We start from the raw sequence: 45,873 nt of genomic DNA on the forward strand, positions 1-45,873 counted from the left end.
CCGGTGTCACGTGTGGCGACAGTGAGACCGTGTGCTACGGCCGTCGCCGCGATATAACCGTCGGCGTTGCCGATCGCCTTGCCTGCGGCACGCGCCTGTACCATGAGGTCGGCATAGGCGCGCGACGCGTCGAGGTCGAACGGCAGAATGCGGCCTCCAAACAACGGCAACGCGTTCTGCTCAAGACGATCATGCAGGGTCGTGCGGCGCTTGCCGGAAGGCATGGCCGCGATCCCGAAACGCAACTCAGCCACGGTGACGGCCGAAAGATATAGGGTTTCGACGGCCTGGGCGTCGATCCACGCGATGACGCGAGGATCGGGTGCAGGTCTCCATGGCTCAGACATGACGCAGGTGTCGATGAGGATCATTCGAACCGCACCGGCTCGCCCGGTGTTTTGTCGCGGAGCTGCTGCAAGGTATCGACATCCTCTTGCGACAATCCGGCCTCGCGGCCGATGGCGGCGAGCAGCGAGCCGAGCTTGACCCGATTGGCCGGCCGCACGGCCGTTTCCAGGATTTCACGCATCTCGGCTTCAGTGCTGCGGCCGTGATGCGCAGCCCGCACCTTCAAGGCGCGGAGCGTTTCCTCTGGCAAATTGCGGATCGTGACGGCGCTCATCGATATCATTCCAATCTGCAATGATGTCACTGCTATCAACATAGCAAATCTGCTATCAGATGCAACCAGTACGCATCGATATTAGTCTGCGCGCGCGAAATGCCACTCGATCAGCGGCTTCATGTGCGGCGACAGGCCGTCCGGCAGGTCGCCGGCATGGCGGATGATCACCGGCCCCTCGATCTCCGGGTCGGCTTCGGTGGCGACGAAGGCCGAGATTCGGCGCGCGATCTCATCGGCGGGCGCGTCGACGTGATAGCGGCGGAAGATGACGGTGCCGCTTGCCGTCGACAGAGCGTGCCAGCGCACACCACGCCTGGCATCCGACAGGTCGATACCGGTCTCCTCGCGCACCTCGCGCATCATGTTGAAATCGACATCGACGAGACCGTCGCGGAAATCGATCGGCTCGAACGAACCGGCGGCGAAATAGACCCAGCCGGCACTGACGGTCCGCGGTCCCATGCGGATCGCCACCAGAGCGTTGTCCCCGGCCACCAGCACGGCATGGGCATAGGCGTGTTCGGCGCCGGAATTCTCGCGCCGCTTCCGCCACAGCATGAAGGTCGAGTAATTGACCGCATGGCAGCGGCCGATAAGGCTGCGGTCGCGATAGGCAAGCTCGGAAAGCAGCACCACAATGCCGTCGAACAGCGCCGGATTGGCCTCGATCTCGCCCCGCCAGTTCTCGGCAATCACCGCGGCATTCTCCACCGCGAAGGGATGCGGGCCGGGATCGAGACGGACATCGATGGCATCGACCGGCAGGATGACATTGCGCGGAAGATCAAAACTCATGTCGGCTCAGGCCATGTCCAGCGTGATCGCCACCGGGCAATGGTCCGAGGCCTTTGGCCGGTCCCAGCCGGCGCGCGGGAAGCGCTCGACTTCCTGGCCCGCGGGAAAGATCGTGCGCCAGGGCTGGCCATTGCGGATGATGTCGGGAACTGCGGTGGCGTTCTTCGCCGCCAGCCCCTTCGACAGCAGGATATAGTCGAGCTGGCACAGATGCCGCTCTTGCGGCCCGCGTGTGTGATAGAAGGTCCAGCGGTTCATTTCCGGCCGCCGCTCGACCACATTTTCACAGAAGCCGCCCGCCGTCAGCACATTGATGCAGGATAGGTTCTCGTCGACCACCTCGAAACGGTAGCCGTCGACTTCATCGCCGGCGATCTTCACCCGCTGGCGGTAATCGTTCATGTCGCCGCAGATCGCCCAGCGCTTGTCGGCCGCGTGCTCCGCCCCGAAACGCTCCTCGATGATGCGCCGCACGGCTTGCGCCTCCGCGATGCGCACCGGCATCGTCGCCTCGCGTCCGTCGAGCCCGTTGCGGGGAGAGCCCATGGACTTGAAGTGCACGAGATAGAGCGTCATCGGCGCGCCGCCCACCTTGATGTCGACCTCCAGGCAGTCGCGCCGGAAGATGCGTTCATTGGGCTGGTTGCCGAGGGCCGCCAGCTCGGGCGTATGCAATCCGAACTGCTCGTAGGTGACATAGGCGTGGCTGGTCATGCGCACGAATTCGATCGGCTGTCCCTGCGCGGTCTCGTTGCGCATCATCACCGCGACATCGATGCCGCGCGAATCATTGCCCGACGTGGTGTATTTCTGGCGGTAGCCCTGCCCCACCATCTTGAACAGATAGCCGTACTCGAAGGCCTTCAAGGCCTCGATGTTGTCGACCTCCTGCATGCAAATGATGTCGGCACGGGCGGCTGCAATCGCCAACGCCGTCAGCTGGCGCGTGTCGTCGGATTGCGCGATGGCGCGCGCCTGTTCCAGCATCTTGTATTCGGCCTCGCTCTGGATATCGAAGAGCGCCAACGTGCGATCCTCATTGAGCTGGTTGCGAAAGCCGGAAAAATCGAACCTGTTCATCAGGTTCTCGACATTGAAGGTGGCAAGGCGCAGCGACATGCGCTGACCTTTGCCTGCAAGAGCGGCGGAAAACAAGATCGCAGGACCACAAGCAGGGATCCCTTGGTCCCGGTGGCTTTCGCGCCATGGTTGACGGAACCTTTCCGTTCATCCGCCGTTCAGACGCAAAGGTCCACGGTAAGCCCATTCCCAGGGTAGGCGTGGGGCCTGTTCTCTTGGAGAAGTGCAATGAACGCGCTCTTTTCTTCCACTGTCAAATCCGGGCTGATAGCGCTCGGTATTGTCTCCGGCATCACGGCGCCATCCGCTGCCGCGCCGATTCTGCAGCCGGATGTGTCGATCCCGGCCAGCACCGCCGCGCCGACGGTCATCCCGGTCCGCGAGGGCTGGGCTGGCGGAAACAACGGCGGCGATTGGAGATGGCGCCGGTCAGGCAATTGGAACGGCCGCCACTGGAATGGCGGAGGCAACTGGAGCGGCCGCCACTGGAACGGTGGCGGCAACTGGAACCGCGGCGACAACTGGCGCTGGCGCCATGGCCGTCATTATTATCGTGGCGGACGCTACTACGATGATGGCGCTGCGGCGGTCCTCGGTCTCGGCCTGGGGCTCGGCCTCGGCAGCATGTACAACAACTACAACAACTACGATTACTATGCGCCGGCGCCGCGCCGCTATTATCGCGCCGGCCGGTTGTCGAACGCGCATGTGCAATGGTGCTATAACCGCTACCGCTCGTATCGCGCCTACGACAACACGTTCCAACCCTATAACGGCCCGCGCCAGCAGTGCTGGTCGCCCTATAGTTGAGCTGCCTGCGGCTGATACCAGAAATGAAAACGGCGCCACGTGGCGCCGTTTTCGTTATTGATCGCGAAGCGTGGTTCGCTCAGTTCTTGGCCTTGTCGACCAGCTTGTTCTTGGAAATCCATGGCATCATGGCGCGCAGCTTGGCGCCGACTTCCTCGATCTGGTGGCTGTCGTTGTTGCGGCGGATGCCCTTGAAGCGCGACATGCCGGCGCGGTATTCCTGCATCCATTCCGAGGTGAACTTTCCGGTCTGGATGTCCTTCAGCACGCGCTTCATCTCGGCCTTGGTCTCGGCGGTGATGATGCGCGGACCCGAGACATATTCGCCCCACTCGGCGGTGTTCGAGATCGAGTAGTTCATGTTGGCGATGCCGCCTTCATAGATCAGGTCGACGATCAGCTTGACCTCGTGCAGGCACTCGAAATAGGCCATTTCGGGCGCGTAACCGGCTTCCACCAGCGTCTCGAAGCCGGCGCGGATCAGTTCGACCAGACCGCCGCACAGCACGACCTGCTCGCCGAACAGGTCGGTCTCGCATTCCTCGCGGAAATTGGTCTCGATGATGCCCGAACGGCCGCCGCCGACGCCGCAGGCGTAGGAGAGCGCGAGATCGAGCGCGTTGCCCGAGGCGTCCTGGTTGACGGCGACCAGGCACGGCACGCCGCCGCCCTTCTGGTATTCGCCGCGCACCGTGTGGCCCGGGCCCTTTGGCGCGATCATGACGACGTCGACGGTCGACTTCGGCTCGATGAGGCCGAAATGCACGTTGAGACCGTGCGCGAAGGCGATCGCGGCACCGTCGCGGATGTTCGGCGCGATTTCGTTCTTGTAGATGTCGGCCTGCAATTCGTCGGGCGTCGCCATCATCATCAGATCGGCCCATTTGGCGGCGTCGGCGACGCTCATCACCTTGAGCCCGTCGGCCTCGACCTTCTTGGCGGTCGCCGAGCCGGCCTTGAGACCGATCGCGATCTCCTTGGCGCCGGAATCCTTGAGGTTGAGCGCATGCGCCCTGCCCTGGCTGCCATAGCCGATGATGGCGACCTTCTTGCCCTTGATCAGGTTCAGATCGGCATCACGATCGTAATAGACACGCATTTTACTTCCTTCCCGTTTTTGAAGATCAGAGGCCCTGAGGCCCGTTTTTTGCTCCGAAAAGAGCGAGAAACTGCTGCGTCGCGCGGACGGCATCGCCGCCGATCGTCGCTTCAGTCAATTCCAGCCGGTCGCCGAGCAGCAGGCGGATCTGCACGTCCCGGCCAACCAGCCCGAAAAAGGTACGGAACGCCGTCTCGGCATCCGTAAATTCAAGGAGGCCGGTCTGCCGGCCGGCTTCCAGCACCGGCTTCAGCCGCTTGGCCAGCGCAAAGCGCCCATTCTCCAGCACGACGGCGCCGAGATTGTCCTTCCCCGAACCGGCATGGCCGACCGCCACCCTATTGAGGGCGATCGACGTATCGCTGGAGATCACCTTCAACCAGTCGGAGGCAAAGCGCTCCAGGCTCGCCGTAAGCGAGGCAAGGTCAAGCCCCTTGCCGTCGACCGAAGCCACCCGCACTTTCGAGGCCTGCCACTGCACGGTCGCCGTCAGCAGCCCGTCGCGATCGCCGAACCATTTGTAGAGTGTTTCCTTCGAGCAGCTCGCGCGACGCGCCACGGCGGTCATGGTCAGGTGATCGCCCTCCTCGACCAGCAGCCGCAAAGCCGCGTCCAGGACGGCCTGCTGCCGCTCCGTCAGCGCCTCGCTGTTGTCGATATCGGGCACGCTGTGCAACACGCTCTTCCCTCGGCAGGACAAGGCAGGGCGTGAATTCGACCTGCCGTACCGTACGTTACGGTTCGGCATATTGCGCAATCCGGTGAGCGGCGCAAGGGCAAAGAAGAAAAAATCCGCTGATGTCCGCGCAGCCGCGCAGTCCGCATGCTCAGTCCCCGGTAGGCGGATGACGCAGGCGGCCCAGCAGTGCCGAGACCATGCTCAGCTCATCCGGCGAGAGTTTGGCGCCAACCAATTCCTCGATCGACCTGCCATAGATCGCCCACATGCGGCGGCGCGTCTCCCGTCCCTTGGCCGTGACGCGGACGGTCTGGCCGCGGCCATCGTCGGCCACCGGCAGTTTCTCGACCAGCCCGTCGGCCTCGAGCCGAGCCAATAGCCGCGAGATGTTGTACTGCGCGAACAGGGTGCGTTCGATCAGTTGAAACGGCCGCAAGCCGCCCTCGCCCGCCTCGGCAAGCTCGTGCAGCACATCGTACCAGGCGAGCGGCGGCAGGCCGCCCTCCTTCAGCGCGTCTTCGGCCCGTTCCATCAGTTGGCGCGAAACCCGCATCAGGCGAGCCCAGGCCTTGATGGCTTCGGGCGAAGGCTTGGCTTTTTCGATCATGGCCCACCCTAGGCGATAGATGCAGATGCATCAAGCTTGACGCTCAATGCACATGCATCTACATAAATGCAATTGCATCGACATTGAAAGGCACATTCCTATGAAACCCGCCGACACCCTCGTTCTCGTCAGCCATCCGCTCTGCCCCTATGTCCAGCGCGCCGCGATCTCGTTGGCAGAAAAAGGCGTGCCCTTCGAGCGGATCGACATCGACCTTGCCGACAAACCGGACTGGTTCAAGGCAATCTCGCCGCTCGGCAAGGTGCCATTGCTGCGCGTACGGCAAAATGGCGACGAGACGACAATCTTCGAATCCGCGGTCATCCTCGAATTCCTCGAGGAAACGCAGGCCAATCCCCTCCATCCCGCCGACCCCTATGCACGCGCCCGGCACCGTGCCTGGATCGAGTATGGCTCAGCCATCCTCAACACCATCGGCCGGTTCTATTCAGCGCCGAGCGAGGCCGGCTTCCTCGCCGAAGCCAGCGCGCTATCGGCAATGTTCGACCGTGTTGAGGCTGAACTGCCGGGCGGCGCCGGGCGGAGCGGGCCATGGTTCGCTGGCAGCCGCTTTTCCCTCGTCGATGCCGTTTACGGTCCGGTCTTCCGCTACCTGGACGCGTTCGATCGGATCGGCGATTTCGGCATTCTTGACGGCAAGCCGCTTGTCCAGGCCTGGCGCAGTGCGTCGAGTGACCGTCCGTCGATCAGGCAGGCCGTGGCGCCGGACTATCCGCAGCGCCTGCATGCCTTCCTGCAGGCGAAGGGATCGTTTCTATCGAGCCTCATTCGGCAAGGCGATCCGGCCATAGAGCTTCGGCAAGCCCAGCCCGCCTGAACGGATCGATCACCGTGCCGGCGACCATGGAGGCCAGGAACCGCGGCGCCGGCGGGATCTTGGCGATCGTCGCCACCAGCCTGTCGCGGATGAAGGGCAGCGCCACCGAATCCGACTGGTAGAAGGGCGTGAACGCCAGCGACAGTGCCTGAAAGACCCTGACATGCCGGCGCCGCGCTCGCGCATAGACTTCCAGCGCTGTCTCCACGCCGTCCGCTCGCGCCAGCGCATAGCTAAGTGCCGCGGCGTCGAGTAGCGCCATGTTGGCGCCCTGGCCAAGCTGCGGGCTGGTCGAATGGGCGGCGTCGCCGATCACCGCCAGCCGCCGGCAAACCGGAAACTTCATCGTGTGATGGCCGTAGCGGGCCAGCGAGAGCTGGTCGAAACTGTCGATCTGGCTGGTGAACGCCTCGGCCTGCGGCCACAGCCGCACCACCCGCTCCTTCCAGGCATCGATGCCGAGGCTGCGGACTACATCGGCATCCGCCGGTTTCAGGCTCCAGAAGAAGGCCGCCATCCTTTCGGCACCCGGTTCCGGCCGGCCGATCGGCAGCACGCCGATCATCACGCTGGCCTTGTCGTAGCGCTGCAAGAGCGCGTGCTCGTCAAAGCCCTCGCCGCGCCAGCCGAGCGATGCCCAGAACGCGCCATAGGTGAGTGGCCGTGGCGCTTCGGCACTACCGGCGCACCGCCGCAGCTTCGAGCGCGCGCCGCTGGCGTCGACAATTAGATCGAACGGCCCTTCCCTTCGGCCATGACCTCGGATCAGCGTGACCCGCTCGCCGGTCTCCAGGGCCTCGATTTCGACGCCGGTCTCGATGGGGATCGCCTCGCGCCGGGCAGCGCGAAAGAGTACGCCGAACAGGGCGGCCCTGTGTACCGCCAGGCCGAAACGGTTGCCGCGCTGGGCATCGTAGCGGACATCGAGCACGGTGCGGCCGCTCGACGCATCGACCCCATGCAGTCGATCGATCCTGCTGCCTAGCGCCATTATATCGTCGAGCAGGCCGAGATCGGCGAGGACCGTCAGCCCAGTCGGCTGCAGGATCAGCCCGGAGCCGACCGGCCTCGGTTCCTCGAAGCGCTCGAAGATGGTGACGCAGTGGCCGGCGCGCTTGAGATAAAGCGCCGCGGCGAGCCCGGCCGGACCAGCGCCGGCGATTGCGATATCGTAGGAAATGCCGCTGCCCCCAAGCCGAAGTGGCCGGGACAATCCTTCAGCCGCCGGATGAAATCAAGTCGCGACGCCGGGCGCTACCCGGTGGGTCAAGCCTGCGTCGAATCGAAGGCAGTGCGCGCGCCACGCACTGCGTCATGGTTGTTTTCGGCCCACTGCAGCAGACACTGCAAAGCGTCGAACATCGATCGCCCAAGGTCGGTCAGGCTGTATTCGACGCTGGGCGGCTTGGTCGGAAACACCTCGCGGCGCACATAGCCGTCGCGCTGCAGATCGTAGAGCGTCTGGGTCAACATGCGCTGCGAGATATCGGGAACCAGCCGCCGCAGCTCGCCGAAGCGATAAGGCTGCTCGGCCAGCGCCGCCGTCAGCAGCGAACTCCATTTGCCATTGAGTCCCTGGATGACATCGCGGACCGGGCAATCGGCAATGTTTCCGCCGTCGGTCATCGCTTTGTAGACTTCGAGTTTGGATTTCAGATTGACGGTCCGGCTGTCCATGGCTGGTTCCCTGCGTGTGCCTACCTCCCCAAAAACTGCCTTCTTTACGGCACCGGGTCAATTCCTATTTTAGTGCTGGTCTCTTTTTGAGACCACCACCCGAACCGCCCTTCCGGCGCAATGTCAGGATCCCCCATGACCGCAACTCTTCTCGTCACCGGCGCGTCCGGCCAGCTCGGCCGCAGCGTCATCAACCATCTGCTGGACACGTTCGAGGTGCCGGCGGCCCGCATCATCGCCACGACCCGCACGCCCGCCAATCTTGCCGACCTGTCGGCGCGCGGCGTCACCGTTCGCGAGGCTGATTTCGACGATCGGGCCTCGCTTGCCCAAGCCTTCGCGGGCGCCGACCGGGCGCTCATCATTTCGACCAACGAGCTGGCGATCCAGGGAAAGCGGCGCGAGCAGCAGCTTGCCGCCGTCGCGGCGGCCAGGCAGGCTGGCGTCGGCCACCTGCTCTACACCTCGTTGCCCAACACCGAACCCGGTTCCGCCGTGCTCTTTGCCCCCGATCACTACGACACCGAGCAGGCGATCAAGGCCAGCGGCATTCCCTACACGATCTTCCGCAACGGCTGGTACGACGAGAACCTGTTCATGGCGATGCCGCAAATCCTCGCATCGGGCCAATGGTATACGTCGGCGGCCGACGGCGCGATTTCCTATGGCGCGCGTGACGACCTCGCCGCGGCCATAGCCGCGGGGCTGGCTTCGGATAACACCGAAAGCACGACTTACACGCTGACTGGCCCCAAGGCCTATACATCAGCCGAAGTCGCCGTGCTCGTCACCGAAGTCACAGGCAAGCCGATCCAGGTCGTCCAGCTCTCCGATGAAGCGCTGACCGAAGGCATGAAGGCAGCCGGGCTTCCCGAGCCGATCGCCAGGCTCCTGGTGTCCTTCGACGCCGCCACGCGCGCCGGCGACCTTGGCATGGTAACGGATTCGGTCGAGACACTTTCCGGTCGGAAATCGGTACCGCTGAAGCAGTTCCTCGAGGCCAACAAGGCCGCCTTGGCGGGTTGATGTCAGCGCGGCGGGAAGTCTTTCTCCCGCCGCGCTATTTCGGGGTCTTGACCAGCCCGAGCCGGACCAGGCTTTCGGCGGTGGCGGCCAGCGCGTCCTCGCGCGAGCGCGGCGCCCAGCCGAGCATGCGCACCGCCTTGGCGTTGGTGGCGTTCTTGACCTTGCCGAGTTCCGTCACGAGTTGCGCGGCTTCCGCGTTGAACAGCCCCACCACCCGCACCAACCAATCGGGAAGCTCCCGGGTCGTGACCCGCGAGGCGGCCGCGCCGAGCCGCGTTTTCACCGTCTGGGCGATCTCCCGCACGGTCATGAAATCGCCAGCAACGGCCAGGAAGCGCTCGCCACTGGCGGCGGGATTGGTCATTGCGCGCACATGCAGGTCCGCCACGTCGCGCGCGTCGACCACGCCGAACGACAGGCGCGGCAACCCAGGCATCGCACCGTTCATCATGCGCTGAACAAATTCGGTGGAGGTCGAATGGTCGGACCCGAGCACCGGTCCGAAAATGCCGACCGGATTGACGACGGCCAACTCCAGCTTGCCACCCTCGGCGGCGATGAAATCCCAAGCCGCGCGCTCAGCGAGCGTCTTCGATTTCACATAGGCGCTGACCTTGGCCGTCGGATCGGTCCAACTCTCCTCGGTGAAAGGCCGGCCGCCGGGCGGCATCTTGCCATAGCCGATGGCGGCGAAGGACGAGGTCAGCACGACGCGTTTGACGCCAGCGTCTCGCGCCGCCCTGAGCACGCGCAACGCGCCTTCGCGAGCCGGGATGATTAGGTCGTCCTCATGCTTCGGCGCGCCGGGCGGAAATGGTGACGCGACATGCAGGACATAGTCGCAGCCGGCGACAGCGTCGGGCCAGCCGGCATCGCTCATGAGGTCGGCGATGGCAAAGGAAAGCCTGTCGCCCGGCTCGCCGCCGCCGGCCTCGAGCATGGCGATAACGTCGGCTTCACGCCTGGCGGAGCGCACCGTCGTGCGCACGCGATAGCCCGCCTTCAACAGGGCAAGAATACAGTGCGCGCCGAGGAAACCCGATCCGCCGGTGACAAGCACCAATTCGCCGCCCATGGCCACCTCTCCGTCAGGCCGAGGCGATCGACCTCGTCAGATCGCCACCTGCGTGCCGATTTCTACCACACGCCCGGTCGGGATCTGGAAATATTCGGTCGCGTCGGCCGCCGTGCGCGCCAGGCCGATGAACAGCCTGTCCTGCCACACCGGCATGCCTGAATTGGGCGAGGCTTTCAGCGACCGCCGCGACAGGAAGAACGACGTCGTCATGATGTCGAATTTCCAGCCCTGCTTGCGGCAGATCGCCAGCGCGCGCGGGATGTTGGGCTGTTCCATGTAGCCGAAGGTCAGCGTCACCCGCATGAACAACTCGTTGACCGTCTCCATCTTGACGCGTTCGCTGTCGGGCACGACCGGCTGCGGCGCGGTCACCACCGAAAGGATGACGTTCTGCTCGTGCAGCACCTTGTAGTGCTTGAGGCTGTGCATCAGGGCGGTCGGCGCGCTCAAGGGATCGCTGGTCAGGAACACCGCGGTGCCGGACACCAGCTGCGGCTTCTTCTTCAGCAGATTGCCGGCGAGGAAATCGAGCGGGATTTCGTTGCGGCGGGTCTTGTCGAAGAGATAGCGGCTGCCACGCACCCAGGTCCACATGCCCAGCACGATGGTGAAGGCCACCACCAGCGACGCCCAGCCGCCTTCGAACACCTTGACGATGTTGGAGGCGAAGAAGCCGATATCGATGAAAGCGAACAGCACGGTCAGCGGGACCGCCACCGACAGCTTCCACTTCCAGATACGGGTCATAACCACATAAAGCAGCACCGTCGTCACCAGCATGTTGCCGGTCACCGAGATGCCGTAGGCGGAGGCCAGCTTGCTGGACTCGCCGAAGCCGACCACCAGCATCATCACCACCAGCGCCAGCAGCAGGTTGACGCGCGGCATGTAGATCTGGCCGGACTGCTTTTCCGACGTGTGCAGGATTTGGAGCCTGGGCAGCATGTTGAGCTGCACCGCCTGGCGGGTCAGCGAAAAAGCCCCTGAAATGACCGCCTGGCTGGCGATGACGGTCGCCGCCGTCGCCAGCACCACCATCGGGATCAGTGCCCAACCCTCGTTCATTTCGAAGAACGGATGGCCGACCACGCCGTTCTTCGCCAGCACGAAGGCGCCCTGCCCGGCATAATTCAACAGCAGGCAGGGGAACACGATCGAGAGCCAGGCGAGCACGATGGGTTTGCGGCCGAAATGGCCGAGATCGGCGTAAAGCGCTTCCGCGCCGGTGACGGCAAGGAAGATGGCGCCGATGGTGACGAAAGCCACATCGGGCGAATGGATCAGGAAAGCGACGATATAGTGCGGGCTGACCGCCCACAGGATCTCCGGATCGGCGATGATGTGCTTGAGACCGGAAAGGCCGATGGCCAGGAACCAGATCGCGGTGACCGGGCCGAAGACCAGCCCAACGCCACCGGTGCCGAAACGCTGAACCGCGAACACCATGGCGAGGATGACCAGCGTCAGTGGCACGACGTAAGGTTGGAAGGTGGGGGTGACGACATTCATGCCCTCGACCGCCGACAGCACCGAAATCGCCGGCGTGATGACGGCGTCGCCGAAAAACAGCGAGGCGCCGACGATGCCGATGCCGAGCATCAGCGCCGAACGCTTTGGAAAACTGCCGCGCGCCAGCGCCATCAGCGACAGCACGCCGCCCTCGCCGCGATTGTCGGCACGCAGCACGAACATGATGTATTTGATGGTGACGATGATCGTCAGCGACCAGATGATCAGCGACAAAACGCCAAGAATGTCGCCACGGTCGGCAACTTGCCCGCCCGACGACGCGACCAGCGCCTCGCGAAACGCATAGATCGGGCTGGTGCCGATATCGCCATAGACCACGCCGAGCGCGCCCAGCATCAACACCTTGGTGCTGTGCTGTTCGATTTCGGGATGGCTCGATTGGTCGACGGGTTCTGCCTCATTACCAGCACTGGCAAGGGCCATGTACGACACTCCGATAAACGCGCGGTGCTCTACGCTTGCTGCACTGCAATATCAAGTGCCGTAACGTTATGGCACTCATGTTGGCAGCGCGCGGCTTCTTGTGGGCGACTTCGAGCGAATGCCGGTCAATGCGGCATTCGCGGGCTCATGTCCGGACCCATGGCAAAACCTGCGGGCCGGCGAGCACGTCTGTTAAATGGCGACCTGCGTGCCGATTTCAACGACGCGGCCGGTCGGGATCTGGAAATACTCCGTCGCGTCGGCCGCCGAGCGCGCCAGTCCGATGAACAGCCGGTCCTGCCACACCGGCATGCCTGAATTGGGCGAGGCTTTCAGCGACCGCCGCGACAGGAAGAACGACGTCGTCATGATGTCGAATTTCCAGCCCTGCTTGCGGCAGATCGCCAGCGCGCGCGGGATGTTGGGCTGTTCCATGTAGCCGAAGGTCAGCGTCACCCGCATGAACAACTCGTTGACCGTCTCCATCTTGACGCGTTCGCTGTCGGGCACGACGGGCTGCGGCGCGGTCACCACCGAAAGGATGACGTTCTGCTCGTGCAGCACCTTGTAGTGCTTGAGGCTGTGCATCAGGGCGGTCGGCGCGCTCAAGGGATCGCTGGTCAGGAACACCGCGGTGCCGGACACCAGCTGCGGCTTCTTCTTCAGCAGATTGCCGGCGAGGAAATCGAGCGGGATTTCGTTGCGGCGGGTCTTGTCGAAGAGATAGCGGGTGCCGCGTATCCACGTCCACATGATCAGTCCCATCAGGCAGGCAACGGTGATCGAGACCCAGCCGCCTTCCACGATCTTCACGACATTGGCCAGGAAGAAGCCGCTGTCGATGACGCCGAACAGCAAGGTCAGCGCCAGGGCGAGCGCCAGCTTCCATTTCCACATCTTGCGCATCACCACGAACAGCAGGATCGTCGTCATCAGCATTTCGCCGGTCACCGAGATGCCGTAGGCGGACGCCAGCGAACTCGAACTGCCGAAACCGACCACCAGCAGCATCACACCCATTGCTATGAGCAGGTTGACGCGCGGCATGTAGATCTGCCCGGACTGCATTTCCGAGGTATGCTGCACCTCGATGCGCGGCAGAAGATTGAGCTGCACCGCCTGGCGGGTCAGCGAAAAAGCTCCTGAAATGACCGCCTGGCTGGCAATGACCGTCGCGGCCGTTGCAAGTCCCACCATCGGCATCAGTGCCCAGTCAGGCAGCATCTGGAAGAACGGATTGGTCGGTTTTCCGTCATTGGCGAGCACAAAGGCGCCCTGCCCGAAATAGTTGAGCAGCAGGCAGGGGAAAACCACGGAAAACCATGCCAGCACGATCGGCTTGCGTCCGAAATGGCCGAGATCGACATAAAGCGCCTCAGCCCCGGTTACCGCCAGGAACACGGCGCCGACGGTGACAAAGGCGGCGGTCGGTGTGCTGGCCAGATAAATGACCGCGTAATAGGGATTGATGGCAAGCAGGATCGATGGATCGTCCATCAAGTGATAGATGCCGGCAACGCCGATGGCCAGGAACCACAGCGCCGTCACCGGCCCGAACACCGCCGCCACCTTTCCCGTGCCGAAGCGTTGCACGGAGAACAGGATGGCAAGGATGACCAGCGTGATCGGCACGACATAGGCGTCGAGCGTTGGGGTGACCACGGTGAGGCCTTCGACCGCCGACAGCACCGAGATGGCCGGCGTTATGATCGAATCGCCGAAAAACAGCGCCGCGCCGCAAAGACCGATCACCAGAATCAGTCGAGCGCCTTTGGGATAGGCGCTGCGTGCCAATGACATCAGCGACAGCGTGCCGCCTTCGCCCTTGTTGTCGGCACGAAGCACGAAGGCAACGTATTTGACGGTCACGATGATCGTCAGCGCCCAAACGATCAGCGACAGCACGCCAAGCACGTGAACGCGCGTATCGATGCCGGGCGAAGCGTGAAGCGCCTCGCGAAAGGCGTAGATCGGACTTGTGCCTATGTCGCCATAGACAACGCCGAGTGCGCCCAGCATGAGAACCTTGGTGCTGTGCTGCTCGACCCCGGCATGGCTCGATTGCTCGACGGTTTCAGCTTCGCTCCCGCTATTGGCAAGGGCCATCGACCACTCTCCGATAAGCGCGCGGTGCTTTATGCATGCTGCGATACGATATCAAATGCACGCGATGGCTGCCATACCAATACGAAGCATTGCCCCCTACCAACCGCAGGCCCTGAGGAACCGGCCCACTGTGCCGGCCATGCCATACTCCAACGCGTCGGCTGTCAACCCATGTCCGATCGACACTTCGGCCAATGCCGGAATGCGCCTGGCCAGCGCGGGCAGATTGGCCACCGTCAGATCGTGCCCGGCATTGACCTGGAGACCGGCGGCAAATGCCGCGTCAGCGGTTTTTCCCAATCTTTCCAGTTCTTTGGCCGCCTTACCTGAATCGGAATGGTAGCTGCCATAAGGACCGGTATAGAGTTCGATACGATCGGCGCCCGTGTCGCGCGCGGCCGCCATGCCGGCGGGGTCGGCATCGGAAAACAGCGAGACCCTGAAACCACCCTTCTTCAGGCGTCTGACGATCGGCGTCAGCAACGCCGCATCGGTGACGAAGTTCCAGCCATGGTCGGAGGTTGCCTGGGAGGGATCGTCGGGCACAAGCGTCACCTGTTCGGGCTGATGCTTCTCCACCAGCGCCAGGAAATCCTCGCTTGGGTAGCCCTCGATGTTGAATTCCGCCTGCGGGAACTCGTCGTCGATCAGCGCCCTGATCTCGGGCAGGTCGGAATGCCTTGTGTGACGTTCGTCGGGGCGCGGATGCACCGTCAGCCCATGCGCTCCGGCGGCAAGGGCGAGGCGTCCGACAGCGATCACATTGGGCCACGGCAGGTCGCGCCGGTTGCGCAGCATGGCGATGGCGTTGAGGTTGACGGAAAGCTTGGCTGGCATGGTTTGGCGTCCGTGAAACAGGCGATCGAGGCGCGCCACGCTCATTCGTTCCGGCACGGCGCATTTGAGACGGCGCATCTATAGCGTCTTTGACGGGAACAGATAGGGCCTTTCCGGTGTTCCAGAAGACCAACATACTCCACGAAAGGGAGGCACCACCTTGAATTTCCTCCAATCCGTGCCGGCGATCCGCCGCATCGAGACCAGCCGCGACGACCTCTTTGCCATCGATGTGGTCGGCCATGTCTCGGCCGCCGATGCCGAAAACCTGTTCGGCCTGCTGGAGGCGGCCTATTTGCTCCATCAGAAAATCGACGTGGCCGTGCGCATAGTCGATCATGAGGGCGTCGACTGGGCCGACATCTCGGACGAGACCATCAAGAAGGGTGCCGTCCACGCATTGGAACATATTGGCCGTTGCGCGGCGATCGGCGCCCCTGACTGGACGCCGAATGCACGACACGCCTTGCCGGCTTCCTCGCCCGTCGAATTCAGGCATTTCAAGATCGAGGACGAAGCCGCTGCCTGGGAATGGCTCGGCGCGCGGCCGACGAGTGAGGAGGCGACCGCCGCTCCAGAAAGAGGATGAAACGGTTCTCCCGGCTACCCCCCTTCTACCTGACGATGGTCAGGCGTTCGGCGGCCCGGGTGATAGCTGTGTAAAGCCAGCGCTGGCGCGTTTCCTTGAAGGCCCAGCTCTCGTCGAACAGCACGATCTCGTTCCACTGCGAGCCCTGCGCCTTGTGCACCGTCAGCGCATAGCCATAGTCGAAATCGTCGAAGCGCTTCTTCTGCTGCCAAGGGATTTCGGCGTCAGGATCCTCGAACGCCGCCTTCAGCAACTTGATTTTCGCGACGCCGCGATCCGGATCGTCCTCCTCGGGCGAAACCAGAAGATTGATCCCGGGCTTGACCGTCTCGCGCGACGAGGTCATCACCTTCCACAGCGAGCCGTTGAGCAAGCCCTTGGCGGGATCGTTGCGCAGGCACACCAGCTTGTCGCCGGCTTGCGGATAATCGGCATTGAAGCCCTTGAGCTCGCGCAGGCGCTGGTTGTAGCGCCGCCGCGTGCGGTTGGTGCCGACCAGCACCTGGTCCGCCCTCAGCACCAGTTCCTGATTGACGTCTTCCTTGCCGATCACCTTCGCGGTGCCGTAGTCGCCGCGCATGAATTCGCGGCCCTCGCGCACATCGAGCGCCAGCCGCAGGATCGGATTGTCGCGCGCCTGCCGGTGGATCTCGGTCAGCAGGAAGTCCGGCTCATGGTCGGTGAAGAAGCCGCCACCCGAGATCGGCGGCAACTGGCCGGGGTCGCCCAGCACCAGGATCGGCGTGCCGAAACTCATCAGGTCACGGCCAAGCTGCTCGTCGACCATCGAGCACTCGTCGATGACGACCAGTTTGGCGCGCGAGATCGGGCTCTGCCGGTTGAGTGAGAAGGTTGGCGACATCGAGGTCTTGCCGGTGACCTCGTCGGCCACCGATTCCTCGCCCTTGGGCCGGTAGATCAGCGAATGGATGGTGCGGGCGTTGACCGCGCCCTTGGAGCGCAGCACCTGGGCGGCCTTGCCGGTGAAGGCTGCGAACTGCACCTGGCCGTCGACATGTTCGGCGAAATAGCGCGCCAGCGTCGTCTTGCCGGTGCCGGCATAGCCAAACAGCCGGAACAGCTGCGGCGTGCCGGTCTTCAGCCAGCGGGCGACCGCTTGCAGCGCCTCATCTTGTTGGGGTGAAAATTCCATCTGATCGTGTGACCGGATTCGCGAGGCAAACACAAGATCGCCGCCACCACCATCGACACGCCGGTGGCGAACTTCCCTGCTGTTCAGGCTATCAGCCGCAAGCAAGAACGTAAAGGGAACGAAAATTCAGTTGGCAGCGCGCGGATCGTTCTCCAGCAGGATCGGCTTGCCGTGTGGCGTGGCGTGCGCGGCGCGCTCCCAGGCCCGCGCCATCGCATCGACGTCCGGCTTGGCAGCCAGCCCCTTGGAGGCGAGCAGCCCTTCCAGCGCCGCCAGCCAATGCTCGTAATAGTCATGGCCGTCCGCCGCGGCATCCGGCTTCTTCACCTCGGCTGACAGGGCATCCGCCCATTCGTTCCACGAAAACAGGCCCTTGTCGTGCAGTGCCACAGTCATGGCGAAGGCTTCGGCCTGCCATGGCTCGGCGAACACCGGTGCGTCGAAGCCGGCGGGCAAACTGGCGGCGGATCCCTTCGCTTCAGGCCGGCTCAAGATAGCTCTCCCAGGCGTCGATCGAGACGGTCAGTGTCGGGTCGGCGCCCTCGCCCCAGATTTCCGTGCCATCGAAAACCACGGTATAGACCCATTGCGGATTCTCGCCCTGCCCATGCGCGTTGCTGTCGGGAAAGACGAAGCCGTCGCGCACCGCCTCGATGGTGCCCTGCTTGTCGCGCGCATAGCGCGGCAGCCTAGTATGGCCGGTCGGGTTGAAGTTTTTCGTCCGCACAGAATCCCCGGCCTTGAAGCGTGGCGCTATCTCCACCGGCCGATCGCAAGGACCGCCCTTGGCCAGCACAGCGGGAACGTTTTCCGCCTTCAGCACTCTTTTGGGTGTCGCCGCCGGATCGATCGCCTCGCCCGCCCCGAGGTCGCGCTCGCTGACGAAACCATGCCGCTTGAGCAAGATCTCAAGCGCCTTGATCCATATCTGATAGTAGCTGGAGCCATAATAATCGGCCGGATGCAGCGATTCCCGTGCGTGCCGGCTCTCGTCGATGTTCCAGGCGCCCATGCCGCCGGCGCAGAGCGTCAAGCCGAGCGCCCGCCTCTCCCAGTCGGCATGGAAATACGGCTCGTCTCGTTCGGGCGCGACCGGCCCGAAACCCATCTGTCCGCCGAGATCCTGCGGCCCGTTCATGCCGGGTGACTCGCCAGAGCCGTGCCGATCATGGCATCGCGGCTCACCAGCTCGGCCAGCCGCTCCTCGCTCCAGCCCTCGGTGCCGTCGGGCCGCGTCGGCACGACGAGATAGCGCAGTTCCGCTGTCGAATCCCAGACGCGTATCTTCGTCCCGGCCGGCAGCACCAGCCCGAACTCCTCGAGCACGCCGCGCGGATCGATCACCGCGCGCGACCTGTAGGGCGGCGCCTTGTACCACACCGGCGGCAGGCCAAGCACCGACCACGGATAACAGGAGCACAATGTGCAGACGACGAGGTTGTGGGTATTCCCGGTGTTGAACACCGCCTGCATATGCTCGCCTTGCCGGCCGGTATAGCCCAGCGATTCGATCGCCGCCGTCGCGTCGCGCTTCAGCCACGCGGCAAAAGCGGGATCGCTCCAGGCCTTGGCCACCACCCGGGCGCCGTTGCGCGGACCGATCTTCGTCTCGTAGGTATCGACAATGACGTCGATCGCAGCCGGATCGATCAGCCCCTTGCGGGTCAGGATGGTTTCCAGCGCGCGCACCCGCGCGGCAAACGGATCGAGTTCGTTGTCGTGGTCATGATCGTGGGACATGACGGCAAACTAAAGTTCCGATCCGCCGGCCGCAAGTATGACGGCTTGGGCCAGCGGAACTCGGTGCGTGCCCGCTTGCTACTCGGCGGCGGTCTTCTGCGGCTCACCGGGGATGTCGTCATTGGTGCCGAACAGCGAGGGCTGGTCGCCCTCTTCGACCAAGTGCAACTCGGCCTTGCGCTTCGGCATCAGTCCGACCAGCCAGCCCGAGAAATTCTCCATGTAGACGTAGATCACCGGTGTCACGAACAGGGTCAGCGCCTGCGAGGCGAGCAGGCCGCCGACGACGGCAACGCCCAGCGGCTGGCGCAGTTCCGCGCTGGCGCCGGTGCCGAGCGCGATCGGGAACGTGCCCATCAGTGCCGCCAGCGTCGTCATCATGATCGGCCTGAACCGCATCAGGCAGGCTTTGTGGATGGAATCGGTGGCCGACATGCCCTCTCGTCGCAGTTCAAGCGCGACGTCGACCATCATGATGCCGTTCTTCTTGACGATGCCGATCAGCATCAGGATGCCGATCACCGCGATGACGGACAGATCCATGCCGGCGAAGCGCAAGGCGACAATCGCCCCTAGCACAGCCGACGGCAGGCCGGTCAGAATCGTCAGCGGGTGGATGAAGCTCTCATACAGAATGCCGAGCACGATATAGATGGTCAGGATGGCGCCGCCGACCAGCAAGCCCTGGTTGGCAAGCGAATCCTGGAAGGTCTTGGCGGTGCCGGCGAAGGTCGTGGAGATCGCCGTCGGCATGCCGATCTGCTCTTTCAGCGCGTCGATGCGTTTCACACTGTCGCCCAGCGCCACGCCCTGCGGCAGGTTGTAGGAGATCGTCACCGCCGGAAGCTGGCCGAGCTGGTTGACCGTCAGGGCTCCGGCCGTGCGGTCGACCCGGGCGAAGGCGCCGAGCGGCACCAGGCTGCCGCTCGCCGTCCGCATCTGGATGGCAAGCATCCGCTCCGGCGACCATTCGATCTTGGGATCGAGTTCGGCGATGACTTCGTAACTGTCGGCCGAGCCGAAGATCGTTGAAACCTGGTCGGTGCCGAACCCGCCATAAAGCGCCGAGCGCAGCGTGTCGGTGTCGATACCGAGTTGGGCGGCCTTGTCGCGGTCCACCACCAGCGTCGCCTGCAAGGCGTTGTTCTGCAGGTCGCTGGTGACGTCGGTGAAGGTCGTGTGGTCGGCCGCCATCGCGTCATTCAGTTTCTGCGCCCACTGATCCGTCAGGCCGGTATCGAGGCCCTGAACCACAAGCTGGTAGGCACTGGCCGACGAGCGCGAGCCGAGCCGCAGATTCTGCACCGGCTGCATGTAGGTCTCGATGCCCGCCACGCCGGCCAGTTGCTTGCGCAGATCCGCAAGCACCTTCTCGATATCGGGACGCTGGTCCTTGCCCTTGAGCTGGACGAAGAGCTGTCCCTGGTTCAGCGCATTGTTACCGCTGCCCGCCGACCACGCCACATGGTCGACATAGGGCGACTTCGAGAACACGCTGGCCACCTGCCCTTGCAGCTTGGCCATGGCGTCGAACGAAATGTCCTGGCGCGCGATGGTGGTCACCGAAATCTGGCCGATATCTTCTTGCGGGAAGAAACCCTTCGGCGAAACCTCGATCAGCCACACCGAGGCTGCCGCGGTGCCGACGAAGACGAGGAACACCAGGAAGGTGTGCCGCAGGCAGAAGCTCAGAATCCCATCGTAGCCGCGCGTGAGGAAATCGCGCTTCTGGCCAGCACCATGTGCCTCGCGGTCGGCCTTGGTCACCGACAGCAGCCGCGAGCACAACATCGGCGTCAGCGTCAGCGACACGAACATGGAGGCCAGAATGGCGACGGTCACCACGACGGCGAACTCGTTGAAGATGCGCCCGATCACGCCACCCATCAGAAGCACCGGGATAAACACCGCCACCAGCGAGATCGAGATCGAGATGATGGTGAAACCGATTTCGCGCGCGCCCTTCAGCGACGCGTCGAAGGCCGACAGCCCATCCTCTTCCATATGGCGGAAGATGTTTTCGAGCATCACGATGGCATCGTCGACGACAAGGCCGACGGCGAGCGTCAGGCCCATCAGCGATATGTTGTCGATGGAAAAGCCGAACAGGAACATCGCGCCGAGCGTGGCGATCAGCGAGATCGGCACCGCCACGGCCGGGATGATGGTCGCCGTCACGCGACGCAGGAACACGAAGATCACCATCACCACCAGCGCGATGGTCAAGAGCAGCGTGAACTGCACGTCGTCGACCGCCTGGCGGATCGAGCTCGAGCGGTCGTTGAGCAGCTTGATCTGGGCTGCGGCCGGCATCTGGTCCTGGAAGGACGGCAGCATCGCCTTGACCTTGTCGACGACGTCGACCGTGTTGGCGTCCGGCTGGCGCTGCACCGCCATGATGATCGCGCGGGTACCGTCATACCAGCTTGCGGTCGTGGTGGTCTGCACCGAATTGACGACACGGGTCACCTCGCCCAGCCGCACCGGATGGCCATTCTTGGTGGCGATGATGAGGTTGGAGAAACCGGCCGCGTCGGTAAGCTGCGTGTTGGCGGTGATGGTGAGCTGCTGCTTGTTGTTCTGCAGCACGCCGAGCGGCGTGTTGCTGTTGGCGGACGCGACCGCCGCCTGCAGCTGATCGATCGAGATGCCGCGCGCGGCAAGCGCGGTCGGATCGATCTGGATGCGCACCGCGTATTTCTGCTGGCCGAAGATCGAGACCTGCGCCACGCCGTCGATGGTCGACAGCGACGGCGAGATGACGTTTTCGGCGAAGGCATCGAGGTCGGTCAGCGGCACCGTGTCGCTGACCAGCGACATCAAGAGGATCGGCGCATCGGCCGGATTGACCTTGCGGTAGCTTGGCGGCGCCGTCATCTGCGGCGGTAGCGATTTCTGCGTGCGCGCGATCGCCGCCTGGACGTCGGCGGCGGCCGCGTCGATGTTGCGGTTGAGCACGAACTGGATGGCGATCGAGGTCTGGCCGAGCGAGTTGGTGGTCGAAATGGAATCGATGCCGGCGATGGTCGCGAACTGCTTGATCAGCGGCGTCGCCACCGATGTGGCCATGGTTTCGGGCGAAGCGCCGGGCAGCGAGGCCGAGACGTTGACGACCGGGAATTCGGCGCTCGGCAGTGCCGCCACCGGCAGGAATTTGTAGGCGAACAGTCCGCCCAGCACGAGGGCGAACGACATCAGAAGGGTGGCGACCGGCCTGCGGATACAGAATTCGGAGATCATTGGGCCGCCTCGCCGGCGTTGGTCGCCTCGGCAACCTTCGGCGCGGCCGCCTTGCCTTCATGCACCGCGGCGCCGTTCTTCAGCCTTGTCTGGCCCTCGGTGACGACCCTCTCGCCGCTTTTCAGCCCCTGACTGATGGCGCTGTTTGCGCCTTCGGTCAGCGCCACCTGCACCGGCCGCATCTCGACAGTGCTGTCCGGCTTGACCACGTACACGAACGGCCCCTTCTGGCTGGGCTGCACCGCCACGGTCGGAACCGAGGTCATCCGCGGCATGATGCCGGCGTCGAGCACGACATTCACATACTGGCCCGGCCAAAGGGAAAGATCGGCATTCGGAATGCTTGCCCGCGTCGCGATCGTGCCCGATGCGGTGTCGACGCTGGAATCGACGAAATCGAGCGTGCCCTTGCCGATCGGCGTCGGGTCGCCGTTCTGGATCAACGTCACCGCGTTCTGCTGTGGATTGGCAAGCGCCTTGTGAAGCAGCGCAAGGTTGCTTTCCGGCAGATTGAAGTTGACCTGCAGCGGGTCCATCTGGGTGATGGTCACCAGTGGCGTCGCCGTGCTGCTGTTGCCGTTGCTGACGGTGACGAGGTCGCCGACGGCGACATTCACGGCACCCAGCCTGCCGGCGATCGGCGCGGTGATGGTGGCAAAGCCAAGCTGGACATTGTCGGCGTCGATCGTCGCCTTGTCGGCATCGACGGTCGCCGCCGCCGCCTTCTGCGCGGCAACGGCCTGGTCGTAGGTCTGCTGCGTACCGGCCTGCTTGGCGACAAGGTCCTTGGCGCGCTGAAGGTCGGAGTTCGAGCTGGCAAGCAGCGCCTGGTCCTTGGCAAGCGCTGCCTGATCCTTGGCGAGTTGCGCCTTCAGCGCCCGATCGTCGAGCGAGAACAGGAGGTCGCCCGCCTTCACCATCTGCCCGTCCTTGACGTCGATCGACACGATCTGGCTGGAGACGCGCGCGTTGATGTTGACCACGGCCGGAGAGGAGACGAAGCCAATGGCATAGCGGCGGATCGGGAAATCCGCGGTCGTCGCCGTCGCCGAAACGATCGAGGCCGAACGGGCACCGTTGCCGCCACCCGCCGCCTTGTCCCCCGCCGCAGGCTTTTCGGTGGCTGGCTTGTCGGTCGCTGGCTTGTCTGTCGCGGCGACCTGCTTTGCGCCGAGGAACTGCTGAGCCTTGTTCAGCGCGTCCGGCGACAGATAGAGCCAGGCCGCGCCGACACAGGCGACCGCCAGCAATGAAAGCATGACTTTTCCACGCATCGACAAAAGACCTCTCCGTCCGACACGCCATAGCCAGGTGGTCGTATTCTAGCGCAATTCCCGGCTCACTGCCGCGATTTCGCCGAATAGATAGGACGCGGGTTTGTCGGAAAAGGGCCAAAACACGGCATTACGAAGATTTAATGTGCACTGCACAATAGCTGTGCAGCCGGCTATCCTCAAAGCCGGAAGCCGGATGGGCTCCGAAAAATGGCCTCCGAGAGGGCAGCCTTATCTAGCGCAGCATCGGCCAAAGCGTCGCCGCCAGCAGCACGCCCATGCCGATGTTGAACCATTTCAACCGCACCGGGTCGGCCAGGAAGCCGCGTAGTGCCGTGCCGAATCCGGCCCAGACCGAGACGCTGGGAAGATTGACCACGGTGAAGGCCACGCCGATCAGAATGACGGACAAGAATGGCCGTTCGGGATTGGTATAGACGGCCATCGCGGTGATTGCCATCACCCAAGCCTTGGGGTTGACCCACTGGAAGGCCGCGGCATCGATGAATCGCATCGGCCGCGCATCCGTCTCGCCCTTGCCGCTGAGCGAGCGCGACATGGCAATCTTCCAGGCGAGATAGAGCAGATAGACGGCGCCGGCGATCTTAAGCCCGGTGTGCAGCGCGGGGAACGCGGTCAGCACCGCCCCAAGCCCGAAGCCGACGGCAAGCAAAAGGACGAGAAATCCGATGCTGATGCCGAGCATATGCGGGATAGTCCGCACGATGCCGAAATTCACGCCCGACGCCAGCAGCATAAAGTTGTTCGGGCCCGGCGTGACCGAGGTCACCAGGGCGTAGAGCAGCAGGGCAAGGAAGGCGTCGAGGGTCATGACGGCTCCAAAGGTCAGCAATACTGACTTAAATCGACCGGGCGCCGGACGCAACGTCATTCGAGTGGTCCAATGCGCGCCGCAGTGATCCGCCTGTACGGCCAGCGGCGCGTCAGTTCCGACGGCGATACTTCAGAGCCCAGAGAAGCCAACTGAAGATGACAATGGACCCCGCGTGGAAGAAGATCAGGTCCCAGAATCCGGTTGGATTGTCCGCATAGACAACCCATTCATTGCCTCGTAAGGCTGGGACTGTCATCGTCACCCAGCCGTGGGCAAGCACCCAGATTGAGTATGCGATCAGTGCGTACATCATCACATGTATCACCAGATCTTGTCGTGGGGTCATGCGCCACCAAGTCTCAGTTCGCTTTTCGGATCGCCTCGCCCGACCGTGATTGCTGAACTTTAATTTCGTATGACTGCTACATCCCCTGCGGGCCGCGGTTCATGGCCGCCACGCCGGTGCGGCAGATCTCGACCAGGCCGAGCGGCTTCATGATGGCGATGAACTGATCCAGCTTGGAGCCCTTGCCGGTGATCTCGAAGATGAAATGCTCGGTGTTGGCGTCGATGACGCTGGCGCGGAACGCGTCGGCGAGCCTGAGCGCCTCGACCCGGGCTTCGCCGGTGCCGGCAACCTTGACCAGCGCCAGTTCCCGCTCCAGCGGCCGCTCCTGTCCGAACTCGTGCGAACGCACGGTGAGATCGACCACGCGATGCACCGGCACGATGCGCTCGAGCTGATGCTTGATCTGCTCCAGCACATGCGGCGTGCCGCGCGTCACGATGGTGATGCGCGACAGGTGTTTTTCATGCTCGGTCTCCGAGACGGTCAGGCTCTCGATATTGTAGCCGCGGCCGGAAAACAGGCCGATGACCCGGGCAAGCACGCCCGGTTCGTTGTCGACCAGCACGGAAAGCGTGTGGTTTTCCGGCCGTTCCGTTTCCTTGGCGATGAAGTAGGCGGAACCGGTGGGTTGAAGGTGCTGTGCGTTCATGACATGAATCTCAAATTCTTGATCTAACTATCTGTTTCCGCACGGCTTATTTTGACAAGCCCTGCCCGGTTCGTCTCTACACCAGTTCCCTGCCCTTGGCGTCGATTGCATTGGCCACGACCTCGTCGGTGGCCTCGTCCGGCAACAGCATCTCGTTATGCGCCTTGCCTGACGGGATCATCGGGAAGCAGTTGGCGAGCGTCGCCACGCGGCAGTCGAACAGCACCGGCTTCCTGACCGAGATCATCTCCTTGATCGCGTCGTCCAGTTCGTCTGGCTTGTCGCAGCGAATGCCGTGGCCGCCATAGGCCTCGGCCAGCTTGACGAAGTCGGGCATCGCTTCGGTGTAGGAATGCGACAACCGGTTGCCGTGCAGCAGCTGCTGCCACTGGCGCACCATGCCCATATACTGGTTATTGAGGATGAAGATCTTGATCGGCGCGTCGTGCTGCACGGCCGCACTCATCTCCTGCATGGTCATCTGCACCGAAGCATCGCCGGCAATGTCGACGACCAGCGCGTCGGGATGCGCGATCTGCACGCCGAGCGCGGCCGGCAGGCCGTAGCCCATCGTGCCCAGCCCGCCAGAGGTCATCCAGCGGTTCGGCTTCTCGAAATGATAATGCTGCGCCGCCCACATCTGGTGCTGGCCGACCTCGGTGGTGATGTAGGTATCCATGTCCTTGGTCAGCTCGTAGAGCCGCTGGATGGCGTATTGCGGCATGATCACGTCGTTGTTCATCTTGAAGGCGAGTGAATCGCGCCCGCGCCATTTGGCGATCTGCTCCCACCAGGGGTAGAGCGCCTTCTTGTCGGCCTTGGCGGTTGCCCGCCACAGCCGCACCATGTCTTCCAGCACCCGCCCGACATCACCGATGATGGGCACTTCGGTGTGGACGTTCTTGTTGATCGAGGACGGATCGATATCGATGTGGATCTTGCGCGAGTTCGGCGAGAACGCATTCAGCCTGCCGGTGATACGGTCGTCGAAGCGCGCGCCGATGCAGAGCATGACGTCGCAGTCATGCATGGCCATGTTGGCTTCGTAGGTGCCGTGCATGCCGAGCATGCCGAGCCAGTTCTTGCCCGACGCCGGGTAGGCGCCGAGCCCCATCAGCGTCGAGGTGATCGGGAAACCGGTGAGGTCGACCAGTTCGCGCAAGAGATGGCTCGCTTCCGGGCCGGAATTGATGACACCGCCGCCAGAATAGATCACCGGTTTCCTGGCGCCGGCCATCAGTTCGACCGCCGCCTTGATCTTCTCCAGGTCGCCCTGGACCTTGGGCTGGTAGCTGGTGCGCGGCGCGATCTGCGGCGGCACATAAAAGCCCTTGGCGAACTGCACGTCCTTCGGGATGTCGACCACGACCGGACCGGGACGGCCGGTCGTCGCGACATGGAAGGCCTCGTGGATGGTCGCGGCGAGTTCGTTGACGTCCTTCACCAGCCAGTTGTGCTTGGTGCAGGGCCGCGTAATGCCGACCGTGTCGCATTCCTGGAACGCATCGGAGCCGATGAGCGAGGTCGGCACCTGACCGGTCAGGCAGACCAGCGGGATCGAATCCATCAGCGCATCCTGCAGCGGCGTCACCGCATTGGTGGCGCCGGGACCCGATGTCACCAGCATGACGCCGGCCTTGCCGGTCGACCGCGCATATCCCTCTGCCGCATGGCCGGCGCCCTGCTCGTGCCGCACGAGGATGTGCTCGACCTCGTCCTGCTGGAAGATCTCGTCATAGATCGGGAGAACGGCGCCGCCGGGATAACCGAAGACATGCTTGACGCCATTGTCCTTCAGCGCCTGCACCACCATTTCGGCGCCGGTCATTTCCCTACCTGCCATCTCGCGCCGCTCGTTCTGTCCATTGCTCATCGGTCTGGTCCCGTACTGTCCGCCATTGGGCGTTGCTGGTCGTTTAGTCGTGTTTCAGGCAATAAAAAAGGCCCCCGAGGGAGCCTGTGTCTGCGCATGGGGGGGTTCGCCCGGCGGTTACACCGCCTTGCCCACGCGCCTTCCTACGAGAATGAGTACCGTTTTCATGGTGGCGGACCATAAAGGCGAAGTCGCGGGGTCGTCAATGGGGTACCGCACGAATTCACTCAGCCGTGAGATCGGCTCCGCCGCGCGCTACCATAGTACAGTTGAGCCCATCCCATCGACGCACCACTATGCCGGGCTGACGACGTGCCTGGGAGGAGACGCGTTGCCGGCGAATGGGAGTCCCATCCCCAGGCAGGGAGGTCCTGGCCGGCCGCTTGCTGTTCCAGTGGAAGCCTGAACAGGCGTTCTTGGAAACCGACAACCGGAGGAGAAACCATGCTCGAGAGAACACCCACCACGAAGGCGCAGGCCCTGCTCGACAAGCTTGGCAAGGCGCTGGAGACCGGCGACATCGACGCGGCGGTCAACTGTTTCCAGGCGGATTGCTACTGGCGCGACCTCGTCACCTTCACCTGGAATCTCAGGACGATGGAGGGCCAGGAGCAGGTCCGCGACATGCTGAAAGCGACGCTGGCTGGAACCCGGCCGAGCGACTGGAGGGTGGCCGAAGGCGAGGAGGCGACCGAAGCGCACGGCGTCACCACCGCCTGGATCACCTTCGAGACCGAGGTGGCGCGCGGCTTCGGCCTGGTGCGGTTCAAGGGCGACCTGATCTGGACCTTGCTCACCACCATGGCCGAACTCAAGGGCCATGAGGAGAAGGCCGGTTTCAATCGGCCGCTCGGCGCCAAGCACGGTCACGGCAAGGACAGGAAATCCTGGCGCGAGGAGCGTGATGACGAGATCGCCGAACTCGGCCGCGGCAAACAGCCTTATGTCGTGATCATCGGCGGTGGCCAGGGCGGCATTGCGCTCGGCGCGCGCCTGCGCCAGCTCGGCGTATCGGCCATCATCATCGAGAAGAACGAGCGTCCCGGCGATTCCTGGCGCAAGCGCTACAAGTCGCTCTGCCTGCACGATCCGGTCTGGTACGACCATCTGCCCTATATCGACTTCCCCAAGAACTGGCCGGTCTTCGCCCCGAAGGACAAGATCGGCGACTGGCTGGAGATGTACACGAAGGTGATGGAGCTGAACTACTGGTCCTCCACCTCGGCTAAATCCGCGAAATACGACGACAAGACCAAGGAATGGACCGTCGTGGTCGAACGCGACGGCGAAGAGATCGTCCTCAAGCCCAAGCAGTTGGTGCTGGCCACCGGCATGTCCGGCAAGGCGAACTGGCCGAAATACAAGGGCCAGGACATCTTCAAGGGCGAGCAGCAGCATTCCTCGACCCATCCCGGCCCCGACAAATATCGCGGCAAGAAGGTCGTGGTCATCGGCTCCAACAACTCCGCCCACGACATCTGCGCGGCTCTCTGGGAGGGTGGCGCGGACGTCACCATGGTGCAGCGCTCCTCCACCCATATCGTCAAGTCCGACACGTTGATGGATATCGGGCTCAGCGCACTCTATTCCGAGCAGGCGGTGGAGAACGGCATGACGACGCGCAAGGCCGACCTGATCTTCGCCTCCCTGCCCTATCGCATCCTGCACGAGTTCCAGATCCCGCTTTACCAGCAGATGAAGGAACGCGACGCGAAGTTCTACGCGGACCTGGAAAAGGCCGGCTTCCTGCTCGACTGGGGCGATGACGGCTCAGGCCTGTTCATGAAATATCTGCGCCGGGGTTCGGGTTACTACATCGATGTCGGCGCCTGCGACCTGGTCATAGACGGCTCGATCAAGCTCAAGAGCGGACCAGGTGCGGCGGTGCGGGAATTGACGCAAACCGGCGTCAAATTCGCCGATGGCACCGAATTGCCGGCCGATCTCGTGATCTACGCCACAGGCTACGGCTCGATGAACGGATGGGCGGCAGACCTCATCTCGCAGGAGGTGGCCGACAAGGTCGGCAAGGTCTGGGGCCTTGGCTCCAACACCGCCAAGGATCCCGGCCCCTGGGAAGGCGAGCAGCGCAACATGTGGAAGCCGACCCAGCAGGAGGCGCTGTGGTTCCATGGCGGCAACCTCCATCAGTCACGCCACTATTCGCAATATCTGGCGCTGCAGCTCAAAGCCCGGCAGGTAGGCTTGCCAACACCTGTCTATGGATTGCAGCAGGTCCATCACAAGGGATAGGTCGCTTCTCCCGCATCGACACGGTGAACCTGTCCCGCGTCGGCGACGTCGAACAAGGCGGCAGCGGCGAGTTCGCCGCTGGGGCTGGTCGGCGATGGCGTGAAAACGCCCTCGTCAGCCAAACGCTCGCGGCAGGGCCGGTATGCCGCCACCGCGCTTTCGCCGTCGAAGCAGAAGCACATGGCTGTCTCCTCCTGATCATTGGTCTCGTCAGGGCCGATTGGCGAAGTCGTGCACGACGCGCTGCAGCAACGGCACATAGTCGCGAAACGCCCGCGTCCGCATATTGGCGACCTTGCCGCCCTCGTCCCAGATGCGAACCCGCACCGCTTCCTCGTGGAACGGGTTCTCGCGGAACGCAGCCACCTCGTCGGCACTCATCGGTCCGCCCTGCAGCGACAAGGTATGAACCGAAGCCGGCGACAGCCTGGAGAAATAGGTCGGGTCGGTGGCGCAGAGATAGCGCTTGGCGGCAACGTGCAGCCGGACGCACTCGACGATGACAGGCGGGAAGAACGGTGCCAGCACTTCGCCGCCGGCCTCGTCATGGTGCTTGTCCTCGACATCGTCGGGCGAATAGGTGCCGAACTCGCTGGTGTAATGGCCGATGTCATGCAGCAGCGCGGCGGCCACCAGCACGTCGGGGGCTCCATCCTGTTCCGCCAGCCAAGCCCCTTGCAGCATATGCTCGGACATCGTCACCGGCTCGCCGAGATAGGATTCGGCGCCCCGGCGCTCAAAAATGTCGGCGATGAATTCGACGATGGTGTCCGCGTTCAGATCCTGGCCGATCATTCCGCGGCCTCCTTGAAGCCGTGTTCGATCGCCGCGAGCGTCGACAACAGGCCGTCCTTGTCGGCGTAGCATCCCTGCAGCCAGCGCTTGCCGGTGCCGGAAAACGCCTTGCGGGCATGCATGACGCGGGTGTTGTCGACGATGAAGGCCTGGCCGGGCTCAAGCTTGAAGGTGACTTCGAATGATGGATCCTCGATCAGCTCGGCGAAGCGGCGGTAGGCGGCGTAATAGGCGCCCATCTCGGCGAACGGCACGTCGACGGTCGGCGCCAGCGAACGGTTGTTGAAGCGGATGCAGATCAGTTCGCCGTCGGGTCCAAGCTCGATCATCGGGCGCTTCGCCTGCAGCCGCACGCCGGACGACCCTGCATAGTCGAACCGCGCCGCATGGGAGCTCAACAGCCGAAAACCCTCGGGATTTTCCGCTTGAAGGGCGGCCGCGACGGCAAAGCCGTCAACGACGCTGGATTCACCGCCCTCCACCGTGTTCTCGATGCAGGACAGGATCTGCAGCGTCGGCACCGGATCGCGATAGGGATTGTCGGTATGCGCCTGCAGGCCGAGATTGGTGTAGGCGAGATTGTTCGGGTTGACCTCGGCGCGCACTTCGAACCAGCGCCCGTAATTGGTCTCCCTGATATAGCCGAACAGGTCGGACACCTTGCACAGCGCCCCGGATTCGGCCGGCAGTCCGTCCATCACCGCAAAACCATAGGTCCTTACCGCCGAAAGCCATTCGCGCAGGACACCGCGGCCATGCAGGGCAGCCGGATAGCTGGCGCGCGGCACCGCGTTCTGCATCGTCGCCCTGGTCCAGCGCTGGATGACATCGCCTGTCCAACCGGGCTGGCGTGTCTCGTCGCGATCATAGGCGTTCGCACGCAGCCATCGGGCGGGAAAGCTGACCGTTTTTCCCTCCGGTTCGAAGCTGATCTCCAGCGCTCCGGCCTTGATGGCGGCAGCGCCAATTCTCGTTTCCGCAGGAATGTCGAGGATGGTGACCAGGCGCTGGCCGTTGCCGGCGCTGCGCGTCTTGTCGTCAAGCGCGTTGTCGCGCAGCCAGATGGCGTGGAAGCGGGTACGCTTGCCGTCTGTCCAACCAAGTTCGATTGTTCTGCCTTCATCGCCAACCAGCACGTCGGTGAGCATGGAGTCCGTCCTATCCGCCTTGTTACCCACGGTTCGTGCCGTGGTTTGGATTGCATGTTGACCTCCCAAAAGGCATAATTCCAATTATCATTCTTTGGTCAATGGCATCGATTTAATGATGGCTCGGCGAACCGTCCCTACCCTCCCTCCACTCGACTGGCTGCGCAGTTTCGAGGCTGCGGCACGGCTGTCGAACTTCACCGCGGCGGCAGCCGAACTCGGCCTGACCCAGGCGGCCGTCAGCCAGCACATCCGGTTGCTCGAGGAAAGGCTGAAGACGCGTCTGTTCGCGCGACTGGCGCGTGGGGTCGCGCTGTCGCCGGAGGGTGCCGCCTACCTGCCCCACATCCAGTCGGCCTTCGCCACCATTGGCAGCAGCACCACGGAACTGTTCGAACCGCGCGCAGTTCAGACCGTCTCGATCCGGGTGCCGATCTCGTTTGCGCTGCTGGCGCTGGTTCCGGCGCTGCCCGATCTCGCCGAGGCGCTGCCGCGCATCCAGCTCGATCTGGTGACGATCCATCGCCCGACCGACTACGATTTGCCAGGCTCGGCGCTCGACATCCGTTTCGGCAACGGATCCTTTCCCGGACGCGAGGCCGAGAGGCTGACCGCCGAGCGGCTTGTGCCGGTGGCAAGCCCGGCCTTGGCCAGTGCCGCCGACTGGACATCGCTGCCGCTGCTTCTGGTGGCCGGCGCACGCGAGATGTGGGCCGAATGGTTCGCGGCGGCCGGATTGGCCGGCCATCCCCGGCGCTCGCATCGCTTCGACAGTTTCGTTGCCGCCATGCATGCGGCGAGCGCCGGTGCCGGCGTCCTCCTTGGGTCGCGGCCCCTAATCGACGCGGCGCTCGACGGCGGAGCGCTGGTCCGGCTTTCCGTTTTTGAGCTGCCCAGCACGTCAGGGCATTTCCTGACGAAGCCGTCGACCGCGCACCTGACCAGCGCCGAGCAGGATTTCCGCCATTGGCTGCTGAAGCGCCTCGCCGGGAAGGCATGAGTGACTGGCGTTACCGCGACGCTGTGCCGATGCGCTTCCAGTAGATCAGCGTGCCCGTCAGCCCGCCATGCGGCTTCAGCGCATAGTCCGGAACTTCGCCGGCCAAGGTGAAGCCGAGCTTCTCATAAAGCCCCGACGCACCCTCTTCGCTCGCCGTATCCAGAACCAGCAGCGTGCGTCCCTTCTCCGCCGCGAGGCGTTCGGCGGCTCGCATCAGGCGCGTCCCGACACCCCTGCCCCGCTGCCCGACCGATGTCATCAGCTTGGCGATCTCGGCCCGATGCGGCTGATTGGGCGGACAGTCGAGCAGCAGGGTGACGGTGCCGACCAGAGCGCCGCCGTCCCATGCCCCAAGCACCATTCTTTGCCCTCGTGCCGCCGCGGCCAGCGACGTCTCCCAGAACGCGCTGGCAACATCCAACGCCAGCGGATGCATGAAGCTGACCGATCCGCCGGCGGCAACCGTTTCGACCAGCAGATCGGTCAGCTGTGCGAGTGTTTCCCGGCTTGCGGTCAACGGCCCGATTTCTATGACGTTCATACCTGGTCCTCTGGAAACGATTGATGGGTCGACAGCGCCGCTTCAGTCGAGATGGCGCACACGCCGCCGCTTGCGCGCGGCCTTGATGGCGCCGATGCGTTCGGTGTCTTCTTCCTTGAGATGCCGACCGCGCTCCAGGATCTCGAGCGTGTACTCCTCATAGGTCAGGCCCAGCCGTTCGGCCTTGTCCATCCGCATCAGCATGACTTCGCGGCTCGGCGCCTTCCATGCCTTGGCGTGCGCGGCCTGCCAGGCCAGGAAGATGTATGGATCGCCCTTGCCCACGGCGGCCCCTTGTAGTCGTCAAGAGGCGGCCCCCCATTGTGGGAGCGCTTTGGCCGTCGTGCCATGACGTCAGCTCCTGACCAGGGCGACGAGATAGTCGGCGCCCGGCTCCAGCGCATGAAAGGTGCAATCCGACGGCGCTCCGAGCGCCAGGCAGTCGCCCGGTTCGAGCCTGTGCACCTGGTCACCCTCGGTGAATTCGAGTTTTCCCGAGATCAGCCAGATCTGCTGCTTGATGAAGGCGTAGGAAGCCGCCGGCAAGCTGACCTTCGCGCCCGCCGGCAGATGGACCTTGATCAGTTCGAGCGGCATGTCGCAGGCCGGCGACAAATGCCGCCTGACATAGCCTGTGTCGGGGTCGCGCCACACTGGCTGGCCGGCCGCGCGCAGCAGCCCGCCGCCCTGCAATTCCGCCCGTGCGATGAGGGTCGAGAGCGTCATGCCGAAAGCCGCCGCTATGCGCACCAGAAGTGCCGCCGTCGGGCTGGTCATGCCACGCTCGATCGTGCTCAGCATTGCCTTGGAAACACCGGAGTGTTCGGCGAGCTCGGCCAGCGACCAGTCCCGCATGGTCCTTTCGGTATGGATACGCCTGCCGATGGTCGAGGAAATGTCGTTCGCTATATCATCCATTCGTCCATTATAACGAAACCGACAAGTGCGTGAAGAGCCATTTCAAAGCAATTTTCACCAGGACCTTAATCCTCTCTACACCATCCGACCTCATCCGACCTTAACCCCGTTCCTGTAGGGTACGGCCTCAAGGGAAATGGGGATTGGCCTGTCCATGTATGTCGAACGCGAAGCTTCGGTCGGAGAACCGACATCGCAGGAGCGCCGCACAGCCGACCAGCACGACAAGCGCATCCTGGGCAATGTCGTGCAATGCGACGGTGCGCGCGCCACCATCAGCGCCTATGCCGATGACGCCGACGGCGCGATCACCGGCCTGTGGACGGTCGGCAAGATGATCTCGATCAATCTTGGCACGACGCGAACCGTCGGCCTGGTCTACGCGATCGGCAAGTCGGATCTGGCCTGGAACAGTGACGGCAAGAACGCCATCGAGGTCAGCATCGAGCTGATCGGCGAAGTCCGTGACGGCGCCGAACCCGGGGCCAGGCCGATCTTCGACCGCGGCATCACCATCTATCCGCATATCGGCGCCGTCGCGCACCGCATCCGCACCCGCGACCTGCAGGCGGTCTATGACCTGGCCGGCCGCCATTCCATCACCATCGGCTCGCTGGCGCAGGACGAGGCGATCGCCGCCAACATCGCCATCGATGACACGCTGGCGCGCCACTTCGCCATTGTCGGCACGACCGGCGTCGGCAAGTCGACAGCGGTGTCGCTGCTGCTGCGCAAGTCGATCGCGGCGCGACCGGACCTGCGCATCCTGATCCTCGATCCGCACAACGAGTTCGCGGCCTCGCTGCCAGAATATTGCGTCAGGGTCGATTCCAAGACGCTCGACCTGCCGTTCTGGATGTTCACGATGGAGGAATTCGCCGAAGTGCTGTTTCGCGGACGCGAGACGGTGCCGGAAGAGATCGATGCCCTTCGCGACCTCATTCCGCTCGCCAAGAACCTCTATCGCAACCCCGGTTCAGGCGCCTATCTCAGGCGCGGCAGCGATGCGCTGACCGCCGATACGCCGGTGCCCTACCGCATCGCCGACCTGCTCAAGCAGATCGACGAGCGCATGGGCATGCTCGAAAGCAAGACCGATCGTCCAACCCTCAAATCGCTCAAGACACGCATCGAATCGGCGGCGGCCGATCCGCGCTACCGCTTCATGTTCAATTCGCGCCTGATCGAGGACACCATCCACGAAACGATCGGCAACATCTTCCGCGTGCCGCATCATGGCCGTCCGGTGACCTGCTTCGAGATGGCCGGCATGCCGTCGGAAGTGGTCAATTCCGTCTGCTCGGTGCTGGCGCGTCTGGCCTTCGACCTTGCTTTGTGGAGCGAAGGCAAGCTGCAGCTGTTGTTCCTATGCGAGGAAGCGCACCGCTACATGCCCGCCGATGCGCGTCTCGGCTTCGCGCCGACCCGGCACGCGCTGTCGCGCATCGCCAAGGAAGGCCGCAAATATGGTTGCTATCTCGGCGTCGTCACCCAGCGCCCCGGCGAGCTCGACCCGACCATTCTCTCGCAGTGCTCGACCTTCTTCGCCATGCGGCTCGCCAACGAGCAGGACCAGGCGATCATCCGCTCGGCAATCGCCGACTCTTCTGCCTCCACGCTCGCTTTCCTGTCCTCCATGGGCCAGCGCGAAGCGATCGCCTTCGGCGAAGGCGTGGCGACGACCATGCGGCTGAAATTCGAAAGACTGCCCGCTCACCTGCTTCCAGGCACGGCCATGCGCGAGGAAGACGTGACGTCCAAGGCCGGCGAGGTCGACCTGGTGGCGATCGTGGAGCGGCTGCGCAACGTGCCGAAACCGCAGAGCCAGGCGATGGCTTTCGCCGAGGTGGTCGATTCCGGCCGGCAGGCGGGCGACCCCGACTACCGCAAAGCGCCGGCGGCGACGCGCGTGCAGTCGGACGAAGATTTCGACACACGCTACGGCCTCAAACCCGCCACCTTCGGCCTGCGCCCGCAGAACGATTGAGCTGAGCGTCACGCCTCCATGAATAGTCCCGAGAATCCGTGCAAGCGGCCTATCCCGTCTTCGTCGGAAAGCTTGGGCGAAGCCCGTCAGGGAGTTGGTCAGGCTGAGCCGATTGGTGTTTTGGTCCGTGAGCACCGGCCTTCGCCGGCCGCAGCCTTAAAGCGCAACGTCTCATAAGTGCTTCGGCCGGCGAAGGCCGGAAGCGCAGAAGTCGGCAGCAAACGGCCAGCATCACGAATTCAGGGATGGGATTTTAGGCGCAGACGCGGTTGCGGCCTTGCCTTTTGGCTTCGTAGAGCTGGCGGTCGGCGCGGCGGTAGAATTCCTCGGCCGTTTCCTTGCGATCCCAGACTGCAAGCCCGACGCTGGTGGTGATCTTGAGCCGGACATTGTTGCCGGAGAGGATCGACATGTTGGCGATCGCCTTGCGGATGCGCTCGGCGAATTTGGCCAGAAGGTCCGCCTCCATGTTGGGCGTGACCACGGCGAACTCCTCACCACCCAGGCGCGCCACCACATCGTGGAAACGTGTCATGTCCTTGAGGCATCTGGCGACAGCCTTGAGCACCTCGTCGCCGACATCGTGGCCGTGCGTGTCGTTGACCTGCTTGAAATGGTCGAGATCGAGGATCATCAGCCCGACCGGTTTTTCGATGCGCCGGAACTCCTCGAGATATTCCTTCAGCGCGTCGTCGAAATAGCGTCGGTTCTGCATGCCGGTCAGGCCGTCGGTCAGGGCGGCATGCTCGAGCGTTTCGGAGCGGGCGCTGAGCGACACCGTCATGGCGCGCAACTTGCCCTCTTCGGTCGCCTGCTTGCGGATCAGCGGATAGATGAAGAAGATGCCGAAAAACAGCGCGGTGGCGAGCAGTACGCCAGTCGCGAACAGGAGCTTGTTGAGGTAGATGACCTTGTCCAGGCCGGAGGCCGTATGGAGTTCAGTGGCGAAGGATTGCAGTTGCCCATAGGCGTGCAGGGTCACCAGGCCAGCAGCCAGGATCACGAAGATAAAGACGAAAAAAGCGGATTCCGCTTTGTGGAAACGCATCTGCTCCCCGATGGAAAAATACCCCATGACCTTATCGCAGGGACCGACTTACGGAGCGTTAATTCCGACAACTTCGGCGAGAACCCTTCCCTCAGGGGCAACTTTTTAAGTTGCATTAGCAACAAGTGTTTGGATCGTGGTTTCGAGATCGTCACCGGGGCGAAGTCTCTGCCATTCCGGCCCCAGTTGATGGCGAAACCAGGTGGCTTGCCGCTTGGCATATTGCCTTGTCGCGATCTTGGCGCGCTCGATCGCCTCGGGAAAGCTCGACTGCCCTGAGATCGCGGCCTGGAGCTCGCGAACCCCGATCGCCTTCATCGCCGGCAGGTCTGGATCCAGACGAAGGGCCGCAAGCTGCTTGACTTCCTCCAGCGCGCCCTTGTCCAGCATCTGGTCGAAACGCCTTTCGATGCGGTCAACCAATGCTGCCCGATCCGGCTCGACGACCAGGAAATGCGCGCTCGGCCTGTCGATGAGCGGGAGGCCGCGCTCTGCCTGCCAGTCCAAGATCGACCGGCCGGAGGCGTCGAGCACCTCGAGCGCCCGCACGATGCGCTGACTGTCGGTTGGCTTCAACTGCATGGCGACGCTCGAATCCTCGCGTAGCAGCAAGGCATGCAGCTTGACCGCGCCTTGCTCCTTCAATTCGTAGCGCCAGCGGTCGCGTATCCGTTGCGGAATATCAGGCATTTCCGAAATCCCTTCAGCCAGCGCACGAAAGTAGAGGCCGGTGCCACCGACGAAGATTGGCCGCCGCGAGAGCGTCCCGTCATCAATGAGTTTCATGACGTCGCGCAGCCAGGCGCCGGTCGAGTAGGCGGTGCCGGGATGGACATGCCCATAGAGACAATGCGGCGCTCGTGCGAGTTCGGCCGCCTGCGGCCGGGCCGTCAGCACGTCGAGAACCGCATAGCCCTGCATGGAATCGGTGTTGACGATGACGCCGCCTGTGCGTTCGGCCAGTTCAAGCGCCAGCGCCGACTTGCCGCTGGCGGTCGGTCCGGCTATCAGGATCGCGTTCTTCACGCGGCCTTCGCCCGCGTCCGTGCCGGAATTCTCGATGCCGCTCATTGCCACGCTTGTTTCCCGTCCCGCCGATCGCGCTCTGTCGCCATCGCTTGCGAATATGGCCTCACGGTCGGTGGGCGCAAGCTCCGTCGTGTGGCTGGCCGAAGGCATTGCCTGTGACATTGCCCTGCCGCCAGCGGCGCAGGCTGATGAAACGACCGCGAGCCTTCGTGCCGCGGTGGCCGCTGAGCCCGTCGACGTGATTGTCCAGCAGGCTGAAACACGCCGCAAGAAAATCCTTCTCGCCGACATGGATTCGACCATGATCGACCAAGAGTGCATCGACGAGCTGGCCGACGAGATCGGCGTCAAGGATCATGTCGCGGCGATCACCGCACGGTCGATGAACGGCGAGATCGCCTTCGAGCCGGCGCTGCGCGAGCGCGTGGCACTGCTCAAGGGGCTCGATGCCGCCGTCGTCGACCATATCGTCGCCAATCGGCTGACCCTGGCCTCGGGCGGCCGCGCGCTGGTCCAGACCATGCGCGCCAACGGCGCCTGGACGGCGCTCGTCTCGGGCGGTTTCGAGGTTTTCACCACGCGCATCGCTGCGATGCTTGGCTTTCAGGAAGACCGCGCCAACCGCCTTCTCGACCAGGACGGACGCTTCACCGGGCTGGTCGGCGAGCCGATCTTCGGCCGCGCCGCCAAGGCCGAGGCGCTGCTTGAAATCTGTGCGCGTCTTGGCCTGACGCCAGCCGATGCCATCGCCGTCGGCGACGGCGCCAACGATCTCGACATGATCCGCCTGGCCGGAACCGGTGTCGCGCTGCATGCCAAGCCTACCGTCGCGGCGCAGGCAAAAGTCCGGATCGACCATGCCGACCTCACCGCATTGCTCTATCTGCAGGGCTACCGGCAGGAAGAATTCGTCCAATGAAGCCAATCCGTACCGAACGCCTGATCCTGCGCAATTGGGAGGATCGCGACCGCGAATTGTTCCATCGCATCAATTCCGACGATCGCGTGATGGAGTTCTTCCCGTTTCGCCGCGACCGTGCCGCCGCCGACGCCAAGATGGATGAGTTCCGCGCCTGGGTCGATGAGGACGGCTACGGCTTCGCCGCGGCCGAGATTGCCGCGACCGGCGAATGCATCGGTTTCGTCGGCCTCCTCGCGACCGATGATGTGCCATCGCTGCCGGCCGACACGATCGAGATCGGCTGGCGGTTGGCTCCCGAATTCTGGGGCAAGGGCTATGTCACCGAGGCCTCGGAGGCATGGCTGGCCTATGGCTTCGAGACACTGGCCGTCGACGAGATCGTTTCCTTCGCCGTGGCGGAAAACCACCGCTCGACCGCCGTTATGAAACGCCTCGGCATGACCGCCGACCCATCGAGCGATTTCGACCACCCCAGCATTCCGGACAGCCATCCCGCGCTCAAGCGGCATGTGCTCTACCGGCTGTCGCGCGAGGACTGGCAGGCAAGAAAAAGGGCGGCTCTCTAACCGCCCTTCCATCAAAATCAGATTTCTGCCGGCGTACTGGATCAATCCATCCGGATCGTAACGAAGCGCAACTCACCGGTCTTCGACGCCAGCATCAAGAGCGCGTTCTTGCGGCCCTGCTCTTTCAGCGCGCCGATCCGGTCCATGACGTCCTTGGGCGTGGCGACCGACTCCTGCGCGATCTCGGTGATCACCTCGCCCGGCTGGATACCGCGTTCCGCGGCGGCGGAGTCCTTGGCCACGTCGGTGATGACGACGCCGGAGACATCGCCGGCGATGCTGAACTTCTTGCGCGTCTCGTCGTTGAGTTCGCCGACCGTCATGCCAAGCACCGAGGCGGTCGAGACGGCCGGAGCCTTGTCAGCGCCCTTGTTCTGGTCGGTATTGCCATTCTCGCCGCTCGCCAGCTTCTCGCCATCCTCGAGCCGGCCGAGCGTCACCTTCACCGTCTGCTCGACACCCTTGCGCACGATCAGCACGTCGACGGCCTTGCCCACCGGGCTTTCGGCGACGACGCGCGGCAGGTCGCGCATTTCATGGATGTCCTTGCCGTCGAACTTGATGATGACGTCGCCGGCCTGGATGGTGCCGTTGTCGACTGGTCCGCCCTTGATGACGCCGGCCACCAGCGCGCCCTTGGCGGTCGCCATGCCGAGGCTTTCCGCGATGTCGTCGGTCACCGGCTGGATGCGCACGCCGAGCCAGCCGCGCCGCGTCTCGCCATATTGGCGCAACTGCTCGACGACGCCAGAGGCGAGCTGCGAGGGAATGGAGAAGCCGATGCCGATCGAACCGCCGGACGGCGAAATGATCGCCGTGTTCATGCCGATGACCTCACCGGCGCTGTTGAACAGCGGTCCGCCGGAATTGCCGCGGTTGATCGCGGCGTCGGTCTGGATGAAGTCGTCATAGGGGCCTGAATTTATGTCGCGGTTGCGTGCCGAGACGATGCCGACCGTGACCGTGCCGCCGAGGCCGAACGGATTGCCGACCGCCATCACCCAGTCGCCGACGCGCATCTTGGTGGAATCGCCGAATTTCACCGCTGTCAGCTTGTGGCCTTTCGGATCGACCTTCAGCACCGCGACGTCGGTCTTGGTGTCGGTCCCGACCAGCGTCGCCTTCAAGGTCACGCCATCGGAGAAATTGACCTCGATGTCGTCGGCATCGGCGATCACGTGGTTGTTGGTGACGACGATGCCTTGTTCGGCGTCGATGACGAAACCCGAACCGAGCGACTGCACCTTCTGTGAGCCGCCATCCTTTTCGCCACCGCGGTTCTTGAAGAAATCGTCGAAGAAATCCTGGAACGGCGAGCCTTCGGGCAGTTGCGGCATCGGCACCGCGCCCGGCCCTTCCGTGCCCTTCACCGTCTGCGAGGTCGAGATGTTGACCACCGCGCCAAGCACGCCTTGCGCCAGGTCGGCGACCGAGGCCGGTCCGTCGGCGGCGAATGTCGGGGCCACGAAGGACGGAACGGCGACGGCGCCCAGGACCAGCGCTGCCGCGCCGGCGACCAACGTCCGTCGAGCGGCGTCCAAAAGGGTGTTGGATGTCATCGAGAAGCCTCCCGGCATTTCTAAAAGAGAAAAGCGCTTCGACGAAAACGCCGTGTCGCGCCATGATGGCAAGAAATACGGCACGTTTGCGGCTATGACTATCGGCGGAGTGTAAATCGAGCGTTATTCCGCAAACCGCCGCCTCTACACGCCCCGCACCAGCCAGACGACGCCGACACCAATGGCGATCGCCGCCAGCCCGCCGATCCGCAACGCATTCTCCGGCATCGACAGAACTTCGCCCGCGAGCTTCTTCGCAAGGCGGGGAAAGCCGCCATAGACCAGGCCCTCTATGACGAGGACCAGGCCTATCGCCGCGAAGAAATCCTGCACCGGCCGTTACTGGCCGGTGCTGGGTTGTGTCGTCGGCGCGGCAGGTGCCGCTGCCGGCGCAGCCGGCGCCGTCGGTTTCGCCGGTCCTTCCTTGCCGTCGGGATCGCGGAAGTAGCGGAAGAACTCCGAACTCGGCGACAGCACCATGGTCGTCCCGGTGTTGTCCAGCGCGGTGCCATAGGCATTCATCGACCGGTAGAAGTCGAAGAAGGCGGGATCGCGCTTGTAGGCATCGGCGAAGGTGGCGCTGCGCTGCGCCTCGCCCTCACCGCGCAGGATCTCGGACTCCTTCTGCGCTTCGGCAACGATCTCGACCACTTCACGATCGGCGCGCGCCGTGATGCGCTGTGCCGCTTCGTTGCCGCGTGCCCGCAGCCGCGCAGCCTCCGCCAGGCGTTCCGCCTTCATGCGGTCGTAGGTCTGCTGTGAAACTTCGGCCGTCAGGTCGGTGCGGCGGATGCGAACATCCTCGATCTGCAAGCCGAGCGACGTGGCGTCGGGCCTGAGCTGATCGCGCACTTCGCGCATCATCACGGCACGCTCTTCGGAAAGCGCGGCCTCGAAATCGCGCAGACCGTAGACGCGGCGCAGGGCAGCGTCGAGACGCGTCCTGAGCCGCGCTTCGGCCAGTTCAATCTGACCGGACACGGCGGCCCGGAAGACGCGCGGATCCGAGATGCGATAGGCGATGAAGGCATCGACCTCATAGAATTTGCCGCCCGAGACCTGGACGCGGATGTTGTCGAGGTCGAAGCGCAGCACCCTGTTTTCGATCAGTTGCACCGTATCGGCGTCGAAGAACGAGAACGGCGCCTTGAAGTAGATGCCGGGCTCGCTCTTGACGTCGACGATCTCACCGAAGCGGAGCACCAGCGCCTGCTGGCGCGCATTGACCACGAAGACCGAGGAATAGATCAGGAACAGGACGACCGCCGCCACGGCGACGACGATGGGAAGACGGTTGGCCATCACTTGGTACCTCCCGTGTTCGCGGCGGGCGCGGCCGGTGCTGGCGGTTTCGGCTGCAATGCGGGCAGCGGCAGATAAGGCAAGACACCCTGTCCGTTGTTCTGCTCGACGATGACCTTGCTCGAGTCCTTCAGAACCCTCTCCATGGTTTCCAGATAAAGGCGTTTGCGCGTGACATCGGGGGCTTTGGCATATTCGTCGTAGACCGAGATGAAGCGCTGCGCCTCACCTTCGGCTTCCTGCACCACACGGTTTTTGTAGGCGGCCGCGTCTTCGCGGACCTGGGCCGCCTCGCCGCGTGCCTGGCCGAGCTTCTGGTTGGAATACTGATTGGCCTGCTCGACGAACTTGTCCTCGTCCTGCTCGGCGCGCTGCACCTCGTCGAACGCATCTGCCACCTCGCGTGGCGGTGCCGCATCCTCGATGGAGACGGCGTTGACGTTGAGACCGGCCTTGTAGCCGTCTAGCGTCGTCTGGATGATCTCGCGCACCGAGGCCGCGATGCCCTGGCGATCGTCGCGGAAAATGTCCTGCGCCGGCCGGCGGCCGACGGCTTCGCGCATGGCGCTCTCGGCAACCTGCCGCAGCATGCCGTCCGGGTCGGAGACGTCGAACAGGTAAGCGCGGGGATCGGAGACCTGATAGGCCACGGAGAACTGCACATTGACGATGTTCTGGTCGCCCGAGAGCATCAGCCCGTTGCCGCTGGTGTTGCCGCCGCCAATGTCGACGAGCTGCTCTGAAATCTTCGCCGTCTCGACGGTCTCGAGTGGCCACCAGTGGAAATGCAGGCCTGGCTGGGAAAGCTCGGCCTTCGGCTTGCCGAAGCGCAGTTCGACCGCGACCTCGTCGGGCTGCACGGTATAGACCGCCTGGAAGGCCCACAGAACAACCAGCACCGCGGCAATCAGGCCGAACACCGCCGGACTGGCGCCACCGCCGCCGGGCAGCGCGCGCCGCAGCCGATCCTGGCCACGGCGAATGATGTCTTCGAGGTCGGGAGGCGACCCCTGCGGGCCGCTTGGCCCCTTCGGTCCCTGCCCCCAGGGTCCCTGATTGTTACCGCCGCCACCCCACGGGCCGCCGCCTCCGCCACCTTTGTCGTTCCAGGGCATGAATGTCCTTTCGCTTGGAATTCCCTCAAGCGCCGCGGTTACGGCGCAAATCCAGTGTCGTTCTTCTATAGGGACGCCACGGCGCGCTTTCAACGCGATGCGCCGCCGACTTCATCCGTTTTGGGCCGGTAGCGACCCTTTGTCGTCCTTTATCTTCAAACTGTCTCGCGGCGGCGCTCATAAACCGTATAGCGCGTCGCATGGCTGTCCTTTTCTCCTGACGCAATCTCCCGCGAACTGACCGCTTGCCATGCATCAGGGTCGATCGGCGGGAAATGCGCGTCGCCATCGACGGCGGCCAGCACATGGGTCACGTGCAGGCGCTCGGCCAGCGGCAGCGCCTGGGTATAGATTTCGCCGCCGCCGATGATGCAGACCTCGTCGACGCCTGTCATGCGGCGTCCGCGCACGGTCGCCAGTTGGATCGCGGCTTCAAGCGTATGCGCCACCTCGACGCCCTCGGCGCGCCAGGCCTTGTCGCGGGTGACGACGATGTTCAGCCTGCCCGGCAGCGGCCGGCCGATGCCTTCATAGGTCTTGCGCCCCATGATGATGGGCTTGCCCATCGTGTCGGCCTTGAACCGCTTGAGGTCGGTGGAGAGCCGCCAGGGCAACCCGCCGTCCCGCCCGATCACGCCGTTCTCGGCAATGGCGACATAGATGGCGACATGCATCAGTTTGCGTCCCCGCCATTGCTGTCCGACGGGACGAGCAGGAGGATGTCGATGTCGTGCTCGGGATAGAAATCGTTCGCCTTCATCTCGAAACGCGTCGGCCCGACCTTTTTGACGTTGTCGCCGCAGAACGAAACCAGGGCTTTCGGATTGCCCTTGTCGACGGTCAGCTTGAACTTGCCGATGGTGCCCGCAGCCCAGTTGCCGCCGGTGGTCAGGATATAGGCGATGCGGCTTTCGTAGAATTTGGGGTAGCCGTCCGGATTGTCCTTCGCCGCCTTGCGCACCGCATTCTCGAATGTGTCGTCCATGCAGTAGCGGCTCTTGTAGGCCGCGTATGAGTTCTGGAACTGGCCTTCATTGAAGAAACTGACCGAGGATGTGCCGCCCACGCTGGGCTTGTAGCGGTGCGAGACGTGAACGTCCTTGTTGGCCGGAAAGGCCGCGCGCCACCAATAGGTCGAGCGCAATTGCCAGAACGGCGAATAGACCGGTTTTTGGCCACTGTCGGCTGTGGAATCCCCGATGATGATGCCGCGGTTGACCCAGTCGTCAGCCACCCCTTGCGGCAGCTTCGCCAGCGCCGCCTTGGCCGCGTCGCCGAACGGGTTGAAGGGCACGTTTTGCGCCTTGAGGTCGGCGCCGATGTCGATGCCGAGCGCGAGCACCTTCTGCTCGAGTTGGGGCTTGGCCGCGACGCCGTCGATCGTCACCTCGAAGCCGAGGAAATTATCGCTCTGGTTTTCCGGGATCGCCGGCATCTCTTCGGGATCGCCCGAAATGTCGGGCATCGGGAAGGCGACGATCGCCTCGACATCCTTGTCGGTGTTGTTGTGGAAGACGTAGTCCACCGTCACCTTTTCGGGCGAGATGAAAAGATCCTCGCTTTGCATCGCCACGGCATCGCTGCGCGACAGGATCAGGCCGCCGGTGCCAAGCTCGGCAACCGAATCATTGGCCATTGCAGGCGCGGCCGAAAGCGCCAACGCTAAAGCCAGAACAGATCGCAACATCGAAGCCCCCTCGGCTGGAATGCCTGAATGACCCTAGCCGTTTCAATGCGGCGTTTCAAAGCCCTTCCGCTTGCTGGGCGTGCGTGACCGGTCTGGACACGCACGCGGTCTGGACACGCAGGCGGTCTGGACTAACAGGTTCCGATGGGGCAGGAGTTCGCGCCATGCGCAAGCTTCTCGTCATCGGCATCGGCGCCGGCAATCCCGACCACATGACTGTCCAGGCCATAGCAGGGCTGAACAGGGCGGACGTCCTGTTTATTCCCGACAAGGGCACCGACAAGACCGATCTTGCCAACCTGCGGCGCGGCATCTGCGACCGCTTCGTCACCAACCCGGCCTCACGCCGGGTCGAGTTCGACGTGCCGGTGCGCGCCGAACCAACCTCTTCCTATCGCTCGACCGTCGACGACTGGCATGAAGCCATCGCCGCCATCTACGAGGGACTGATCCGCGACGAGATCTCCGGGGGTGGCTGCGGCGCCTTCCTGATCTGGGGCGATCCTTCGCTCTACGACAGCGCTCTGCGCATCCTCGAGCGCGTGCGCCTGAGGGGCAATGTTGCATTCGACCTGGAAGTCATTCCCGGCATAACGGCCGTCCAGGCGCTGGCAGCCAGCCACAAAACGGCGCTGAACCGCATCGGCGATCCCGTGCTGATCACCACCGGCCGCCGCCTGACCGAGGAAGGCATGCCGGCCAATGCCGGCAGCGCCGTCGTCATGCTCGACGGCAAATGCGCCTTCAACACGCTGGCCGACCAGGACCTTTTCATCCAATGGGGCGCCTATCTCGGCACGCCCGACGAGATCATCATCTCCGGCCGCCTTGGCGATGTCGGCGCCGAGATCGAAAAGCGCCGCGACGAAGCCCGCCGGAAGAAAGGCTGGATCATGGATACGTATTTGCTGCGAAAGCCGGAGTAGTGGAATAGTGAGTAGTAAATAGTGAGTAGTCAGTAGTCAGTGAGGACTAGGCTGTACTCACTACTCACTACTCACTACTCACTACTCACTACTCACTACTCACTACTCAACTACTCACTACTCACTACTCACTACTCACTACTCACTACTCACTACTCACTACTC

Annotated in this window: 45 protein-coding genes and 1 pseudogene (1 of these 46 cut by a window edge); 10 read left to right on the top strand and 36 right to left on the bottom strand. The window is 63.6% G+C overall.

Annotation, left to right across the window (positions count from 1 at the left end):
* From FJ943_RS20015 to FJ943_RS20030, 4 genes are all read right to left on the bottom strand, one after another.
* On the bottom strand, positions 1 to 371 hold the 5' portion of the coding sequence (locus tag FJ943_RS20015; RefSeq protein WP_140724075.1) for a type II toxin-antitoxin system VapC family toxin. 55 nt of this gene lie to the left of the window's left edge; 371 of the gene's 426 nt are visible here — the first part of the coding sequence; the start codon lies at positions 369 to 371; the stop codon falls past the left edge of the window.
* Positions 368 to 622 carry a plasmid stabilization protein gene (locus FJ943_RS20020; RefSeq protein WP_140615778.1) on the bottom strand — a complete coding sequence of 85 codons (255 nt, stop codon included), beginning with the start codon at positions 620 to 622 and terminating at the stop codon, positions 368 to 370. Before FJ943_RS20020 ends, FJ943_RS20015 begins: the two co-directional genes overlap by 4 nt.
* A gap of 81 nt (positions 623 to 703) precedes the next feature.
* On the bottom strand, positions 704 to 1,420 hold the full coding sequence (locus FJ943_RS20025; RefSeq protein ID WP_140724078.1) for a hypothetical protein: 717 nt from the start codon (positions 1,418 to 1,420) through the stop codon (positions 704 to 706).
* Between the two features lie 6 nt (positions 1,421 to 1,426).
* Positions 1,427 to 2,539, bottom strand: coding sequence for an endonuclease/exonuclease/phosphatase family protein (locus FJ943_RS20030; RefSeq protein WP_015317313.1), 1,113 nt, complete (start codon positions 2,537 to 2,539; stop codon positions 1,427 to 1,429).
* 189 nt (positions 2,540 to 2,728) lie between these two features.
* Here FJ943_RS20030 and FJ943_RS20035 point away from each other — a divergent pair, with 189 nt between their 5' ends.
* Positions 2,729 to 3,310: a BA14K family protein gene (locus FJ943_RS20035; protein ID WP_140724080.1), complete on the top strand. Its 582-nt coding sequence runs from the start codon at positions 2,729 to 2,731 to the stop codon at positions 3,308 to 3,310.
* Between the two features lie 79 nt (positions 3,311 to 3,389).
* Here the strand turns inward: FJ943_RS20035 and ilvC are convergent, their stop codons facing one another.
* From ilvC to FJ943_RS20050, 3 genes are all read right to left on the bottom strand, one after another.
* On the bottom strand, positions 3,390 to 4,409 hold the full coding sequence (gene ilvC / locus FJ943_RS20040) for a ketol-acid reductoisomerase (protein WP_013531065.1): 1,020 nt from the start codon (positions 4,407 to 4,409) through the stop codon (positions 3,390 to 3,392).
* A 25-nt stretch (positions 4,410 to 4,434) separates the two neighbouring features.
* Positions 4,435 to 5,088: a TetR/AcrR family transcriptional regulator gene (locus FJ943_RS20045; protein WP_181174589.1), complete on the bottom strand. Its 654-nt coding sequence runs from the start codon at positions 5,086 to 5,088 to the stop codon at positions 4,435 to 4,437.
* A 148-nt stretch (positions 5,089 to 5,236) separates the two neighbouring features.
* Positions 5,237 to 5,695 (bottom strand): MarR family winged helix-turn-helix transcriptional regulator, encoded by a 459-nt coding sequence (locus FJ943_RS20050; RefSeq protein WP_140724086.1) that lies wholly within the window; start codon positions 5,693 to 5,695, stop codon positions 5,237 to 5,239.
* A gap of 100 nt (positions 5,696 to 5,795) precedes the next feature.
* On the opposite strand from FJ943_RS20050, the gene FJ943_RS20055 reads away from it, so the two are divergent.
* Positions 5,796 to 6,533, top strand: coding sequence for a glutathione S-transferase family protein (locus FJ943_RS20055; RefSeq protein WP_140724088.1), 738 nt, complete (start codon positions 5,796 to 5,798; stop codon positions 6,531 to 6,533).
* Here the strand turns inward: FJ943_RS20055 and FJ943_RS20060 are convergent.
* Together FJ943_RS20060 and FJ943_RS20065 are read right to left on the bottom strand one after the other, a co-directional pair.
* Positions 6,481 to 7,746 (bottom strand): NAD(P)/FAD-dependent oxidoreductase, encoded by a 1,266-nt coding sequence (locus FJ943_RS20060; protein ID WP_140724091.1) that lies wholly within the window; start codon positions 7,744 to 7,746, stop codon positions 6,481 to 6,483. The genes FJ943_RS20055 and FJ943_RS20060 overlap by 53 nt on opposite strands.
* Before the next feature lie 53 nt (positions 7,747 to 7,799).
* On the bottom strand, positions 7,800 to 8,210 hold the full coding sequence (locus FJ943_RS20065) for a helix-turn-helix domain-containing protein (protein WP_140724094.1): 411 nt from the start codon (positions 8,208 to 8,210) through the stop codon (positions 7,800 to 7,802).
* Between the two features lie 135 nt (positions 8,211 to 8,345).
* On the opposite strand from FJ943_RS20065, the gene FJ943_RS20070 reads away from it, so the two are divergent.
* Positions 8,346 to 9,236, top strand: coding sequence for an SDR family oxidoreductase (locus FJ943_RS20070; RefSeq protein WP_140724097.1), 891 nt, complete (start codon positions 8,346 to 8,348; stop codon positions 9,234 to 9,236).
* Between the two features lie 34 nt (positions 9,237 to 9,270).
* Here the strand turns inward: FJ943_RS20070 and FJ943_RS20075 are convergent, their stop codons facing one another.
* The 4 genes from FJ943_RS20075 to FJ943_RS20090 all read right to left on the bottom strand — a co-directional run bounded on the left by FJ943_RS20075 (position 9,271) and on the right by FJ943_RS20090 (position 15,210).
* Positions 9,271 to 10,311, bottom strand: coding sequence for an aldehyde reductase (locus tag FJ943_RS20075; protein WP_140724100.1), 1,041 nt, complete (start codon positions 10,309 to 10,311; stop codon positions 9,271 to 9,273).
* 36 nt (positions 10,312 to 10,347) lie between these two features.
* Positions 10,348 to 12,267, bottom strand: a complete 1,920-nt coding sequence (locus FJ943_RS20080; RefSeq protein WP_015317304.1) for a potassium transporter Kup — start codon at positions 12,265 to 12,267, stop codon at positions 10,348 to 10,350.
* A gap of 192 nt (positions 12,268 to 12,459) precedes the next feature.
* Positions 12,460 to 14,373: a potassium transporter Kup gene (locus FJ943_RS20085; protein WP_015317303.1), complete on the bottom strand. Its 1,914-nt coding sequence runs from the start codon at positions 14,371 to 14,373 to the stop codon at positions 12,460 to 12,462.
* A gap of 96 nt (positions 14,374 to 14,469) precedes the next feature.
* On the bottom strand, positions 14,470 to 15,210 hold the full coding sequence (locus tag FJ943_RS20090) for a pyridoxine 5'-phosphate synthase (protein WP_140724207.1): 741 nt from the start codon (positions 15,208 to 15,210) through the stop codon (positions 14,470 to 14,472).
* 160 nt (positions 15,211 to 15,370) lie between these two features.
* Between FJ943_RS20090 and FJ943_RS20095 the strand changes: the two genes are divergently transcribed.
* Complete coding sequence (locus FJ943_RS20095) at positions 15,371 to 15,799, top strand: STAS/SEC14 domain-containing protein (RefSeq protein WP_015317301.1); 429 nt, start codon at positions 15,371 to 15,373, stop codon at positions 15,797 to 15,799.
* Between the two features lie 25 nt (positions 15,800 to 15,824).
* On the opposite strand, the gene FJ943_RS20100 is transcribed toward FJ943_RS20095, so the two are convergent.
* The 9 genes from FJ943_RS20100 to FJ943_RS20140 form a co-directional block, all read right to left on the bottom strand.
* A complete protein-coding gene (locus FJ943_RS20100) occupies positions 15,825 to 16,952 on the bottom strand; it encodes an ATP-dependent RecD-like DNA helicase (protein ID WP_140714693.1) in 1,128 nt (375 codons plus the stop codon).
* Positions 16,953 to 17,078: 126 nt separating this feature from the next.
* Positions 17,079 to 17,444: a nitrile hydratase accessory protein gene (locus tag FJ943_RS20105; RefSeq protein ID WP_181174590.1), complete on the bottom strand. Its 366-nt coding sequence runs from the start codon at positions 17,442 to 17,444 to the stop codon at positions 17,079 to 17,081.
* Positions 17,431 to 18,090 (bottom strand): nitrile hydratase subunit beta, encoded by a 660-nt coding sequence (nthB, locus tag FJ943_RS20110; protein ID WP_140724103.1) that lies wholly within the window; start codon positions 18,088 to 18,090, stop codon positions 17,431 to 17,433. Before nthB ends, FJ943_RS20105 begins: the two co-directional genes overlap by 14 nt.
* Entirely contained in the window at positions 18,087 to 18,692 is a 606-nt protein-coding gene (gene nthA, locus FJ943_RS20115) for a nitrile hydratase subunit alpha (protein ID WP_140724106.1), read from the bottom strand. Before nthA ends, nthB begins: the two co-directional genes overlap by 4 nt.
* A gap of 78 nt (positions 18,693 to 18,770) precedes the next feature.
* A complete protein-coding gene (locus tag FJ943_RS20120) occupies positions 18,771 to 21,932 on the bottom strand; it encodes an efflux RND transporter permease subunit (protein WP_140724109.1) in 3,162 nt (1,053 codons plus the stop codon).
* Positions 21,929 to 23,206 carry an efflux RND transporter periplasmic adaptor subunit gene (locus tag FJ943_RS20125; protein WP_140724111.1) on the bottom strand — a complete coding sequence of 426 codons (1,278 nt, stop codon included), beginning with the start codon at positions 23,204 to 23,206 and terminating at the stop codon, positions 21,929 to 21,931. Before FJ943_RS20125 ends, FJ943_RS20120 begins: the two co-directional genes overlap by 4 nt.
* A gap of 235 nt (positions 23,207 to 23,441) precedes the next feature.
* The gene (locus tag FJ943_RS20130) at positions 23,442 to 24,038 is read right to left on the bottom strand and encodes a LysE family translocator (RefSeq protein ID WP_140724114.1); all 597 of its coding nucleotides are present in this window, start codon (positions 24,036 to 24,038) and stop codon (positions 23,442 to 23,444) included.
* A 425-nt stretch (positions 24,039 to 24,463) separates the two neighbouring features.
* A complete protein-coding gene (gene ilvN / locus FJ943_RS20135; protein ID WP_013894763.1) occupies positions 24,464 to 25,039 on the bottom strand; it encodes an acetolactate synthase small subunit in 576 nt (191 codons plus the stop codon).
* Between the two features lie 76 nt (positions 25,040 to 25,115).
* Positions 25,116 to 26,912, bottom strand: coding sequence for an acetolactate synthase 3 large subunit (locus FJ943_RS20140; RefSeq protein WP_140615748.1), 1,797 nt, complete (start codon positions 26,910 to 26,912; stop codon positions 25,116 to 25,118).
* Positions 26,913 to 27,356: 444 nt separating this feature from the next.
* On the opposite strand from FJ943_RS20140, the gene FJ943_RS20145 reads away from it, so the two are divergent.
* A complete protein-coding gene (locus tag FJ943_RS20145) occupies positions 27,357 to 29,165 on the top strand; it encodes an NAD(P)/FAD-dependent oxidoreductase (RefSeq protein ID WP_140724117.1) in 1,809 nt (602 codons plus the stop codon).
* Here FJ943_RS20145 and FJ943_RS20150 read toward each other — a convergent pair.
* Genes FJ943_RS20150 through FJ943_RS20160 form a run of 3 tightly spaced genes read right to left on the bottom strand, consistent with a single transcriptional unit; the run spans position 29,153 to position 31,108 of the window.
* Positions 29,153 to 29,347 carry a hypothetical protein gene (locus FJ943_RS20150; RefSeq protein ID WP_140724120.1) on the bottom strand — a complete coding sequence of 65 codons (195 nt, stop codon included), beginning with the start codon at positions 29,345 to 29,347 and terminating at the stop codon, positions 29,153 to 29,155. The two genes, FJ943_RS20145 and FJ943_RS20150, sit on opposite strands and share 13 nt — an antisense overlap.
* A 28-nt stretch (positions 29,348 to 29,375) precedes the next feature.
* The gene (locus tag FJ943_RS20155; RefSeq protein ID WP_140660964.1) at positions 29,376 to 29,960 is read right to left on the bottom strand and encodes an HD domain-containing protein; all 585 of its coding nucleotides are present in this window, start codon (positions 29,958 to 29,960) and stop codon (positions 29,376 to 29,378) included.
* Positions 29,957 to 31,108: a gamma-butyrobetaine dioxygenase gene (locus FJ943_RS20160; RefSeq protein ID WP_140724123.1), complete on the bottom strand. Its 1,152-nt coding sequence runs from the start codon at positions 31,106 to 31,108 to the stop codon at positions 29,957 to 29,959. The genes FJ943_RS20155 and FJ943_RS20160 overlap by 4 nt, the downstream gene beginning before the upstream one ends.
* 118 nt (positions 31,109 to 31,226) lie before the next feature.
* Between FJ943_RS20160 and FJ943_RS20165 the strand changes: the two genes are divergently transcribed.
* Complete coding sequence (locus tag FJ943_RS20165) at positions 31,227 to 32,108, top strand: LysR substrate-binding domain-containing protein (RefSeq protein ID WP_140724126.1); 882 nt, start codon at positions 31,227 to 31,229, stop codon at positions 32,106 to 32,108.
* 10 nt (positions 32,109 to 32,118) lie between these two features.
* On the opposite strand, the gene FJ943_RS20170 is transcribed toward FJ943_RS20165, so the two are convergent.
* From FJ943_RS20170 to FJ943_RS20180, 3 genes and pseudogenes are all read right to left on the bottom strand, one after another.
* The gene (locus tag FJ943_RS20170; RefSeq protein ID WP_015317286.1) at positions 32,119 to 32,649 is read right to left on the bottom strand and encodes a GNAT family N-acetyltransferase; all 531 of its coding nucleotides are present in this window, start codon (positions 32,647 to 32,649) and stop codon (positions 32,119 to 32,121) included.
* 42 nt (positions 32,650 to 32,691) lie between these two features.
* Positions 32,692 to 32,999, bottom strand: a pseudogene (locus FJ943_RS20175) (hypothetical protein).
* 4 nt (positions 33,000 to 33,003) lie between these two features.
* Positions 33,004 to 33,567 carry an XRE family transcriptional regulator gene (locus FJ943_RS20180; RefSeq protein ID WP_140714676.1) on the bottom strand — a complete coding sequence of 188 codons (564 nt, stop codon included), beginning with the start codon at positions 33,565 to 33,567 and terminating at the stop codon, positions 33,004 to 33,006.
* Between the two features lie 154 nt (positions 33,568 to 33,721).
* Here FJ943_RS20180 and FJ943_RS20185 point away from each other — a divergent pair, with 154 nt between their 5' ends.
* Positions 33,722 to 35,554, top strand: a complete 1,833-nt coding sequence (locus tag FJ943_RS20185; protein WP_140724129.1) for an ATP-binding protein — start codon at positions 33,722 to 33,724, stop codon at positions 35,552 to 35,554.
* A 253-nt stretch (positions 35,555 to 35,807) separates the two neighbouring features.
* Here FJ943_RS20185 and FJ943_RS20190 read toward each other — a convergent pair whose 3' ends face one another.
* Positions 35,808 to 36,602 carry a GGDEF domain-containing protein gene (locus tag FJ943_RS20190; protein WP_140724132.1) on the bottom strand — a complete coding sequence of 265 codons (795 nt, stop codon included), beginning with the start codon at positions 36,600 to 36,602 and terminating at the stop codon, positions 35,808 to 35,810.
* 105 nt (positions 36,603 to 36,707) lie between these two features.
* Positions 36,708 to 37,673, bottom strand: a complete 966-nt coding sequence (gene miaA, locus FJ943_RS20195) for a tRNA (adenosine(37)-N6)-dimethylallyltransferase MiaA (RefSeq protein WP_140714672.1) — start codon at positions 37,671 to 37,673, stop codon at positions 36,708 to 36,710.
* Between miaA and serB the strand changes: the two genes are divergently transcribed.
* Positions 37,663 to 38,550 carry a phosphoserine phosphatase SerB gene (gene serB, locus FJ943_RS20200; protein WP_140724135.1) on the top strand — a complete coding sequence of 296 codons (888 nt, stop codon included), beginning with the start codon at positions 37,663 to 37,665 and terminating at the stop codon, positions 38,548 to 38,550. The genes miaA and serB overlap by 11 nt on opposite strands.
* On the top strand, positions 38,547 to 39,119 hold the full coding sequence (locus tag FJ943_RS20205; RefSeq protein WP_140714668.1) for a GNAT family N-acetyltransferase: 573 nt from the start codon (positions 38,547 to 38,549) through the stop codon (positions 39,117 to 39,119). The genes serB and FJ943_RS20205 overlap by 4 nt, the downstream gene beginning before the upstream one ends.
* 41 nt (positions 39,120 to 39,160) lie before the next feature.
* On the opposite strand, the gene FJ943_RS20210 is transcribed toward FJ943_RS20205, so the two are convergent.
* From FJ943_RS20210 to FJ943_RS20235, 6 genes are all read right to left on the bottom strand, one after another.
* On the bottom strand, positions 39,161 to 40,678 hold the full coding sequence (locus FJ943_RS20210; protein ID WP_140724138.1) for a DegQ family serine endoprotease: 1,518 nt from the start codon (positions 40,676 to 40,678) through the stop codon (positions 39,161 to 39,163).
* 144 nt (positions 40,679 to 40,822) lie between these two features.
* Positions 40,823 to 41,011: a DUF2065 domain-containing protein gene (locus tag FJ943_RS20215; RefSeq protein ID WP_015317277.1), complete on the bottom strand. Its 189-nt coding sequence runs from the start codon at positions 41,009 to 41,011 to the stop codon at positions 40,823 to 40,825.
* 6 nt (positions 41,012 to 41,017) lie between these two features.
* On the bottom strand, positions 41,018 to 41,980 hold the full coding sequence (locus tag FJ943_RS20220) for a protease modulator HflC (protein ID WP_140724140.1): 963 nt from the start codon (positions 41,978 to 41,980) through the stop codon (positions 41,018 to 41,020).
* On the bottom strand, positions 41,980 to 43,095 hold the full coding sequence (hflK, locus tag FJ943_RS20225) for an FtsH protease activity modulator HflK (RefSeq protein ID WP_015317275.1): 1,116 nt from the start codon (positions 43,093 to 43,095) through the stop codon (positions 41,980 to 41,982). The genes FJ943_RS20220 and hflK overlap by 1 nt, the downstream gene beginning before the upstream one ends.
* Before the next feature lie 155 nt (positions 43,096 to 43,250).
* On the bottom strand, positions 43,251 to 43,769 hold the full coding sequence (locus tag FJ943_RS20230; protein ID WP_140724143.1) for a dihydrofolate reductase: 519 nt from the start codon (positions 43,767 to 43,769) through the stop codon (positions 43,251 to 43,253).
* On the bottom strand, positions 43,769 to 44,782 hold the full coding sequence (locus FJ943_RS20235; RefSeq protein ID WP_140724146.1) for a DUF4424 domain-containing protein: 1,014 nt from the start codon (positions 44,780 to 44,782) through the stop codon (positions 43,769 to 43,771). The genes FJ943_RS20230 and FJ943_RS20235 overlap by 1 nt, the downstream gene beginning before the upstream one ends.
* A gap of 164 nt (positions 44,783 to 44,946) precedes the next feature.
* On the opposite strand from FJ943_RS20235, the gene cobF reads away from it, so the two are divergent.
* Positions 44,947 to 45,708 carry a precorrin-6A synthase (deacetylating) gene (gene cobF / locus FJ943_RS20240; protein ID WP_140724149.1) on the top strand — a complete coding sequence of 254 codons (762 nt, stop codon included), beginning with the start codon at positions 44,947 to 44,949 and terminating at the stop codon, positions 45,706 to 45,708.
* Positions 45,709 to 45,873: the final 165 nt, after the last annotated feature.

This window comes from Mesorhizobium sp. B2-3-10 (genome assembly GCF_006442275.1).
Taxonomy (GTDB): domain Bacteria; phylum Pseudomonadota; class Alphaproteobacteria; order Rhizobiales; family Rhizobiaceae; genus Mesorhizobium; species Mesorhizobium australicum.

Bases quoted from the DNA above. Each gene is read 5' to 3' on its own strand.
- FJ943_RS20020 (WP_140615778.1), bottom strand. From the start codon at position 622: ATGAGCGCCGTCACGATCCGCAATTTGCCAGAGGAAACGCTCCGCGCC.
- FJ943_RS20025 (WP_140724078.1), bottom strand. From the start codon at position 1,420: ATGAGTTTTGATCTTCCGCGCAATGTCATCCTGCCGGTCGATGCCATC.
- FJ943_RS20030 (WP_015317313.1), bottom strand. From the start codon at position 2,539: ATGTCGCTGCGCCTTGCCACCTTCAATGTCGAGAACCTGATGAACAGG.
- FJ943_RS20035 (WP_140724080.1), top strand. From the start codon at position 2,729: ATGAACGCGCTCTTTTCTTCCACTGTCAAATCCGGGCTGATAGCGCTC.
- ilvC (WP_013531065.1), bottom strand. From the start codon at position 4,409: ATGCGTGTCTATTACGATCGTGATGCCGATCTGAACCTGATCAAGGGC.
- FJ943_RS20050 (WP_140724086.1), bottom strand. From the start codon at position 5,695: ATGATCGAAAAAGCCAAGCCTTCGCCCGAAGCCATCAAGGCCTGGGCT.
- FJ943_RS20055 (WP_140724088.1), top strand. From the start codon at position 5,796: ATGAAACCCGCCGACACCCTCGTTCTCGTCAGCCATCCGCTCTGCCCC.
- FJ943_RS20065 (WP_140724094.1), bottom strand. From the start codon at position 8,210: ATGGACAGCCGGACCGTCAATCTGAAATCCAAACTCGAAGTCTACAAA.
- FJ943_RS20070 (WP_140724097.1), top strand. From the start codon at position 8,346: ATGACCGCAACTCTTCTCGTCACCGGCGCGTCCGGCCAGCTCGGCCGC.
- FJ943_RS20075 (WP_140724100.1), bottom strand. From the start codon at position 10,311: ATGGGCGGCGAATTGGTGCTTGTCACCGGCGGATCGGGTTTCCTCGGC.
- FJ943_RS20080 (WP_015317304.1), bottom strand. From the start codon at position 12,267: ATGGCCCTTGCCAGTGCTGGTAATGAGGCAGAACCCGTCGACCAATCG.
- FJ943_RS20085 (WP_015317303.1), bottom strand. From the start codon at position 14,373: ATGGCCCTTGCCAATAGCGGGAGCGAAGCTGAAACCGTCGAGCAATCG.
- FJ943_RS20090 (WP_140724207.1), bottom strand. From the start codon at position 15,210: ATGCCAGCCAAGCTTTCCGTCAACCTCAACGCCATCGCCATGCTGCGC.
- FJ943_RS20100 (WP_140714693.1), bottom strand. From the start codon at position 16,952: ATGGAATTTTCACCCCAACAAGATGAGGCGCTGCAAGCGGTCGCCCGC.
- nthB (WP_140724103.1), bottom strand. From the start codon at position 18,090: ATGAACGGGCCGCAGGATCTCGGCGGACAGATGGGTTTCGGGCCGGTC.
- nthA (WP_140724106.1), bottom strand. From the start codon at position 18,692: ATGTCCCACGATCATGACCACGACAACGAACTCGATCCGTTTGCCGCG.
- FJ943_RS20120 (WP_140724109.1), bottom strand. From the start codon at position 21,932: ATGATCTCCGAATTCTGTATCCGCAGGCCGGTCGCCACCCTTCTGATG.
- FJ943_RS20125 (WP_140724111.1), bottom strand. From the start codon at position 23,206: ATGCGTGGAAAAGTCATGCTTTCATTGCTGGCGGTCGCCTGTGTCGGC.
- FJ943_RS20130 (WP_140724114.1), bottom strand. From the start codon at position 24,038: ATGACCCTCGACGCCTTCCTTGCCCTGCTGCTCTACGCCCTGGTGACC.
- ilvN (WP_013894763.1), bottom strand. From the start codon at position 25,039: ATGAACGCACAGCACCTTCAACCCACCGGTTCCGCCTACTTCATCGCC.
- FJ943_RS20140 (WP_140615748.1), bottom strand. From the start codon at position 26,912: ATGAGCAATGGACAGAACGAGCGGCGCGAGATGGCAGGTAGGGAAATG.
- FJ943_RS20145 (WP_140724117.1), top strand. From the start codon at position 27,357: ATGCTCGAGAGAACACCCACCACGAAGGCGCAGGCCCTGCTCGACAAG.
- FJ943_RS20150 (WP_140724120.1), bottom strand. From the start codon at position 29,347: ATGTGCTTCTGCTTCGACGGCGAAAGCGCGGTGGCGGCATACCGGCCC.
- FJ943_RS20155 (WP_140660964.1), bottom strand. From the start codon at position 29,960: ATGATCGGCCAGGATCTGAACGCGGACACCATCGTCGAATTCATCGCC.
- FJ943_RS20160 (WP_140724123.1), bottom strand. From the start codon at position 31,108: ATGCTCACCGACGTGCTGGTTGGCGATGAAGGCAGAACAATCGAACTT.
- FJ943_RS20165 (WP_140724126.1), top strand. From the start codon at position 31,227: ATGGCTCGGCGAACCGTCCCTACCCTCCCTCCACTCGACTGGCTGCGC.
- FJ943_RS20170 (WP_015317286.1), bottom strand. From the start codon at position 32,649: ATGAACGTCATAGAAATCGGGCCGTTGACCGCAAGCCGGGAAACACTC.
- FJ943_RS20180 (WP_140714676.1), bottom strand. From the start codon at position 33,567: ATGGATGATATAGCGAACGACATTTCCTCGACCATCGGCAGGCGTATC.
- FJ943_RS20185 (WP_140724129.1), top strand. From the start codon at position 33,722: ATGTATGTCGAACGCGAAGCTTCGGTCGGAGAACCGACATCGCAGGAG.
- FJ943_RS20190 (WP_140724132.1), bottom strand. From the start codon at position 36,602: ATGCGTTTCCACAAAGCGGAATCCGCTTTTTTCGTCTTTATCTTCGTG.
- serB (WP_140724135.1), top strand. From the start codon at position 37,663: ATGCCGCTCATTGCCACGCTTGTTTCCCGTCCCGCCGATCGCGCTCTG.
- miaA (WP_140714672.1), bottom strand. From the start codon at position 37,673: ATGAGCGGCATCGAGAATTCCGGCACGGACGCGGGCGAAGGCCGCGTG.
- FJ943_RS20205 (WP_140714668.1), top strand. From the start codon at position 38,547: ATGAAGCCAATCCGTACCGAACGCCTGATCCTGCGCAATTGGGAGGAT.
- FJ943_RS20210 (WP_140724138.1), bottom strand. From the start codon at position 40,678: ATGACATCCAACACCCTTTTGGACGCCGCTCGACGGACGTTGGTCGCC.
- FJ943_RS20220 (WP_140724140.1), bottom strand. From the start codon at position 41,980: ATGGCCAACCGTCTTCCCATCGTCGTCGCCGTGGCGGCGGTCGTCCTG.
- hflK (WP_015317275.1), bottom strand. From the start codon at position 43,095: ATGCCCTGGAACGACAAAGGTGGCGGAGGCGGCGGCCCGTGGGGTGGC.
- FJ943_RS20230 (WP_140724143.1), bottom strand. From the start codon at position 43,769: ATGCATGTCGCCATCTATGTCGCCATTGCCGAGAACGGCGTGATCGGG.
- FJ943_RS20235 (WP_140724146.1), bottom strand. From the start codon at position 44,782: ATGTTGCGATCTGTTCTGGCTTTAGCGTTGGCGCTTTCGGCCGCGCCT.
- cobF (WP_140724149.1), top strand. From the start codon at position 44,947: ATGCGCAAGCTTCTCGTCATCGGCATCGGCGCCGGCAATCCCGACCAC.